Origin of the sequence: Foetidibacter luteolus (assembly GCF_009650435.1) — a bacterium.
Taxonomy (GTDB): domain Bacteria; phylum Bacteroidota; class Bacteroidia; order Chitinophagales; family Chitinophagaceae; genus Foetidibacter; species Foetidibacter luteolus.
This window is the reverse complement of sequence record NZ_VVIP01000067.1, coordinates 102,565-160,235: the sequence shown is the minus strand read 5'-3', so window position 1 is coordinate 160,235 and position 57,671 is coordinate 102,565. Positions and strand designations below refer to the sequence as shown.

At 44.2% G+C, this 57,671-nt stretch carries 32 protein-coding genes (1 of these 32 running past the window's edge); 23 read left to right on the top strand and 9 right to left on the bottom strand.

From position 1 onward, the window contains the following. The 7 genes from F0364_RS22550 to F0364_RS22520 form a co-directional block, all read right to left on the bottom strand. A protein-coding gene (locus F0364_RS22550) for an SPFH domain-containing protein (RefSeq protein ID WP_153800080.1) crosses the window boundary here: on the bottom strand, positions 1-570 show its beginning. It extends 1,374 nt beyond the left edge of the window; only the first 570 of its 1,944 coding nucleotides appear in the window; the start codon lies at positions 568-570; the stop codon falls past the left edge of the window. 382 nt (positions 571-952) lie between these two features. Further along, entirely contained in the window at positions 953-1,747 is a 795-nt protein-coding gene (locus F0364_RS22545; protein WP_153800079.1) for an ABC transporter ATP-binding protein, read from the bottom strand. 108 nt (positions 1,748-1,855) lie between these two features. Then, positions 1,856-2,572 carry an ABC transporter permease gene (locus F0364_RS22540; protein ID WP_153800078.1) on the bottom strand — a complete coding sequence of 239 codons (717 nt, stop codon included), beginning with the start codon at positions 2,570-2,572 and terminating at the stop codon, positions 1,856-1,858. 173 nt (positions 2,573-2,745) lie between these two features. Then, complete coding sequence (locus F0364_RS22535; protein ID WP_153800077.1) at positions 2,746-4,512, bottom strand: OmpA family protein; 1,767 nt, start codon at positions 4,510-4,512, stop codon at positions 2,746-2,748. Positions 4,513-4,676: 164 nt separating this feature from the next. Next, the gene (locus F0364_RS22530) at positions 4,677-5,669 is read right to left on the bottom strand and encodes a hypothetical protein (RefSeq protein WP_153800076.1); all 993 of its coding nucleotides are present in this window, start codon (positions 5,667-5,669) and stop codon (positions 4,677-4,679) included. A 90-nt stretch (positions 5,670-5,759) separates the two neighbouring features. Continuing rightward, the gene (locus F0364_RS22525) at positions 5,760-6,380 is read right to left on the bottom strand and encodes a kinetochore Spc7 family protein (RefSeq protein WP_153800075.1); all 621 of its coding nucleotides are present in this window, start codon (positions 6,378-6,380) and stop codon (positions 5,760-5,762) included. A 193-nt stretch (positions 6,381-6,573) separates the two neighbouring features. Further along, positions 6,574-6,753 carry a hypothetical protein gene (locus F0364_RS22520; protein WP_153800074.1) on the bottom strand — a complete coding sequence of 60 codons (180 nt, stop codon included), beginning with the start codon at positions 6,751-6,753 and terminating at the stop codon, positions 6,574-6,576. 824 nt (positions 6,754-7,577) lie between these two features. Here F0364_RS22520 and F0364_RS22515 point away from each other — a divergent pair. The 11 genes from F0364_RS22515 (at position 7,578) to F0364_RS22465 (ending at position 36,507) form a co-directional block, all read left to right on the top strand. After that, complete coding sequence (locus F0364_RS22515) at positions 7,578-10,004, top strand: ABC transporter permease (RefSeq protein ID WP_153800073.1); 2,427 nt, start codon at positions 7,578-7,580, stop codon at positions 10,002-10,004. 254 nt (positions 10,005-10,258) lie between these two features. Beyond that, a complete protein-coding gene (locus F0364_RS22510) occupies positions 10,259-12,697 on the top strand; it encodes an ABC transporter permease (protein ID WP_153800072.1) in 2,439 nt (812 codons plus the stop codon). A 287-nt stretch (positions 12,698-12,984) separates the two neighbouring features. Then, on the top strand, positions 12,985-15,390 hold the full coding sequence (locus F0364_RS22505; protein ID WP_153800071.1) for an ABC transporter permease: 2,406 nt from the start codon (positions 12,985-12,987) through the stop codon (positions 15,388-15,390). Between the two features lie 197 nt (positions 15,391-15,587). Next, positions 15,588-17,999: an ABC transporter permease gene (locus F0364_RS22500; protein ID WP_153800070.1), complete on the top strand. Its 2,412-nt coding sequence runs from the start codon at positions 15,588-15,590 to the stop codon at positions 17,997-17,999. A 200-nt stretch (positions 18,000-18,199) separates the two neighbouring features. Continuing rightward, entirely contained in the window at positions 18,200-20,578 is a 2,379-nt protein-coding gene (locus tag F0364_RS22495) for an ABC transporter permease (RefSeq protein ID WP_153800069.1), read from the top strand. Between the two features lie 325 nt (positions 20,579-20,903). Then, a complete protein-coding gene (locus tag F0364_RS22490; RefSeq protein WP_153800068.1) occupies positions 20,904-23,288 on the top strand; it encodes an ABC transporter permease in 2,385 nt (794 codons plus the stop codon). Positions 23,289-23,574: 286 nt separating this feature from the next. Then, complete coding sequence (locus tag F0364_RS22485; protein ID WP_153800067.1) at positions 23,575-25,971, top strand: ABC transporter permease; 2,397 nt, start codon at positions 23,575-23,577, stop codon at positions 25,969-25,971. Positions 25,972-26,181: 210 nt separating this feature from the next. Beyond that, positions 26,182-28,557, top strand: a complete 2,376-nt coding sequence (locus tag F0364_RS22480) for an ABC transporter permease (RefSeq protein WP_153800066.1) — start codon at positions 26,182-26,184, stop codon at positions 28,555-28,557. A gap of 534 nt (positions 28,558-29,091) precedes the next feature. Further along, positions 29,092-31,449, top strand: a complete 2,358-nt coding sequence (locus F0364_RS22475) for an ABC transporter permease (RefSeq protein ID WP_153800065.1) — start codon at positions 29,092-29,094, stop codon at positions 31,447-31,449. 68 nt (positions 31,450-31,517) lie between these two features. After that, complete coding sequence (locus tag F0364_RS22470; RefSeq protein ID WP_153800064.1) at positions 31,518-33,872, top strand: ABC transporter permease; 2,355 nt, start codon at positions 31,518-31,520, stop codon at positions 33,870-33,872. Between the two features lie 202 nt (positions 33,873-34,074). Beyond that, the gene (locus F0364_RS22465) at positions 34,075-36,507 is read left to right on the top strand and encodes an ABC transporter permease (protein WP_235921210.1); all 2,433 of its coding nucleotides are present in this window, start codon (positions 34,075-34,077) and stop codon (positions 36,505-36,507) included. Positions 36,508-36,722: 215 nt separating this feature from the next. Here F0364_RS22465 and F0364_RS22460 read toward each other — a convergent pair whose 3' ends face one another. Then, positions 36,723-37,436 carry an MIP/aquaporin family protein gene (locus F0364_RS22460; protein WP_153800063.1) on the bottom strand — a complete coding sequence of 238 codons (714 nt, stop codon included), beginning with the start codon at positions 37,434-37,436 and terminating at the stop codon, positions 36,723-36,725. A 195-nt stretch (positions 37,437-37,631) separates the two neighbouring features. Here F0364_RS22460 and F0364_RS22455 point away from each other — a divergent pair, with 195 nt between their 5' ends. The 6 genes from F0364_RS22455 (at position 37,632) to F0364_RS22430 (ending at position 46,190) form a co-directional block, all read left to right on the top strand. Continuing rightward, positions 37,632-37,991 (top strand): DUF4870 domain-containing protein, encoded by a 360-nt coding sequence (locus F0364_RS22455; protein WP_153800062.1) that lies wholly within the window; start codon positions 37,632-37,634, stop codon positions 37,989-37,991. A gap of 234 nt (positions 37,992-38,225) precedes the next feature. Next, complete coding sequence (locus F0364_RS22450; protein ID WP_153800061.1) at positions 38,226-39,665, top strand: RapZ C-terminal domain-containing protein; 1,440 nt, start codon at positions 38,226-38,228, stop codon at positions 39,663-39,665. A gap of 21 nt (positions 39,666-39,686) precedes the next feature. After that, positions 39,687-40,412, top strand: a complete 726-nt coding sequence (locus F0364_RS22445; RefSeq protein ID WP_153800060.1) for a nucleotidyltransferase family protein — start codon at positions 39,687-39,689, stop codon at positions 40,410-40,412. 172 nt (positions 40,413-40,584) lie between these two features. Continuing rightward, on the top strand, positions 40,585-43,749 hold the full coding sequence (locus tag F0364_RS22440) for a S41 family peptidase (protein ID WP_153800059.1): 3,165 nt from the start codon (positions 40,585-40,587) through the stop codon (positions 43,747-43,749). A 560-nt stretch (positions 43,750-44,309) separates the two neighbouring features. Then, positions 44,310-45,038 (top strand): peptidoglycan DD-metalloendopeptidase family protein, encoded by a 729-nt coding sequence (locus tag F0364_RS22435; protein ID WP_235921203.1) that lies wholly within the window; start codon positions 44,310-44,312, stop codon positions 45,036-45,038. 474 nt (positions 45,039-45,512) lie between these two features. Continuing rightward, entirely contained in the window at positions 45,513-46,190 is a 678-nt protein-coding gene (locus tag F0364_RS22430; protein WP_153800058.1) for an OmpA family protein, read from the top strand. 145 nt (positions 46,191-46,335) lie between these two features. Here F0364_RS22430 and F0364_RS22425 read toward each other — a convergent pair whose 3' ends face one another. After that, positions 46,336-46,623 (bottom strand): hypothetical protein, encoded by a 288-nt coding sequence (locus tag F0364_RS22425; RefSeq protein ID WP_153800057.1) that lies wholly within the window; start codon positions 46,621-46,623, stop codon positions 46,336-46,338. Positions 46,624-47,035: 412 nt separating this feature from the next. On the opposite strand from F0364_RS22425, the gene F0364_RS22420 reads away from it, so the two are divergent. From F0364_RS22420 to F0364_RS22395, 6 genes are all read left to right on the top strand, one after another. Next, positions 47,036-48,340, top strand: coding sequence for an SWIM zinc finger family protein (locus tag F0364_RS22420; protein ID WP_153800056.1), 1,305 nt, complete (start codon positions 47,036-47,038; stop codon positions 48,338-48,340). A gap of 24 nt (positions 48,341-48,364) precedes the next feature. After that, complete coding sequence (locus F0364_RS22415; protein ID WP_153800055.1) at positions 48,365-49,846, top strand: DUF5691 domain-containing protein; 1,482 nt, start codon at positions 48,365-48,367, stop codon at positions 49,844-49,846. A gap of 19 nt (positions 49,847-49,865) precedes the next feature. Further along, positions 49,866-50,948, top strand: coding sequence for an ATP-binding protein (locus tag F0364_RS22410; RefSeq protein ID WP_153800054.1), 1,083 nt, complete (start codon positions 49,866-49,868; stop codon positions 50,946-50,948). 189 nt (positions 50,949-51,137) lie between these two features. Then, positions 51,138-53,417 carry a DUF5682 family protein gene (locus F0364_RS22405; protein ID WP_153800053.1) on the top strand — a complete coding sequence of 760 codons (2,280 nt, stop codon included), beginning with the start codon at positions 51,138-51,140 and terminating at the stop codon, positions 53,415-53,417. A 42-nt stretch (positions 53,418-53,459) separates the two neighbouring features. After that, complete coding sequence (locus F0364_RS22400) at positions 53,460-54,599, top strand: VWA domain-containing protein (RefSeq protein ID WP_153800052.1); 1,140 nt, start codon at positions 53,460-53,462, stop codon at positions 54,597-54,599. Between the two features lie 6 nt (positions 54,600-54,605). Beyond that, positions 54,606-57,563 carry a DUF4132 domain-containing protein gene (locus F0364_RS22395; protein WP_153800051.1) on the top strand — a complete coding sequence of 986 codons (2,958 nt, stop codon included), beginning with the start codon at positions 54,606-54,608 and terminating at the stop codon, positions 57,561-57,563. Positions 57,564-57,671: the final 108 nt, after the last annotated feature.

Below are 57,671 nucleotides of genomic sequence, written 5' to 3'. Positions count from 1 at the left end.
CGCAGTGATAGGTGCACCATCCAGCGAGGTTACAATACCAAGCATATTTTCATGAATCACGCTCATGTCTGCAATAGTTACTGTAAAAGCGAACGTGTTAATGCGGTAGGTACCTGGTGTAAGTAAATGTGTTTGACGGCCCTTTTGCCCGCCATTGTTTAAGAAGGACTCTGTATCCTGGAAATTGTCGCTTGGCACTTTGCGGCCAAGAATGTTACCGGTTGGAAGTTCTGCGCCATCATTGCTCAAAACCAGTCCAATCTTACCTTCGGGTATTACAGTAAATGATTGCATATCTACTCCATATTGCCAGGGCCACATGCCCCAATACAAGCCTGGCGCTAATGTCTTAGCCTGGAAGCCGGCTTCTCCTTTGGTAGCGATTATACGGCCATCGGGCAGTTCGCGGTTGGCGCCTACCAATACAAACTTTTTGGTAACCAGGCCAATTCTGTTTTCCGGCACTATGACCATGCCAAAAAATACACGCAAAATAAATTTGTAGAAGATGAGTGCGAAGAGAATGAGGAGCACCCACCAATAATGTGATAAGAGGGCTGAAAGATTCATAGAAACGTTTTTAAAATAGTTAAATAATTTTTTTAAAGCCTGAGTGTTTAAGATAGGTTATGGTATATGCGGCAGTTTTCATGTTAATCCTGTAGCATTTTGTTTATCGCCTGGTTTACCATTATAAAACTGTTTGCGAAAGCAGCGGCGTGTTACACTTTCGGGTGAGGGATTGAAGCGGATACCCCGGTGAAGGCCTTGTGTGTCGGCTTTTGTGCCGGAGTATGAGCGGAAAGCCCGGCCCGAGGTACGAGGGACATCCCCTAAAAATGCTACTGCAGCAAAATGCAACAGCCGGTGGTAAAAAGCCAGCGTACAACAATTGCCGCAAAATTGCTGTTTCTTTCTTTACAACTTTTCTTATTTGCCCTGTATGGGCGTTTTATAAGCATGATTTAATTTCTTCAACAGTTTTTATGAAGGCAGGGTTGCTTTTGATATCGCGTTGCCAGGCAAGGTCACGCTCAATTAAATCAATTTCTCTTTTAATGATGGCGCCTGGCTGGCCTTCTTCATTGCCGAGAATGAATACAGTGTCGGAAATAGCCACCGCGGTGCTGATGTCGTGCGATACAATGATTAAAGTATTCTGCTCATCCGATGTGGAAACCTGTAGCAAAAGGTCGCTTACTTTGTCAAGCATGCAAACGTCCAGGCCGGAAAAAGGCTCGTCCAGCAGCAGGAATTTAGAACCTTTCAGCAACTGTTGTATAATGCTTACCCGCTGCCTTTGCCCACCAGATAACTGTTGCGGGTACTTCTGCAGGTGCTCTTTCAAATGAAAGTCAGCCGCGTATTTTTCTATGTACTGTTTTTCTTCGCCTTTTAGCAGCTGGTTTTGTTTGGCCGACATCATTAGCGATTGGTAAATAGTCCTCCATTCAAACAGGTAATAGTTTTGGAAGATGACACCCATATCTCCGGCTTTTACCTGCTGCCGCCCATTAATAAATACATTGCCGTTTGTGGGTTGCTGCAATCCGGATAAAATTCTGAATAGTTGTGTTTTACCAATGCCGCTGCGGCCAATTAACGATACTACCTGGCCCTGCTGCATGCCTGGCCTGTGAATATCCCTGATGCAAAAATTGATATCCCTCAGGATGATTTTATCATCGTATTGCAGGCCAATATTTTCTGCCTGTAACAAGGTTGTTGTTTTTGTGCAAACTGTCATGTTTCTAAAGTTTAATGCAACACCAATTGCCGGACTTTTATTCTTACGGATTCAAAACGGGCAGCAGGCTAAAATTTTAACCTATGTAAAGTTGGTTAGGCCGTGCCGCTACTTATACTTAGTATACGGGAATAGCCATTTTCTTATTGAACCAAGCAGCCAGTCGAAGCAAAGACCGGTAAGGAATATTACCATTTGCAGCGCTACCACTACCGTAATATCATTGTACTTGTTGTATTTAATCAGCAGGGTGCCTATGCCGCCTTCACTCATGCTCAGGCCCTCCACCATGGTTATCATCAGCCAGGATATGGCAAAGTTTTGGCGGAGAATTTCAAATACCTGGTCTGCTTTGCCAACGATGATTACCTCATACAAAGTTTGCCAGTTGTTATAGCCCAGCGTTTTGCATAAGTCATACTCCTGTTTGTTGATGCTGGTGATTACTGATAAAAAAGATGTGACAAAAAACGGCACAATGCCAAACACCAGCAGCGATAGTTTAAGCTCACTGCCGTTCCTGGTTAACAGGGTAAAGATGAAGATGAGCCCGGTTAATGTAAGGTAACGGCATTTGACCATAAACTGTGCGATGCTTTTAAAAAAAGGCAACACTGATAAATAGGCAAATACCAGGGTGATGATGATAGAGTATAACATGGCTTTTAAGGTAAGCCCAAGGCTTACCAGCATGTTATCCCAAAATTGTTTGGTAGCGAGCAGCCGCGTAAACGCGGCTGCTACATTACCGGGCTTAGGTATTAAACCGTTGGATGCTGTTTGCCATACCAGTAAGGTTATAGCCACCTGAATGGCAATAAGCATGGCGACTGTTTTCCTGCTGATTGAAGCAAAGGGTTTAAAAATCTGTACCACTGATTATACTGATTTTGATGATTAAATGATTGCTGCGGGTAAGTGAGTGCCTGGTTGTATAAAATGTCTTATCATTTTCACATTCCCAGGCACTCATTATTCACTACCCACCACTCACTACATTACTCGCCCAGCACAATTTCCACACGCCTGTTTTTGCTTTTGCCGGCTGCTGTATTGTTATCCGCTATGGGTTTTGTTGAGCCATAACCTTTTGTTTCAATACGCTGGCTTTTCAAACCTTTTTTCAGCAGGTACGATTTAACTGCATTTGCACGTTGCTCGCTCAGGGGTATGTTCACATCATCTGAGCCACTATTGTCAGTATGGCCGTACACACCCAGCTTCAGGCCTTCCGCCACCACAGCAGATTCAAAGATTTCATCCAGCAACCTGTAAGATGCTGGCTTAATGTTGGCAGAGCCAGTTTCAAATTCTATGCTGTAAGACCTGGAAGACACTTCGCTGGTAATATCATCCGCGTACTTTGCTTCAATGGCCTTGCCCTGCAAAAGTTCCGGGTGGTTGGAGATAACGCTGAACAAAAAGCTTTTGTCAACAGCCTTTTCGTAAGGCATAAAGCCAGGCATTAAAGATGGATACATTTTCACCATCAGGTTACCAAAAGTGTTGTACACAGCTTTGTAACGGTCAACCTTATCATCACCAAGCCCGAAGGTATTGGCCATGTCTGCAAGGTTAAATACCGTGCTGCCGCCAAGGTTAACTTTCATGCCCTGAATATCTTTTTCTTCTACTCCATTGTAATACTTGAGCCAGTACTCTGCTGTTTGTTCCTGGTAAACATCGGCGCTAACCTTAGCTGCAAAAGCTTTGGCTTCATTGTAAGAGCGCACCTGGTCGCCAGCCTGCGCCAAAGCGATGATCATATTTTCTATATCTGTCCTGTGATCGTTGGCCCATTTTTTAATCGCGATGGTTTGGTTGGGCATTTGCGATGCATACTGTTTTGTATTAGCAATGGTAACCAGGCCACCTTTTTTGGTAGCTATGTTGACGTCACCGGGTGTCCAGGTAGCCACTGCGTCAACGGTAACGGTAGTATCTGTGCCGGTGGTTTTACCATTCACTACAATCTTTCTTTTTTCACTGTAGCCGGTAATGTACTTATTGGGTGCATCCAAAAAATCATTCGCAGCAATAAGGTTAATTGCATTGGCATCATAGGTGGTTTCATCGGGGTTTACTTTTAAGCCGTTATCGCCAGCCCATTTCAGCAATATATTAATGTCTCCGTCACGCATTACACCAGCCACACATTTACCTAAAGCGTTGTGTGGGTCCTGCTTCCAGGAAGGTGGGGCCATCACCTGGTCTTCGCCGTAAGATTTACCGTGCGTAACAGGTATAATGACAGGTTGGTACTCTGCACCCAATGGCTCCAGTTCTTTGGATAACGAAGTCATAAAGGCCGGCATACCATCGCCCATGAAAGTGATAAGCACGGCGGGCGTAGCGGGATTGCTTTTGTAATCGCTGGCAAACTTTACCAGGTCGGCCATTTGTTTGTTGCAGTCATCCTGGCGTATGTAGGTAACGTCAAGTTGTGCTTTATCAAACAAAGAGCCTTTTGTTGTATGCACGCCGCCATTGGCGTACATGCCGGAAAACTGGCTGTTCCACGCCATGCGTTCCCACGTAATTTTGGTGCCGCCGTTAACAGCGTTTTCGCCCGATGGCAAAGGCAACTGCACCGCGTTTGCGTTTAAGGATGCTTCAGGCGCATCGGGCAGCGTTACCTTGCCTACTTCAACGGCCTGTGCAGCTTCTTTAGGGCGTGCCTGGTACCATCTTACACTAAGGATACCTGCGGCAATTACCGCTGCTATAATAAATACTTTACCTGCTGGTTTTAATTTAAGTGACATAGTTGTAAATTTTTACTTGTTGTATGTATGTTGTTTAGTTTGGGCAATATTTTGGAGCCCGGCGGTTGAGGCCCTGTTCAGCTTTGCTTGCGTCGCACTCTTGTACGTTCAGAACTTTACTGAGCAATTGCGCTCCGTAGCATTATTTGTTTCCGGGAGTTTGCTTAATCAAGAAGGCCCCTGTATTTATCGGTGATGGTTACACCCTTCAGCTTGCCGCTGTCTTTGTGTTTGTCCAGGGCATTGTTGGTGTAGTTGAAATCTGTATGCACGTCAAATTTGTTAATGAGTTCAATGGCTTGTGCAGATTTGGCTTTATCCTCCAGCACTTTGTCATCCATAAAACGTTGTGTAACATCTATGGCTGATTTAATGTGGCCTATCTTCTCACCTATTTTTACTTTCAAAATCGCCAACGCCTGTTCTGCATCACGGTTCAATTCATCATCGCCCTTAAAGGCTTTCATGGCGCTGGATACCGCGGATAACCCTGTGGTTACAGAATAGTATAAATCCTTTTTGGCCTCCAGGTCAAGCTTGGCATCTTCCAGCATAATGCCGCTTTCTTCATAAGCCATATCGGCAAAGGAAATAAGCTTGTTCAGGTCGCCAACAATGGGGGTTACATTATCAATATATTCCCTGCAACGCAATACATTGTTGGCGTACAAATCAACCTGCCTGTTATTACCCTTTTCCTGCTGCAGTATTTTTACTTTTTGAATGTTAAGCTGCAGTTCCTTTTCCTTTTCTGAAAGCTTATCTGTCAGTTCGCTTTGTTTGCCTTTAAGTTTTACGGCCTGTTTCAGTAAGGTATTCCTGTCTTCATAACCCTGCTCAATCTTTGCCTGCAAAATGTTGAATGGGTTTAGCTCTATAGCAATGCCAATGCTGTAGTTGGCAATAAACTCTGAAAAGTATTTTATCGCCCTCCAGAATTTACGGTTGGTAATAAGCATTAGTATAAAGCCCAATACCACACCGCCTATGATAAGGTTTACCAGGCTCCATGTAACAGTAATAAGAAAAGGCAGTACGAATGTTACAAAGGCATAGGTAAGGCCGGCAAACAGAGACAGTGCAATGATAGCAGTGGCAATGTTTTTAGGCTCTGAAAACCAGCCCGGTTTTTTTGTTTGCTGAATTAAGTTTGTCATATTAAGTTGTTTGAAACCTCACCCCCGCCCTCTCAAATGGAGCCAGACGATGAGCATTTGTTATTGATTGTTTTTACTTTTCGTTTTTTACTATATCAGTTGCTTAATCTTTTCTATATCGTACAAAATCCTATTCCTCATCATTTCCAGTTCTGCCTTATAGCCGCCGGTATTGCTCTCAATCTTTTCCTCATTCTCCTTAATCTCATTGTTCAATACGGCAACCTGGTTGTGCAGGTCATTAATCTCCCTGGTGAGATCGTTGATGCGCTGCTGTTTAGCTGCAATCTCTTTTTGTTTGGAGATTACTTTTTCCTGCAGTGCGGCATCAACTGTTGAGTCGAAATTGGCCGCGTCATTGTCCAGCACCTGCAGGTACTGGGCCGCGGTAGCCAATAGCTTCTGCCTGTCGAGCCCCTGCACACTAAGGCCGGCAAAGGCCACGGTGTACCTGGTTTTTTCATCAGGCATACTTTGCATGGCTTCGGTCATTTTTGAGAATTCGAAGTAGTCCGGTCCCGGTATATTCGCTTCGCTGAATAGCTTATCGAAATAGGCCCTGAACTTTTCGTTTGACCTGGGCGCATAAGCAGGACTGCCCGTACCTGTTGTTGTGGAAACCTGTTGTGCGTCCTCCGGCTTTGTAACAGGTTGTTCATCGTCTGTTACTTCCACAAAAGCAGAGAGGATCCTTTTTCCTAAACTTGCCATAGTTGTTGGTTTTATTGGTGAGTGGTGAATGGTCAATGGTGAATAGTGAGTGGTGAGCAACCAGAAGTGTGTATATCACCTCTGTTACCCGCAGCTCGTAGCTATTAACCCGCAGCTTCTTGCGCATACCTCTTCCAGTACATAGTTGTGCCTATGTTCACATCCGTTTGTTCTGTATTTGCGGAAGGGATTTTTAGAAGATAAGGTGCCTCATGTTCACGTCGTGAAAAAGAACATTGCTGTCATTCTTTTTCTCTGGTTGCTTAGGCCTGTCCTGCACTTTTTTAGTGTGGGTTACAGGCTTAGATGATGTATGGCGCATAGCCGGCATAATAGCACTGGCAGCCATAATCACGATAATGATAGGTTTCATTTTCGCAAATGGTTAAATGGAGTACCTGTCAGTTCCGAAACCTGGTTCCGGTTGACAACACATGGTTAATGTAGTTGAATCTTTACTCTGGAGGATTACAGGATGGAGATTTCCGGTGGTTTAACTCTCTGGCGGAAGTTGGCAAAAAGAGAATCCAGATATTTGTTGCTCATATTCGATGGAGAACTTGCCTCCCGTTTGATTTGATGGAGTAAAGATATATAACGGGACAAGTATACCGTATGGGAATGTGGGAACAGCGGGGCTTGCGCTTTCACAAATGGTAAAGTATGTATGATAGGCGGTAATTATGGATGTGGTGAACGGAAGATATCGGGTTTAAGTGGCGCCGTATATTTGGAACAATGTTGCAAATGGGTACCTGGAATGGTAGCCTAACTGGTTAATTGACAGCTTTTTGCAACAGAATTTCAAATTATGCACCTGGCAATTAATCTATACGCAGGGTTATGGCTTAACAGCAGGTTTGTTATGATTGGAGCAGTACTGAAATTAAGCGGCAGCATATTGTAAACCTGCTGAGCAATGCTGAGTAGTATTACCAGCCGTACAAGTGAGTGACACAACGGAAGCCTCATAGTAGTAATGCAGTCCGTACCCAAAGAAGAAATCCTTATTGCGGAGCAATAAAAAACCCGGCGCGGCTTTTTGTGCGCCAGCGTACAAAATATGTTCGTTTTCGTACAGTTGCTTGTTTTTAATACTCGTAATGTATTTGTTTTTAACCACTTAGGCTGTTGGCATAGCTGTTGAACCATTTGTTTGTTTTTTAGGTACCGCCGGCTAAAACCAAAGCAAACAAAATGATTAAAAACTATTTTAAAGTTGCGTGGAGAAACCTTTTAAGGCATAAAGCTTACAGCGCCATTAACGTTACAGGCCTGGCCGTAGGCATTGCCGCCTCGCTGTTGATTTTTACCGTGGTAAAGTTTGAATTAAGTTATGACCGGTTTCAAAAAAATTACGACCGTATTTACCGCGTTGTAACCAACACAAAGAACAACGATGGCAGCGAAGGACATAACCCCGGCATACCATCGCCAGCTTACGATGCACTGAAAATGGATTTTCCGCAGTTTGAAAAAATAGCCGCAGTGGCCGCCACATCGGGCAACCAGGTTACCGTGCTGGGCAATAACCCTAACAGTGATGTTGCGGTAAGCAAGAAATTTTTAGAGGAAACAACGCTTGCCTTTACCCACCCTGCATACTTTGACATGTTTAATGCTGTGTGGCTGGAGGGGAACGCAAAAGCGCTGAGTGAGCCAGGCAACGCTGTGATAGATAAACCCACCGCTATAAAATACTTTGGCGATTGGAAAACAGCTACCGGCCAATACCTTAAACTTGATAACACCATACTGCTTAAGATAACCGGCATTATTGAAGAAACGCCAAAGAACTCTGATTTTCCGATAAAGCTGTTTGCCGCTTACGAAACTTTAAAAGCACACCCCGATTCTTACAACTATTCCCCTGAATGGGGCAGCCTTAGCAGTAACCACCAGGTGTATGTAATGCTGCCCGCCAATGTAAGCGTGGCAAGCGTGCAGGCACAAATGGCTGGCTTTGTAAAGAAACATTATCATAATGACGGGCGCAATAAGCGCATGCAGGTGTTGCAACCGTTAAAAGACATGCATTTTGATGGCCGCTACGAAAACCTGGGAGACCATAGTACCAGCAAAACAGTATTGTGGACATTGGCTTTAATAGGCGCCCTGATTATCGTAATGGCTTCCATCAATTTTATTAATTTATCCACGGCACAGGCGGCAGGCAGGGGTAAAGAAGTGGGCATACGCAAAGTATTGGGCAGCGGCCGCGGGCAACTGGTTGGGCAGGTAATGGGCGAAACATTTTTGATAGTACTGTTTTCTCTTGTGCTGGCTATGGGCATTGCTAAACTGGCCATGCCTTACCTTACCCATGTGGCAAGCGTACCGGAAGGTATATCGCTGTTTAACACCGGCAGCGTATTGTTTTTAGCCGCTGTTGTAATAGTGGTTACGCTGCTGTCAGGTACTTATCCTGCGTTAATTGTATCGGGCTTTAAGCCGGCGCTTGCATTAAAGAATAAAATAAACCTGGCCAGCGTGGGCGGCATATCGCTGCGCAGGGTGCTGGTGGTTACACAGTTTGCCATATCGCAGGTGTTGATTATAGGAACCATAGTGGCGGTTGGCCAAATGAACTTTGTGCGCAATGCCGATTTGGGTTTTAATAAAGAGGCATTATTGGTATTGCCTGCCTACAGCGATAGCATAAACCAGGCCCGCATGAAACCACTGAAGCAGCAACTGCTGCAAAACCCTAACGTTGTAAGCGTTTCTTTTGCCAGCGACGAAGCTTCATCAGACAATAACTGGGCTTCTAACTTTGCCTTTAACAACAAGGAAGACGAGGACTTTGCCGTGTTTCATAAATACGGCGATGCTGATTATATTAAAACCTACGGCCTGCAGTTAATTGCCGGCAGGGATATTGTACCCAGCGATACCCTGCGTGAAATTGTAATTAATGAAACGCTGGCAAGAAAATTAAAACTGCAAAAAGCGGCCGACGCTGTTGGCAAAAACCTTCGTATTGGCGGTGGCCTGTGGCTGCCGGTGGTAGGCGTGGTAAAAGATTTTAAAACCAACTCTTTGCGGGAAGATATTAAGCCCCTTACTATTGCCAGCCGCAACGATTTTTATTATACCATAGCGGTTAAGCTGCGCACCAATAACCTTACAAAAACAACGGCTGACATACAAAAACTCTGGGAGAAAACTTATCCGGAATATGCCTTTACCAGCCATTTTGTAGATGAAACGATAGAACGTTTTTACCGGCAGGAAACACAGCTTGCCCTGCTGTATAAAATATTTGCAGGTATTGCCGTATTTATATCCTGCCTTGGTTTGTATGGCCTTGTTTCGTTTATGGCGGTACAAAAAACAAAAGAGGTAGGCATAAGAAAAGTACTGGGCGCCAGCGTAGGTAACATTGTTGTTATGTTCTCTAAAGAGTTTACCGTTCTTATAACCATTGCCTTTGTTATAGCAGTGCCTGTGGCCTGGTATTTTATGAACAACTGGTTGCAGAATTTTGAATACCGCATAAGCATCGGCGCAGGAATTTTTGTGCTGGCCATGGTGGCGTCGCTGGTAATAGCGTGGATAACGGTGGGCTACCGTGCAATAAGGGCGGCACTGGCAAACCCTGTAAAAAGTTTAAGGAGCGAGTAGGCCCCTCACCCCCAGCCCCTCTCCACGGAGTGGAGAGGGGTGAAGCGGAGCATTTATTTGACTTATTGACTTCTTGTCTTCCGACTTTGTGTTTTTTTATGAGCCCGGCAGCAGGAACAAGTATGAGGCTTTACTGTAGCCTGTCCCGAGAGGAACGATTCGGGATCGCACTCTTGTACAGTGGGATTCGCTGTGCAGCAACCCCGCTCCGTAGCAACATTGAACCTTGAACAAACGAACTGTAAACTGATGATATGTTGAGAAATTTTATAAAAATAACAATGAGAAGCCTTGGCAGGAACAAGGCATTTTCCTTTATCAACATATTTGGCCTGGCCATTGGCCTTGCTACCTGCATGTTGATTATGTTGTATGTATTCAGCGAATCGGGCTACGACAGGCAGCATGCGGGTGCAGACCGCACATACCGTATAGCTTCAGAAGCTGCGCAATTGGGTACGGTAAAAAGCCAGCCCTGGGCAGCTGCAGCCGGCCCTGTTGCCTGGGGGTTAAAAGAGGATATGCCCGAAGTAGAACAGGTAACCAGGCTGCTGAAATTTCCCGGGCTTGAGAAAATGCTGCTTACCTGGAAACAGGGCAAAGAACAAAAACAGTTTTACGAAACCAATGGTTACTATGTTGATTCTACCTTCTTCCGTTTGTTCACCTATACGTTCAGGTATGGAAGCCCGTTAACGGCGCTTAATGCACCCAACAGCATGGTTATTTCCGCCAGTGTGGCTCATAAAATGTTCGGCAATGAAAACCCTGTTGGCAAGCCGGTTGAAATAGGCATGCCCTACGGAAATTTTACGTATACCGTAAAAGCGGTGTTTGAGGATGATGGTATCAAATCACATATTCCTGCCCACTTCTTTCTTTCCATGCGCAATGGAGATATTGGCACATGGGTAGACGGGCAAACCAATTGGGCCACCAACAATATATTTCATACTTATGTGAAGTTAAAGCCCGGTGCAAATGTGGATGCATTTGCCAAAAAGCTACAGCCATTTATTGAGCGCCGCGGCGGACAGGATATGAAGGCACTGGGCGTTTCCAAATCATTATTCCTTCAACCCTTACAGGATATTTACCTGCACTCAGATTTAGATAACGAAATAGCCGCCAACGGCAGCATTAATTATCTCTACATTATGGGCAGCATTGCCTTGTTTGTATTGCTGATTGCCTGTATCAATTTCATGAACCTGTCCACCGCCCGTTCCTCGAAAAGAGCAAAAGAAGTAGGGGTCCGCAAGGTGCTGGGTGCAGAAAAGCAATCGCTGGTGCTGCAGTTTTTAGGCGAGTCTGTAACGATGAGTTTAATGGCTTTGTCTTTGTCGTTGTTGATTGTGTCAATGTCGTTGCCATATTTTAACCCGGTTACCAGCAAAAGCATAGGTTTGTTTGATGAGCCGGCAATGTGGCTTGCCATCGCTGGCCTTGCTATAGTTTCGGGTATTGTGTCAGGCCTGTACCCGGCATTTTACCTGTCAGCTTTTAAGCCGGTTGCCGTGTTAAAGGGCCGGTTGCTAAATCATTTTTCGGCAGTAGCCATTCGCAAGGGGTTGGTAGTATTCCAGTTCACAATTTCCGTATGCCTTATACTCGGTGTAATGGTTATTGTGCGCCAACTGCATTACGTGGAAAAGCAACACCTGGGCTTTAATAAATCAAAGCAACTGGTACTGCCGCTGCAAAGCCAGGACGCAGCCAGGAATTACGCAGCGTTAAAAAATGAGCTGTTGAAAAACCCGGCTATTAAAACAGTCACCAGCGGTTCTACCTATCCCGGTATACCTAATGTGGAAGACATGCTGTTTTATGCAGAAGGTAAAACAAACAAAGATGTGGTAGATGTTCACCTGGCTAATGTTGAACATGATTACTTTGAAACTTTAGGCTTTAAGCTGATTGCCGGCCGTGGTTTTTCAAAAGAATTTACTGCCGATTCAAATGCCATCGTTCTTAACGAAGTGGCCCTTAAAGAACTGGGGTATACTGTTGATAACGCGGTGGGCAAAAAAATCTATTTCAATTTTAAAGATGTTAACGGCTTTATGCAAATCATCGGCGTGGTAAAGAATTTCAATTTCGAAAGCCTGTATAACTCCATAAAACCATTTGGGTTCAACCGGTTTTTTGGTAACGCCAATAGCTATGTAATTGCCAATACATCAACCAGTGATTACACCCGGTTGCTGAAAGAAGTAGAACAAACCTGGAATACCATCAATGCCGGTTCTCCATTCGTATATTCTTTTCTTGACAGTGATTTTCAAAGAAATTACGAGAAAGACAGGCGGGCATCAACCATCGTAAGCTTCTTTACAATTGTAGCCATACTTATAGCTTGCCTTGGCCTGTTTGGGCTGTCAGCTTTTTCTGCCGAACAGCGCATCCGCGAAATAGGCATACGTAAAGTGTTGGGTGCATCTGTAGGCAGCATTACAACCCTGCTTTCCAGGGAGTTTGTAATGCTGGTATTAATAGCCATTGTTATTGCCTGCCCCCTTGCGTGGTATGCCATGAGCCGTTGGCTGGCAGGTTTTGCTTACCAGGTAAACATAAGCTGGTGGATGTTTGTATCGGCTGGTTTGATGGCAATAGTTATTGCTGTGGCAACAGTTAGCTTTCAGGCTATTAAAGCAGCACTGGTTAACCCGGTTAAGAGTTTAAGAAGTGAGTAAGGCGGTAGCGATGTGTTATGTGATGCTTTTAAGCAAAATTACTTAGTGACTCATTGCCTTGAAGACTTGCTTGCCTTTGTGACTTTTTGTCCTTATGACTATGGTTTTATTTATGGGCCCGGCAGAAGGTGCTACTATGAGGCTTTACTTGCGTCGCACTCTTGTACTGTTGGATTCGCTACGCAGCAATCTGGCCGTAAAATGATTACCTCGCTCCGGCATTTAAAATAGGTTGGCTATATAAGAGAATACTGAGTTTGGCTATTGTATAATCTGAAAATCAAACTATGCTGAAAAACTATATAACCGTTGCTATCAGAAATTTCAAAAGGCATAAATTGTTTTCGTTCATCAACATTTTATGCCTTTCCATCGGCATTACCTTTTCAATGATCATTGCTGTATATGTACTAAACCAGCAGCGTGTAAATAAAAGCCTGAGTAACATAGAAAACCAGTATTTTCTTAAAAGCATCTACAAGCAAAAAGATTTAGGGCTTGAAATAGTAAGCATTTCGGCATTGGCAAAGGCAGCCAAAGAAAATTATCCCAGCCTTATTAAAAATTATTTCAGGTATAACCCGGTTACCAATGTTGTATCTGCCGGGGATAAACATTTTAAAGAAGATATCGCCATAGGCGATACTACGCTGGTAAGTATGTATGGTTTCCCCCTGCTGTATGGGGATAAGAATAAGGCTTTTGCCAATAACAGCTCTGCCATAATTACGGAAAGCTTTGCCGCAAAATTGTTTGGAACAAAAAATGCCGTCGGCAAAACCTTAACTATCCAAACAACGGTTGCAGGTGTTACGCAGGATTATATGGTATCTGCGGTACTGAAGGATATACCCTATAATTCAGTAACCAACCTTATCAGCGGCAAATACAGTGTGTACATACCAACAACAGGCAGCCGCTTTTTCTCCGTACAAGACCCCTCTTTAAGCTGGGATAATACCAATGAAATAAGCTTCCTGGAATTAATGCCCGGTGTTAACCCCAAAACTGTTGAGCCGCTTTTGAATAGCCTTCTTAAAAAGAACAGTGCAGACTTTGTTTGGAAGAACCTTTCCGCCGCTATGGTGCCCGTAGGAGATTACTACCTTAATGACAATAACGGTGCTGTGCGAAAGATGATAATGGTTCTTTCTATCATCGCGGTATTTATCCTGCTGATGGTTATCATCAACTTTGTCAACATAAATATCGGTACGTCTTCTTACAGGCTTAAAGAAATAGGATTGCGTAAAACATTTGGAGGCGCCAGGAAGCAAATCATATTTCAGTTTGTTACTGAGTCATTGATACTTTCCATGATTGCCGCTGTTATTTCCATTGTGCTGTACCAGTTGTGCCGCCCGGTGTTCTCCCAGGTGTTAAATGCAGAGCTTTTATCTTTCTGGCGCTTTGGCCTGGCCGAGTTTGGCCTGTTGCTGTCATTCGCAGTACTGATTGGCGTTTTGGCGGGTCTTTATCCCGCATTCGTGCTAAGTTCAAAAAATCTTTTGCATGCAGTAAAGGGTAAGATAGACAGTTCAACCGGAGGGCTTGTTTTAAAACGTGGGCTGCTGATAGTACAGTTCTCCCTGGCTATAGTGGTTTTTATCTGCACTTTAAACCTGTCAAAACAGGTATCATTTATCTTTCAAAAAGACCTCGGTTACAGCAAAGACCAGTTGCTGGTAATAACCGCTTTTCCCAAACAGTGGGATAGCGCCGGCGTAGCAAGAATGGAAAGCATTAAACAGGGCCTGCTCCAGTTGCCGGAAGTAAAAAATGCTTCGTTGGTTTTCGACCTTCCTGAAAGCACCCCTTTTGGGCGTATTGTTCTTTATCCTCTCAAAAATGCCGGTGATAAAAATAACCAGCTAAACTTACCAGTGGCGGCAGCCGATGAAGATTATGCCAAAACGTTCGGTATAAAGATGATGGCAGGCTCCTTCTTTGCCAACAGCAAAAACGGGATAGTAATAAACGAAACGGCCGCGAAACAACTGGGGCTTACATCACAAAACGCGGTAGGGCGCATAATAGAAACCGGTGCCGCTGGCGCTCCCATTACCGTTGCAGGCGTAATGAAGGATTTCAATTTCTCTTCGCTGCAGGAAAAGATTGGGGCCATAGGCTATGTTCATATAAACAGTGGTAATGCTTACCGGTACCTAGTAGTAAAATTGAACACGGAAAATATTTCCGGCTCCATCAACGATATAAAAAGTAAATGGAAATCCTTTGTGCCATCAGCGCCATTTGAATACACTTTTATGGATGATAAGTTTGCCTCCCTCTATAAAGCGGAACTGCAGTTACGAACAGCGGCGAATATTGCTACTATTCTTAACGTGATAATTGTTTTGCTGGGTATTGTTGGCGTAGTAGCTTTTATGCTTAATAAGAGAAACAAGGAGATAGCAGTTCGTAAAGTACTTGGCGCAGATGCCGGCAATATCATTTTCCTATTTTTAAAAGAGTATGCCGTGCTTATTGTACTGGCAAACATTATTGCCTGGCCACTTGCTTATATGGTTACAGAAAACCTTTTGCAAAATTTTGCTTATCGTATTAACCAGGATGTTTTCCCTTACCTGCTTGTGTTGGTTTTTATTTCAGTGATAGCTTTTGGGCTTATCGCCTTGCAATGCTTTAAGGTAGCGGTTGCTAACCCTGTTAAAAGTTTAAGGACGGAATAATATACCAGGGATGTACATGGCGTGGTAACAAACGGCGCTTTTGTACCTGGGGCGTGCTGCTGCAACTGTTGAATAGAATTGTTGCAGTACAAGTGAGTGACACAAGAAAAGCTTAATAGTAGCAATGCTGCTAAGTTCATAATTATTAAAACATACCGGAAGCTGCCCAACTGGTAACTGGTAATAAATTGAAAGGCATGCTTAAGAATTATTTTAAAATTGCTTACAGAAGCTTTCTGAAAAACAAAGCTTTCTCGTTGATTAACATCCTTGGCCTATCCATTGGAATTTCCGTGTGCTTTATTATCATGCTTTTTGTGCAAGATGAATTAAGCTTCGATCGTTTTAATACAAAAGCAGACAGGACATACCGTATTGTTTTTAATGCAAGTATTAATGGGGGAAAAATAAATGAGGCTAATGTAATGCCACCGGTAGCCCAGGCGTTAATGAATGACTACCCGGAAGTGGAAGAAGCTACCCGCCTGCATGTTGATGGAAGGCCAAAGGTTGCGTATAAAGACAAGTCTTTTAAAGACGCGGAACTTGCTTTTGTTGACGCTAACTTTTTTAATGTATTCACGTTGCCGTTTATAAAAGGCGATGCAAAAACAGCATTATTACAGCCTGACGCTGTGGTTATAACAAAAGAACAGGTGCATAAGTTTTTTGGTGATGAAGAGCCCATTGGCAAAGTGCTGATCTTTAATAATAACAACCCATTAAAAGTAACAGGTGTAATAGATAAAGTACCGGCTAATTCTCATTTTCACTTTGATATGTTTGGGTCTATGGCAACCCTGGATGAGGCCCGGCAACCTACCTGGATGGCATCCAACTTTTTTACATACCTGGTTTTAAAAAAGGGCTTTAGCTATAAGAAACTAGAAGCCAAACTGCCCGGCATGGTAGAGAAATATATGGGCCCCCAAATACAGCAGGAAATGGGTTTAAGCCTGGCACAGTTTAGAACAAAAGGAAACGAGCTTGGTTTTGTTCTGCAGCCTTTAACAGATATACATTTTTACTCTCACAGTAATTTTGAATTAGGCCCCAGTGGGGATATAAGATATATATACATTTTTAGTGCGGTGGCCTTTTTTATGTTACTGATAGCCTGTATAAATTTTATTAATCTTTCTACCGCCGGGGCTTCTAAAAGAGCAAAGGAAGTAGGCCTGCGCAAAGTAATGGGCTCTGGTAAACCCGCATTAATACAACAGTTTTTACTGGAATCTGTATTGATAACATGTGTAGCCCTGGTTTTATCTACCGTATTTGTACAGATGGCTTTGCCTGTGTTTAATGATTTATCGGGCAAGAATTTATCGCTCGGTTTTAGCTTTAAGCCGTTGGCAGTGCTTCTCAGTCTTGGTTTATTGGTTGGCTTGCTGGCAGGTATTTATCCGGCATTTTTTCTTTCTTCATTTAAACCTATAACTACCCTCAAAGGCAACCTGACTGCCGGTAAAAAGAGCTTTGGCTTAAGAAGCAGCCTTGTGGTTTTCCAATTCTTTATTTCAGTTAGTTTAATTACAGGAACCATTGTTATTTACCAGCAAATGAATTTCATTCGCAGTGCTAAACTGGGGTACGATAAAGAACATTTGCTGGTGTTGAACAATTCATGGGCGCTCGGTAAAAATGAAAAATATTTTAAAGAGCAGCTATTGAAAGACCCCCGGGTTATAAACATCACCGTGTCTGGTTATAAACCGGCCGGCCCAAGCTTTAACAACAATTCTTTAGCGTACCCAGAGGGCAGAGAAGATATGATGATGAAAACACTGGAATATAAAATTGATGAACAATATATTCCAACATTGGGTATGCAAATGGCGGCAGGCAGGAATTTTTCAGCCACATTTCCTACAGATTCTTTAGGCATGATTATTAATGAAAGCGCTGCCAGGGCTTTTGGCTGGGGCAATAATGCAGTGGGTAAAAGAATTATAAGAGAGAACAGCCACCGGGGAAAAAATGTTGCATTTACTGTTGTTGGTGTTGTAAAAGATTTTCACTTTAAATCGCTGCATGAAGCCATAACACCGTTGTTGATGGTGTTGCAGCCGGAGTCTGGCATTATTGTAAAAGTGAGGGCTGAGCATATTAGTGATTTGCTTGCGGGTATAAAAACGCAATGGCAAAAACTTACTTCCGAAGAACCTTTTAGCTATGCATTTATGGATGAGCTGTACAACCAAACTTATGCTGCTGAACAAAAAACCGGTCGCATTCTTAACATCTTTACGGCTCTTACCATTATTGTAGCATGCATGGGATTGTTTGGCCTGGCTACCTATACGGCAGAGCGACGCTCTAAAGAAATAGGCATAAGAAAAGTGCTGGGCGCAAGTGTGGCACAGGTTACCACTATGCTTTCCGGAGATTTTTTAAAGCTGGTAGCTATAGGTTGCGTCATCGCGTTTCCGTTGTCGTATTTCGTGATGCATAAATGGCTGCAGGATTTTGCGTATAGAATTGATATGAGTTGGTGGATGTTTCTGCTGGCGGCCGCAGCAGCTATATTAATAGCGGTAGCAACGGTTAGTTTCCAGGCAATCAAAGCAGCATTGGTTAACCCGGTAAAAAGTTTAAGGAACGAGTAGCCATCACTCCGGCCCGCAACGATGTATTGTTTTTGCTTATTACCTTTTTGCCCATGCCTTGTGGATTTTTTTATGGGCCCGGCAGGAGGTACTACTATGAAGCATAGTTGCGTCGCACTCTTGTACGCTTTGTCCGCTATGCAGCAATCCGGCTTCGTGGCAACAGCAAACAAATAAACTTCAACACAAAAAACCTGACCATGTATAAAAGTTATTTAAAAATCGCATGGCGAAATTTGATAAGAAATAAGGCTTTTTCTGCCATTAATATCCTGGGGCTGGGGCTGGGCATGGCTTGCAGCCTGCTTATTATGCTTTGGGTGTATGATGAACGCAGCGTAGATAAATTCCATACCAATAGTAACCTGTTATACCAGGTATACGAGCGTAACTATTATGACGGGAAAGTAGAGGCGGGCTATTCCACCCAGGGCTTGCTGGCAGATGAGCTAAAAAGAATAATACCCGAAGTGCAGTATGCATCAGGAATGGAATATGTAGCCCCGCCCGGTACCAGCAGCACATTTGAAGCAAGTGGAAAGATTACCAAGATGCAAGGCTTTTTTGCCGGTGCAGATTTCTTTAGCATGTTTAGCTATCCATTGCTGCAAGGCAAAATGCAGACAGCTTTAAGTACGCCAAATGCCATAGCTATATCCCGCAGAATGGCAAATATGTTTTTCGGTACTCCCGAAAATGCTATTGGTAAGGCCATACGTTTTGAAAATAAGCAAGACCTCCAGGTAACCGCCGTATTTGAAAATGTACCAGCCAACTCTTCTCAGCAATTTGATTTCTTAAGAAGCTGGGCTGATTTTGTAAAAGAAAACAAATGGGTAAACAACTGGAGCAATACCAGCCCTAACACGTATGTTCAGTTGCAGGCTGGCGCAAACGCTGCTGCGGTAGAAGCAAGGATTAAAGATTTTATTTACCGTTACCAGCAGAAAGACAAATCTTTCGTTACAGAACTTGCATTGCAGCCCTACGCGGAAAAGTACCTGCACTCCACCCTTAAGAACGGCAAAGTTGATGGAGGCCGCATAGAGTATGTTCAACTTTTTACACTGCTGGCCATTTTTGTTTTGCTCATAGCCTGTATCAATTTTATGAACCTGGCTACTGCACGCTCATCAGCCAGGGCCAAAGAAGTTGGGCTGAGAAAAGTTATTGGCGCTATTCGTTCTGTTTTAATAGGCCAGTTTATAGGCGAAGCAATGCTGATAACTTTTTTTGCTGTAGTGATAGCCCTTGGTTTGGCGGCATTGCTTTTACCGGCTTTTAATAATCTTACAGGCAAGACGCTTTCGTTGCCGCTGGCACAACCGGCATTTTGGGCGGTGGTTGCAGCATTATTGGTTATTACGGGCTTTGTATCGGGCAGTTATCCTGCTTTGTTTCTCTCCTCATTTAACCCCGTGACGGTGTTAAAAGGCACGCTAAAGTTTAGCTGGAAGGCGACATTATTTAGAAAAGGGCTTGTTGTTTTCCAGTTCGCACTTTCTATTATGCTTATTGTCGGCATGATTGTGATATACAAGCAGGTTGATTATATACAAAGCAGCAACATAGGATATAACCGCGAAAACCTTTTGTACGTTCCCATAGAAGGAGACCTGATTAAGAACTACAGTGCGTTTAAGCAGGAACTTAAGAAAGTTCCAGGCATACAGGCCATCTCCAAAATGAGGAATTCACCTACTGTTATTGAGCATCATACCGGCAGCATATCCTGGGAGGGTAAAGATCCTGGCGTAACAATTTCTTTTGCAGATGCGGTTGTTGGTTACGACTTTACAAAAACCATGAAACTGCAGTTAAAAGAAGGCCGTGATTTTTCAGAAAGTTATGGAACAGATTCGGCCGCTTACCTGCTTAACGAGGAAGCGGTTAAAAGGATAGGATATACAAATCCCGTAGGCAAAACTGTTAGCTGGGGAAACCGTAAGGGAACAATTATCGGCGTGCTGAAAGATTTTCATTTTAACTCCATGCACCAGTCTATTGAGCCGTTGATTGTACGGCTTGATGAAAACTGGCCCTGGGGCACTATACTTGTAAGAATACGCCCGGGACAAACAAAACAATCTATTGAAGCATTAGAGAAAATCTGCAAATCACTTAACCCCAAAGTGCCCTTTACTTACCGGTTCTCCGATATAGAGTTTGATAACCTGTATCGCAGTGAGGCAGTGGTTAGCAGCCTTTCCAGCTACTTTGCATTCCTGGCAATTTTCATTTCATGCCTCGGTCTATTTGGCCTGGCAACATTTACCGCGGCACAGCGTACCAAAGAAATAGGTGTGCGTAAAGTACTGGGTGCATCTGTATCAACCATTGTTTCCTTGCTGGCGTCTGATTTTTTAAAGTTGGTGTTTATCGCCATGCTGATAGCATTTCCTGTTTCATGGTTTGCCATGAATAGCTGGCTGCAGGAGTTTGCCTATAAAGTAAGCATAGAATGGTGGGTGTTTTTGCTGGCTGGTTTCGCGGCTATTGGTATTGCACTGCTTACAGTAAGTTATCAAAGCATAAAAGCGGCATTGATTAGCCCGGTTAAAAGTTTAAGGAGCGAGTAGCGACAATAGTCAATTAGACCTCTTGCATAAATCATTTTTTCTATAAATAAGAGGTTTTATCATTCCGAAGAATGAGGCATCTGATATTGGATGATGAATAGATTTCTCCTTCGTCGAAATGACAAAAATATTTTATTAAATAGGTCTAATGAACGGGCTTTCATTTACCGGTTGTATTTGCGGATTTTTTATAGGCCCTGCGATGGAACAAGCATGTAACATTGTTGCGTCGCACTCGTGTGCTTTCTCAACATTACTGAGCAAGCGTTCAGCAGAACACTTTCTTATATTAAGCAACAGAACGTGAATAACAAAATATCATCCCATGTTTAAAAACTATCTCAAGATTGCAACCAGGAACCTCTGGCGGCATAAAGCTTTTTCATTTATTAATATAACAGGATTGGCTGTTGGCCTTACCGCCTGCTTTCTCATTTTTTTATATGTACGCTTTGAAACAAGCTATGATAATTTTCATTCTAAAGCAAACAGGATTTATCGTGTTATTACTGATACCAAAACCCCATCTGAAACCATTGAGCAGGCTTATACTTCGGCGCCTATTGCAGGTAATGTAAAAAAAGACTTTCCCGAAGTTGAAGAATCTGTACGGCTTGCAACCGATGGCTACCTGGTGAGGAAAGGAGATGTAAAATTCCAGGAGCAGAATGTGGTGCTTGCTGATTCTACTTTCTTCAACATATTTGATTTCCCGTTGGTAAGCGGTAATAAAAACACGTCACTCAAAGAGCCGATGAGCATCATACTATCGCAAGCCACAGCAAAGAAATACTTTGGTAACGGTAATCCTATGGGGCAGCAGGTGTTGCTTACCGGCGCAGCCATACCTGCCACCATTACTGCCGTAATGAAGGATATTCCTGAGAACTCGCAGGTACAGGCCGATATGCTTGTATCCATGTCATCCTTCCAGCAAATCTATGGCCAGCCAACAGCAGACAGCGAATGGACGAATCACGGGTATTATACTTACCTGCTTTTGAAGCCAAACACCGATGCCCACGGTCTTGAAGCAAAGTTTCCCGCTTTCATGGAATTTCACCATGGCAAGCAGGCAAAAGAATTGCAGATGCAGGACTGGTTGAGCCTTGAACCCTTGCGGGATGTGTATTTAAAATCCAAACGTGAGGGTTTTGTAACCGGCAGCCTGAACAACGTATATATATTTTCCATCATCGCCGCTTTTATTTTGCTGATAGCGGCTATCAACTTCATTAACCTTACTACGGCGCGAAGTACAGAGCGGGCAAAAGAGGTTGGCATACGTAAAGTAGTGGGCGCTGCGAGGATGCAGCTTGCCAAACAATTTATTGGCGAATCTGTCATTATTTCTTTAATCGCATTTGTATTATCCCTTCTGCTCTGTTCAATACTCATGCCGTTGTTCAACCAACTTGCCGGTAAAGTAATCAGTAGCAGCATCTTCAGTAACCCTTCAAATATTGTAAGCTTGTTTCTATTGTCTGTTGGTATTGGCGTAATCGCGGGGCTTTACCCATCACTGGTACTTTCTTCTTTTAAGCCTGTGAATGTGCTGAAAGGTCGTTTTTCAACAGGTACGCAAGGTTTGTTACTGAGAAAGGGCCTGGTAGTGTTTCAATTTGTGGTGTCTATTATTTTGATTGTTGGTACTATCATTGTTTATACGCAGCTAAAATATATGCGAAGCCGGGACCTTGGCTTTAGTAAAGAACAAATGATCTTCATCAATACAAATTACGACCGTAACAAAGATGTATTTAAACAAGCTGTGGCCGCTGTGCCTGGTGTATTGTCAGTATGCTACTCATCGCATGTTCCGGGCAACGGAAATAACTCAGCCTATTCGCAAATACAAAACAAAGCCGGCGAAATGCAGAAAACCAATCTGGATTTATACTTTGTTGATTTTGATTTTATTAGCCAGTATAAATTCAAGCTTGTTGCCGGCCGTGCCTTTTCTCATGAATTTCTTACGGATAGTACACAGGCAATGGTCATCAACGAAAGCGCCGCTAAATCTTTCGGGTATATTTCACCGCAGGAGGCCGTGGGCAGGAATTTTGACCAATGGGGCAGAAAAGGAAAGATCATCGGCGTATTGAAAGATTTCAATTATAAGTCGCTGCAACAGAACATACAGCCGTTGGTTATGCGCATAGAGCCTTTTGGCTTTGGTATGATCTCCATAAAAGTATCGGGCAATAAACTTGCCGCTACAATAAAGGCTATCAGGCAAAAATGGAATGAGGCTATCCCCAACAGGCCGTTTGAGTATAAATTTTTAGATGAATCATTCAATGGTCAATACAAGGCTGAAGAAAAATTTGGCAGCCTGTTTTTTAATTTCGCTGTATTGGCCATTTTTATCTCCTGCCTGGGCCTGCTGGGCCTTGCTTCTTACAGTACAATTCAACGAACGAAAGAAATTGGCGTACGTAAGGTGCTGGGTGCAAGTGTATCCAACATTGTGAATTTGCTGTCTTTGGATTTTCTAAAACTTGTTGTAATAGCTTTTGTTATCGCTGTGCCTGCTGGTTGGTATATCATGAGTATCTGGCTGCGGGATTTTGCTTACCGTACCAACATTGCCTGGTGGATGTTTGGCATTGGAGGCATCGCGGCTATCGCTATTGCTTTTCTCACCATTAGTTTTCAGGCTATTAAAGCCGCGGCGGCTAACCCCGTAAGGAGTTTAAGAAGTGAGTAAGCCCCTCACCCCAAACTCCTCTCCACTTGTGGAAAGGGGGGATGCAAAAATGTATAAACACAGGTAGTTTTTGAAAAAAATGCAAAAGGGTTGTAACAATCAGTTGACACAACCGTTGCACCCTGTGGATGCAATAAAACCTGTGCACAATAATTAGCATGATGCGCCATGCTGAGTAAAGACCAGAACCCTGAAGTGAGTGACACAACAGGCGCTTAATAGTAGCAGTAAAGCTTAGTACATAATTCTTTCGATATAAATTGTCAAAATATAACACTACAGGTTTATGATTAGGAATTACATAAAAGTTGCCTGGCGCAACCTGCTCAGGAATAAAACATCATCCCTGATAAATATTGGCGGGCTGGCTATAGGTATGGCTGTTGCCATTCTTATTGGGTTATGGATTTATGATGAACTGTCGTTTGACAAATACCATAAAAATTATGAACGCCTTGCACGGGTAATGCAAAAGCAAACATTTAATGGTGGACGATATACCCAGGACGCCTTGCCTTTTCCTTTGGGCAAAGCGCTTCAAATGGAGTACGGCAGCGATTTTAAACATGTGGTAATGGCATCCTGGCAAGGAAGTCATATCCTGTCTGCCGGTGACAAAAAGCTATCCGGAGAAGGCATATATATGGACAATGGCGCCGACGCATTGTTATCCCTGAAAATGTTGTATGGTGCTTATGGAAGTTTTAAAGAGCCTAACTCTATCCTGTTATCAGCCTCTACAGCAAAGGCCTTTTTTGGAAATGCCAACCCTATGGGCAAGCTGATGAAACTTGATAACAAGCTTAATGTTAAGGTTACAGGTGTTTATGAAGACCTGCCTTATAATACCTCTTTCAGAGACCTTGATTTTATAAGTACCTGGCAATTGTATGCGTCTTCAGAAGATTGGATAAAAAGGTCTGAAACCGAATGGGGCAACAATTCTTTCCAGGCCTTTGTTCAGTTATCAGATAAGGCAAACCTGGCAACCGTTAATAAAAGAATAGCCAACGTTAAATACACAAAAGTAGATGAAGAAGATAAGCGTTATAAAGCTGAAATATTTCTTCACCCTATGAAGGACTGGCATCTAAGATCGAAGTGGGAAGAAGGAAAACAAAAAGGTGGGTTGATAGAATATGTTTGGCTGTTTTTGATAGTTGGCATTTTTGTGCTTGTACTTGCGTGCATAAACTTTATGAACCTAAGTACCGCACGGTCTGAAAAGAGGGCAAAGGAAGTGGGTATACGCAAGGCGGTAGGATCTTTACGCACACAACTGATAGGGCAGTTTTACAGTGAGTCTTTATTGGTGGTTGCCCTTTCTTTTGTACTGTCGCTTGCTGTTGTAATGCTTGTGCTTCCATGGTTTAACCAGGTGGCGGATAAACGCATGTCTGTGCCCTGGGGCAATATATGGTTCTGGCTTTCGGCATTGGCTTTTGGTATTTTTTCAGGCATCATTGCCGGCAGCTACCCGGCTTTGTACCTGTCATCATTCCAGCCGGTAAAAGTGTTGAAGGGAACGTTTAGGGTTGGGCGTTTTGCAGCATTGCCAAGAAAGGTTTTGGTGGTGGTGCAGTTTACCATTTCTCTTGCGCTTATTATAGGAACTGTTGTTGTGTACAAACAAATACAGCATACCAAAAACAGGCCGATAGGTTATGATAAAAACGGCGTGGTAATGATTGAAATGAAGTCGCCGGATTTTTATGGCAAATTTGATGTGCTGCGTACAGAGCTTAAGGGTAATGGAGCTATAGAAGAAATGTCAGAATCATCTAGCCCGCTTACAGCCGTATGGTCTAATAACGGCGGCTTTAACTGGGAGGGTAAAGACCCTAACCTGGATGCCGATTTTGCAACTATCTGGGTAACCCACGAATTTGGTAAAACAGTGGGCTGGCAGTTTAAGGAAGGCAGGGATATGTCCCGTGAGTTTTCTACAGATTCGGCATCTGTTGTAATGAATGAAGCCGCGGTAAAATTTATGGGTATCAGGGAGCCTGTTGGAAAAACCATCAGGTGGGGCAGCGATGAACGTGCCCGTAGCTACAAAGTAATTGGCGTTATTAAAGACATGCTGATGCAATCGCCATACGAGGAAGTAAAACAAACTTTTTACTTCCTGGATTACAACAATGTTAACTGGATTATACTTAAGCTGAATGGTACCAAAAGTGTATCTGAATCGCTTGCCAAAATAGAGGCAGCCTTTAAAAAGAATATTCCTTCTGCCCCGTTTGAATACCAGTTTGCAGATGCTGGCTTTGCTGAAAAATTTGCTGCTGAAGAACGTGTGGGCAAGCTATCTACCTTCTTTGCCGCGCTGGCTGTTTTAATAAGCTGCCTCGGCCTGTTTGGCCTCGCTTCTTTTGTTGCTGAACAGCGTACCAAAGAAATAGGCATACGTAAAGTGCTGGGCGCATCAGTAGCTGGTTTGTGGAGCATGCTTTCGAGAGATTTTGTTTTACTCGTTATCATTTCTTGTTTTATTGCAGGGCCCTTGGCCTATTACTACATGCATGGATGGTTGCAAAAATATACCTACCGTACAGATATATCGTGGTGGGTATTCGCGGCAACTGCTTTAGGTGCGTTGCTTGTTACATTGTTAACCGTAAGTTTTCAAAGCATTAAGGCCGCATTGATGAACCCGGTAAAGAGTTTAAGGAGTGAGTAGCCCTCATCCAGAAAGTAGGTATTGACTTTAATGACGCATTGACTTTATGTCTATGACTTTTTGGTACCGGGCAGCAGGCACTGCTATTGGGCTTTGCTTGCGTCGTCCCGAAATTTCGGGATACTGTTGAGTTCGCTATGGCAGCAATCCAGCACCGTAGCAAGCATTAAACATTGAACAAACGAACATTCAACAACTAAACACATCAATATGTTTCGCAACTACATTGTAACTGCATGGCGTAACCTCCGCAAAAGCAAGGCGCATTCCTTTATCAATATTACCGGCCTTGCCGTGGGTATGGCTGTAGCAATGCTTATTGGCCTTTGGGTATATGATGAAGTATCTTTTAACCGGAGCTTTCAGCATTATAACCACATTGGCCAGGTATGGCAGTTTGTAAAATTTGGAGAGGAGAAATCTTCATACAATTCCATGCCCATCCCGCTGGCGGAAGAATTGCGCAGTAAGTATCCTGAATTTGAAGCCGTAAGCGTTTCCACCTATACCAGGGATGCTGTTTTTGGTTTTGCCGATAAAAAAATTGCCGGCACCGGTAATTATGCCGAGCCGGCATTTGCAGATATGCTGTCCGTTAAAATAACCGAAGGCAGCAGCAATGGCTTACGGGACATTAATTCTGTCATGCTGTCTCAAAGCCTGGCAAAAAAGATATTTGGAAACCAAAGCGCTATTAATAAAATTCTGAAAATTGATAACCGGCAAAACGTTAAGGTAACGGCGGTTTACCAGGACTTGCAAAAGAACAGCAGTTTTCAGGATGTACATTTTATCGCCCCCTGGCAGTTAAATTTATTGATGGATGAAAATGCTAAGAATGGTGCAGATGTATGGGATAACAATTCATATCCTATTTATGTGCAGTTGAAAGAAGGTGCAGACTTTAAAAAGGTATCCGCTAAAATTCAGGATATACGAATGAAAAGGGATAATCCACCTGCTTATAAACCTGAGTTCTTTATACACCCCATGAGCCGCTGGCATTTGTATGGTGATTTCAAGAACGGCATTAACACGGGCGGGCTTATCAAGTTTGTGTGGCTTTTTGGTGTTACCGGCATTTTTGTTTTGTTGCTGGCCTGTATCAATTTTATGAACCTGAGCACCGCACGGTCTGAGAAAAGGGCCCGTGAAGTGGGTATCCGCAAAGCCATTGGCTCTATGCGTATGCAGTTAATTGCCCAGTTTTTTTGTGAGTCACTGCTGGTAACTTTTATTGGTTTTGCAATTTCTCTTGTAATTATCCGGCTGATGCTTCCGTTTTTTAATGAAATAGCAGGTAAACAGATGCTGATGTTTTGGGATAAACCTTTGTTTTGGATTGTCGCCATTGCGTTCACCGTATTCACCGGGCTTATAGCAGGCAGCTACCCGGCTTTTTATTTGTCCTCATTCAGGCCGGTAAAAGTTTTAAAAGGTGTTTTTAAAGCTGGCCGCCTGGCGGCTGTTCCGCGCAGGGTATTGGTGGTGCTGCAGTTTACTGTTTCTGTCGCTTTAATTATTGGTACCGTAGTAGTTTACAGGCAGGTGCAGCACTCCCGTAACAGGCCTGTGGGTTATAGCCGCAATGGGTTAATTGAAGTGGCCATGAATACGCCCGATTTATACGGCCATTATAATGCTTTACGTAACGACCTTATCAGCACCGGGGCCGTAGCAGAAATGTCTCAGTCTTCCGGCTCGGTAACAGTTCAGTATGGCGGCACTACAGATATCTCATGGCCAGGCAAAACGGCCGATCAACACCCGCTGGTAATGTCAAACGAGATAACACATGATTATGGAAAAACAGTAGGCTGGCAAATAGTGCAGGGCAGGGACTTTTCCAGAAGCTTCCGTTCAGATACAGCGGCTGTAATACTAAATGAATCGGCGGCAAAACTCATGGGCTTTAAACAACCCATAGGCCAAACAATTAGGTGCAGCGGTAAAAATTACCAGGTTATTGCTGTTACTAAAGACATGATTAAGGAATCTCCTTTCGACCCTGTTAAGCCGTCTTTCTTCTTACTCAACTACAAAGGGGTTAATGTTATTAACATTAAGCTTGCGCCACAGTTAAGTGTGCATGAAGCGTTGCTGCAGGTAGAGGAAGTATTTAAAAAGTATAATCCGTCAAGTCCTTTCAATTTCAATTTCGTGGATGACAAGTATGCAGAAAAGTTCAGCAACGAAGTTCGTATTGGCAAGCTGGCTGCATTCTTTGCTATACTTGCCATCTTTGTTTCCTGCCTTGGCCTTTTCGGGATGGCTTCTTTTATGGCTGAGCAACGTACCAAAGAAATTGGCGTGCGTAAAGTACTCGGTGCATCTGTTTATAACCTGTGGCAGTTACTGTCAAAAGAATTTGTAGCGCTTGTTCTTATCTCGTTTTTCATTGCGGCGCCGGTTGCTTATTACTTTATGCACAACTGGCTGCAGAACTACGAGTACCGTGCTGATTTGTCGTGGTGGATTTTCGGGGTTACAGGCGCAGGTGCGCTGTTAATTACATTGTTAACCGTAAGCTTTCAAAGCATTAAGGCCGCGTTGATGAACCCGGTAAAGAGTTTAAGGAGTGAGTAGCCTTAATCCTTAAATTACTTATTGACTTCATTGACGAATTGACCTTATGCCTACGACTTTTTTGGGGCCGGGCAGGAGGAATAAGCATGAGGCATCGTTGCGTCGCACTCTTGTACTATACCGCTTTACGCAACAACAAATCCGGCATCCCGCAACATTGTGGGCACATTTAAATTAGCCATTCAGCAGCAGGCAACTTTTGAATAAATGAGCAGGTTGCAGCACATTGTACAGTAATGAACAAAGCGTACAAGTGAGTGACACAACAGGCGATGATAGTAGCAATTTAGCTGGTCACCAAAAAATGTTACGCAAGCTTATCAGGCGATGAAGTGGAGTATACTGCGTACTGTGTAATTGGCAAACATGTATCAAAAACGTACAACAACTGTACGAAAACGAACAGCTTCGTACCAAGGCCGTAACTATCTTATTGTAAATCACTTATATTGATTTCGGCACCTTTTTTATGCGATAATGAAATGTGTGTTCCGCCTGTTAAAATTTTGCATTCTATTTAATTAAAGCATAGCCATGATTAAAAGCTATCTGAAAATTGCGTGGCGCAATCTTTTTCGTAACAAAGGTTTTGCGCTAACCAACCTGTTGGGTTTAACCATTGGTATTACCTGCACCATTTTTATTTTATTATGGGTAAGGGACGAACTTACCTACGATAAATTTCACGCCAACTACAACAACATTCATGTGGTTATTGCCAACAGGGATTTTAAGAATCGGGTATTTACAGATTATAATATGGTGCTTCCCCTGGCACAGGCAATTGAAGGTAAAAGCCCGCAGGTAAAACATGCTGTAGTAACCACGCAGAACTATGAGCAGATTGTTGGCTATGGAGATGCCAAACTTAAAAAAAGCGGCTATACGGTTAGTGAGCATTTCTTCAATATGTTTACCTGGAAGTTTATAAAGGGTAATCCCGCCACAGCGCTTAAAGATCCCTCTTCGGTTGTACTCACACAATCCGCTGCCAAAGCTTTTTTTGGCGATAAAGACCCCATCAATAAAGTACTCAGGATAGATAACTCTGAAGATGTAAAAGTAACCGCTGTTGTTGCAGACCCACCCGGCAATTCCAGCTTTACTTTCGATTATATAAGGCCTTTTAACTACAACGACCCGGATACCAAACGGTCCATGGAAAATTGGGTGAATTCATCCTGGCGGCTGTATGTGCAAACGGCAGAAGGCGCCAATATGAAGCAGGTGGATAAGCTGGTTAATGATATAAAAAAATCGCATGACAATAATGATAAAATAAGTACCTACTTTACTTTTCCCATGAGCAGGTGGCGCCTTTACAGTGAGTTTAAAGACGGCATTAATACAGGTGGCATGATAGAGTATGTAAGGCTGTTTACCATTATCGCCATCATCATTTTGCTGATAGCCTGTATAAATTTTATGAACCTTTCTACAGCACGGTCAGAAAGAAGGTCTAAAGAAGTGGGCATAAGAAAAACGTTGGGTTCCGGTAAAAAGCAGTTGGTATTGCAGTTCTTTTTTGAATCTATGATTCTTGTGCTGATAGCTTTTGTGTTTTCTGTTGCAAGTGTTTACCTGCTGCTGCCTTCTTTTAACCTGCTGGTAAGCAAACATCTTGTACTTGGTATAACGCAACCAGTTTTCTGGCTGGCGGCTGCCGCCATCATTTTGTTTACAGGTGTTATAGCAGGCAGTTATCCAGCTTTGTACCTGTCGTCTTTCAACCCGGTTACGGTACTAAAAGGTACATTCCTGGCAGGTAAAAAAGCAGCGCTGCCACGCAGGGTGCTGGTAGTGGGGCAGTTTGTTATATCTATCTTATTAATATCCGCTACCATCATTGTGTATATGCAGATACAGCATATTAAGAACAGGGATATTGGGTACAATGCGCAAAACCTGCTCATGGTACCCATGACAAGCGACCTGGAAAAGAATTATGCTGTTGTAAAACAGGAATTGCTCAATAGCGGATCAATAAGCGCTGTAACCCGCACCAGCTCTCCCATTACCCAGGTGTGGTGGAAGTCTGGGGCGCCAGACTGGAATGGCAAGCCGGCTGATTTGTCCCTGATTATTTCAGGTCTGCGTACAGATGTTGGCCTTACCCAAACCATGGGCATTAAAATGCTGGAAGGACATGATTTTTCGGGAATGCCCGCTGATTCCGCTAATGTATTGCTGAACAAGGCCGCCGTTGAAGCCATGCAGTTGAAAAAACCCATTGGCATGGAAATGCGCTTTGGCGATGAGAAATATACTGTAATAGGCGTTACCGATAATATTGTTATGGAATCGCCCTTTCAACCCGTTGACCCCATGCTGGTATTCTATAACCCCAATTATAACAATATCGTAAGTCTGCGTCTTTCAGAAAAAGCCCAGCTACAAAAAGTGTTGCCTTTACTGGAAACAGTATTTAAAAAATATAACCCGGCTTATCCTTTTGAGTACCAGTTTGCTGATGAAGAGTTTGGTAAAAAATTCATTGCTGAAGAGTTAATCAGGAAGCTAACCAACATATTTGCTGGGTTGGCCATTTTTATTTGCTGTATTGGCCTGGCAGGCCTGGCTTCTTTTACCATAGAAAAACGTATCCGGGAAATAGGCATACGCAAAGTACTGGGCGCATCTGTACAGCAGGTGCTGTTGTTGATATCCCGTGAGTTTTTAAGGCTGGTACTTATTGCTTTTATTATCGCTGTTCCAATTGCCTGGTGGGCCATGCATAGCTGGCTGCAGAAATACACCTATCATATCAGCATAAGTATATGGCTGTTTATTGCGGTTGGGGGCATGGTGTTGCTGCTTACATTGCTGGTAGTAAGCCTTAATACCATGCGGGCTGCGCTTGCCAACCCTGTAAAGAGTTTGAGGACAGAGTAGTACCATATAGGGGGTAACGCCCCTGCCTGCTTACAGCGTTGTAATGCTTAACACAAGTTGATTTTTGTATGATAAGAAACTACCTGAAAATTGCTTTGAGGAACATTATGCGCCACAAGGCTTACTCCCTGCTAAACATATCCGGACTGGCTATTGGTATGGCATGCAGTATACTTATATTCTTATGGGTGCAGAACGAGTTAAGCTACGACCGGTTTCATGCTAATGCCGGCCAACTCTACCGGCTTACCTGCAATGCGGGAGATTTTAGGGCAGCCGTTAGCCCCGCAGGCATGGGGGAGGGTTTGCAGAAAGAAATGCCGGAAATAAAAGCCGTTATAAGGTTAAGCAAACCCAGTACTAACCTGCTGGAAGTTGGTAACCGGAAGTTTGAAGAAAAGCGTGTTTTTTTTGCTGATTCTAATTTTCTGCAGGAATTTTCTTTTGAACTGCTGAAAGGAAACCGTGCCACAGCACTGCAAAGCCCTGATGGCATATTGATTACGCAAGACATGGCCAAAAAGTATTTTGGAAACGAGGAGGCTTTAGGCAAGGTTATACGAAAGGATAATGCGGAGAATTATACAGTTACCGGTATCCTGGCAAATGCCCCATCCAATTCGCATTTGCAGTTTGATTTTATTTTACCTATTTCATCTATTGCGAATAAAGATTACGATTTAAAAAACAAAGTTTGGGGCAATTACAATTATTACACTTATTTAAAACTTGATAAAACGGTCAGCGTTTCATCAAGCCTTACCCAGCGCATACTCAAGATATATAAGGCGCATGTTCCCAACATGAAAGTTGAGTTTCATTTGCAGCCGCTAACCGATATTCATTTACAATCAGACTGGCAAATAGACCTGCCCGGCCATGGCAATACGCAATATGTAAACATTTTTTTCATCGTTGCCATCTTTATCCTGGCTGTTGCCTGCATCAATTTTATGAACCTGGCTACGGCACGTTCTGCCCGCCGGGCAAAAGAGGTAGGGCTGCGCAAAGTAGTTGGGGCTGAACGGTACCAGTTGGTGCTGCAGTTCCTGGGCGAATCTTTAATTGTTTCTTTCCTTTCGCTGGTAATAGCCATTGGCCTAGTGTACCTGTTATTGCCAGCCTTTAATTTACTGGCCGAAAAGAAACTGGTCATAAGTTTACTGGATGGCAAACTAATGTTTACATTACTTGCCATCGCTTTTTTTACCGGTTTGATATCGGGCAGTTACCCCGCTTTGTTCCTCTCCGGTTTTAAACCCGTAAAGGTTTTAAAAGGTAAATTAAAGCTGGGAGTGGGCAATCTTGTTTTCCGTAATACGCTGGTTGTTGCGCAGTTTGTTGTAGCTATCCTGTTGCTCGTTGGCACAGCGGTAGTTTACCGGCAGCTCAATTTTATTAAAAACAAAAACCTGGGCTTTGATAAATCAAACCTTTTGTACGTACCTATGGCTGGAGAAATTTGGGGCAAACAACAGGCTTTAAAAGCAGCCCTGCAGCAAAACCCGTTAACAAGTGAATTTTCCATCATCTCTGATTTGCCTGCAAGCCTTACCACCGGTACAATAGAAGTTTCATGGGAAGGGAAAGACCCCAACTCCCAGGTGGTGGTTCCTTCTATGGACGTGGATGAAAATTTTATTGATGTTTTTAAAATGAACATACTGTCTGGCCGCGGTTTTTCAAAAGAGTTTAAAGGAGACAGCTCCAGCTATGTTATTAATGAAACCGCCGCCCGTTTAATGGGTATGAAAGTTAATACCGCCGTAGGAAAAACTTTAGATTTCAGTGGAACCAAGGGACCTATTATAGGCGTGGTAAAAGATTTCAACTTTAAATCTCTGCAGTATGCCATAGAGCCGCTGGTGTTGCGGCTTAACAAGTGGGGTGGCATAGCGATAGTACGTACACCTGCCGGCAATACAGAAGCTGCTATTAAAGTGCTGGAGAAAATCAGCCACGACCTTAACCCGGCTTACCCGCTTGCTTACAGCTTTCTTGAAAAGGACTTAGACAACCTTTACCGCGGCGAGCAGCAAATGGGCAGCATATTTAACCTTTTTGCCATGCTGGCCATTTTTATTTCATGCCTGGGTTTGTATGGGCTGTCTGCTTATATGGCCGAACAGCGTACAAAAGAAATAGGCGTACGCAAAGTATTAGGTGCAACGGTGTTAAACATAGTGTATTTGCTGTCGGGCAGTTTTACAAAATTGATAGTTATCGCTATGGCTATAGCCATACCCATTTCCTGGCTGGCCATCGGCAGTTGGCTTAACGGCTTTGCCTACCGTGTTGATGTTGGCTGGCTGGTTTTTCTTGTTGCTTCTTTGGTGGCATTGTTTATTGCATTAATAACGGTAAGCTATGAGTCAGTAAAGGCGGCAATAGCCAACCCTGTAAAAAGTTTGAGAAGTGAATAAGTTGCGTTATTAACAGCAGGCCGGGAATGTATTTTACTGAAGGGCTTCGCAAAAAATATGACAGCAAAAGAAGCCGCGTGTTGCACCATGGGTGAGGGATTGCAGCGGATACCCCGGTGAAGGCATTGTGTGTTGGATTCTGCGCCGGAGTATGAGCGGAAAGCCCGACCCGAGGCACGAGGGGCACCCCCAAACCAACTTAATGAATTTACTTATTGACCCTTTACAATACAACCGTTTTGCTATGATAAAGAATCTTCTGCTGGTGGCGTTGCGCAATTTTAAGCGTGACAAATGGTACAGCCTGCTAAATATACTTGGCCTTACCATTGGTATTACTTTTAGCCTGCTGCTTATTTTTTATATTAAGGATGAGCTTAGCTACGACCGCTATAATAAAAAGGCAGATCGTATTTACCGCATCACATCCTACATTAAAGAGCCGGATAAGGACACGCTGAAGTGGGCTATCACACAGTTTCCCCTGGGGCCGGCGCTGCAAAAAGATTATCCGGAGGTTGAGGAGGCCGTACGTTTTGTTGGCAATGGCCGCAACATGTACAAAGTGGGCGACTTAAAACTGTACGAAGACAAAGTTTACTTTACCGACAGCGGCCTGTTCAGAATTTTTACGCATGAGTTTATTGAAGGCAATCCAAAAACTGCTTTGGTTGAGCCCAACTCTATGGTGCTTACACAATCTGTAGCCGAAAAGTTTTTTGGAAAGGGCAAAGCTTATGTGGGCAAATCTCTTACCAACGATAACGGGGATGTATATAAGGTTACGGCCGTAATAAAGGATGTGCCTAAAAACTCGCACATAATTTTTAACGTGCTTATCTCAGTAACATCCCTGCCTAAAAACTTTGCTGACAATTGGGGGGGCTTTAGCTTTTACACTTATGTATTGCTGAAGCCGAATACCAGCGCCGCTGTTTTTGAAAACAAGCTTAAGCCCATGTACGATAAATATATGGCATCCATATTTGCGCAGTACAATATTAAAATACGTTACGGCGTGCAGCGTGTTACAGATATCCATCTGCATTCTGATATGGCTAACGAGCCCGAAGAACTGGGCAGTGTTTCTTATATCTACATTTTTTCGGCCGTGGCATTTTTTATGCTCATTATAGCCTGCATAAATTATATGAACCTAACCACGGCACGTTCTGCAAGGCGTGCAAAAGAAATAGGCATACGCAAGGTTACGGGCTCGTCAAAGCCGCAACTGGTGGCACAGTTTCTTATTGAATCTATGCTTACAGCCCTGTTTGCCTTGTTGTTAAGCATGGTGGTTATATTGCTGCTGCTGCCCATGTTTAATAACCTTTCCGGCAAGTTTATTTCTTTCAGTACCCTGTTTCAGCCAGGTACATTTGTAATACTGCTGTGCATAGTATTGTTTGTTGGTTTTCTCGGCGGCAGTTACCCGGCTTTCTACCTGTCAAAGTTTAATCCCGTAAGCGTATTAAAAGGCAGCCTTTCCAAAAGCTCCAGCAATGTAGCGTTGCGCCGTGTATTGGTGGTGGTGCAGTTCTCTATTTCAATGATTATGCTTATATGCACCTGGGTGGTTTATGGGCAGCTAAAATACCTGCGCAACAAAGACCTGGGTTTTAGTAAAGACCAGGTATTATCCCTAACAGCCAGTGCCAATAACGATATACGCGGTAAGGTAATGGCTTTTAAAAACGATGTGCGTAAGAACCCGCAGGTGCTGTCTGTAAGTACGGCAGAGAGTACGCCAGGCGGGCCTAATGTTAACTTTAACCTGTTTACGGTAGAGTCAAAAAACGGCTTTGTTGATAAAGGTGTTGATTGCTATGCGATAGATGAAGATTACTTTAAAACGCTGGGCATGCAGATAAAAAAAGGCCGCAATTTTTCAGGCCTTTCGGATACGCTCAGAAGCATTATTGTAAACGAAAATATGGTGAAGGAATTTGCGTGGGGCGATAACCCAATCGGCAAGCGGGTTAAGTTTCCGGGCGATACATCCAGCTTTACGCTTGAAGTGATAGGCGTGGTAAAAGACTTTAACCAGAAATCATTGTACAACCCCATAGCGCCGTTGCTCTTGTTCTACCGGCCTAATAACAGCATTATGCAGCTTAAGCTGGATGCAAAAAACATCCCGGCTACCATTGCGGGCATAGAAAAATCCTGGAAAGTTGCATTTCCCGAACTGCCCTTTCAATATACGTTCCTTGACCAGGATTTCGATTCGCAGTACGCAGCCGATCAAAAGCGTGGAAAAATATTTACAGCTTTCTCCGTGCTTACCATTCTCATTACCTGCCTGGGTTTATTGGGCCTTATCGCCTTTACAACAGAACAGCGGCAGAAAGAAATAAGCATACGCAAAATAATGGGCGCCGGCCTTGCGCAGATAGTGCCATTAGTTACCAAAAACTTTGTGTTGCTGGTTGGCATATCCTGCCTTATCGCCTTTCCGGTGGCGTATTTGTTTATGGATAAATGGCTAAAAATTTTCCCTTACAACACAGGGCTGTCTGCCGTGCCGTTTTTATTGTCAGCGTTTACTGTATTGCTCATCACTATGGGCACGGTAATGTTTCATACAATAAAAGCGGCCATCGCTAACCCCGCAAAAAGTTTAAGAAGTGAGTAGTGAATGGTGAATGGGGTTATGGCTTCGCATCGTATAATGACATCCCCCATTACATTTTTATGGGCCCGGCAGCGGGAACTGCTATGAAGCTGCCGTTGCGTCGCACTCTTCTACTGCAGCAATCCTATTCACCAATTGCCGCAGTAGCCTGCCCTGAGAAAAGCGAAGGGCCTTGTCCGCTATTCGGCCATCATCATTAGTCTTCGCCGTTTGTTTTACCCGCCATTCAACACTTTAAAAACCACTGCTGCCAGTAAGCTGCCTATCACAGGTCCCGCTACCGGTACCCAGCTATAGCCCCAGTCGCTGTCACGCTTGTTTTTAATGGGCAGCAGCGCATGCATAATGCGTGGCCCCAAATCACGGGCCGGGTTAATAGCGTAACCAGTTGGGCCACCCAGGCTAAGGCCTACGCCCAGCACCAGCAAAGCCACCGGCAAAGCATCCAGCGCACCCAAACTGTTAGATGGGGCCACAATAAATAATACGCCAAGTATCAGTACAAATGTTCCGATTATTTCAGTTAACACATTGTGCAGCGGATGGCGAATGGATGGCGATGTGCAAAACACCCCCAGCTTCGTATCTGCATCTTTTGTATCGTCAAAATGTTGCTTGTAGGCAACCCATACCAAAAATGCACCCAGCATGGCGCCCAGCAGTTGGGCGCCTATGTACGAGGGCACATCGGCCCAGTTAAACTTTCCCAGGTAGGCAAGAGCAATGGTAACCGCTGGGTTAAGGTGCGCCCCGCTGGCTTTTGCAGATGCAAACACGCCCACAAATACAGCTATGGCCCAACCGAATGTAATGGCAATAAGCCCGCCATTGTTGCCTTTGGTTTTATTGAGTATTACATTAGCTACCACGCCATCGCCTAAAATAATTAATAACGCAGTTCCGGCAAGCTCGCTGATAAATGGAGACATAAGAAGTTTTGAAGTTTATATGGCTTTGCAGTATAAATATATACTATCTGAAATAAGCAAAGCAGGCTATGCAAAAATTTCAAACAGTATTTGTAAGGTTTTGTGGTATTTGGCGCACTAACAGATAGCAGCATGCTGAAAGCCGGTTGCATTTTGCAGTACTATTAATTAACTTAACAGTAAAATATTGACACTATGGCTAATGAATCTTTTATAGGAAAGGAGGAAACGCCGATAGTTCCTCCAACACAGGATGAAAAAACGCTGGCGCTTATCTCTCACGTACTCGCCATTTTTATCCCGTTTTTTGCTCCTTTAATTATTTACCTGGTAAAAAAAGATGAGTCTTCGTTTATAGCTGCCCATTCCAGGGAATCACTCAATTTTCAAATAACGTTAGTGATTGTTTATATTATTTGTATTATAACGCTTATTGGCTGGCTACTGATATGGCCCATTTACATACTATCTGTATTGCTTTGTATTCTTGCCACCATACGTGCAAGTGAAGGGAAATTGTACCGTTATCCTTTTACTATAAGGTTTATAAAGTAAACCGCAGCGTGTTGCACTTTCGGGTGAGGGATTGCAGCGGTTACCCCGGTGAAGCCCTGGCAGCAGGGCTTTTGTGCCGGAGTAATAGCGGAAAGCCCGACCCCTTGCGATAGCTTGGGGGCACCCCCTTAAATGCTTACTATCTCTTAATACAGTAGCCTTGATTACGCTTGTTTAAAATGTTTGCATGCTTTACAAATAAAGCTGTAAACTCGTGCCCCGAATTATTTCATCATGCAACAGGTAGTACAGGCAATTGAAGGGTTGTTTAAATCGTTTAATAACACAGGCGCAGACAGGATTGAGAAGCTGCCGCAAAGCGGCAGCGACAGAACCTATTTTCGCATATACAGCAATAATGAAACTTATATTGGCACGCATAACCTTAACGTAAAGGAGAACAACACGTTTATCAATTTCAGCCGGCATTTTAAAGAAAAAGGCCTGCATGTGCCCGATATATACGCCGTGAACAATGACGGAGAAGTGTACCTGCAGGAAGACCTTGGTACAGTATCTCTGCTGAACAAACTTGAAGAACACGGGCATGGCGACTACGTGTATGGCCTTTTTAAGAAAAGCCTGCAGCAACTGGCACGCATACAAATACTCGGCCATAGCGGGCTGGATTATAACTGGTGCCTTACCGCCAAAGAGTTCGGCAAACAGGCCATTATGAGCGACCTGCTCTATTTTAAATATTACTTCCTGGATACTTTGCGCATGCCTTACGACAAGCAGGCCATGCTGGATGACTTTGAAGCACTGAGTACTTACCTTACCCGTACAGATTACAAATACTTTATGTTTCGCGACTTCCAGAGCCGTAACATAATTGTAAGCAATGATGAAGTTTATTTTATAGACTACCAGGGCGGAATGCAGGGTGCTTTACAATATGATGTGGCCAGCCTTTTATGGCAGGCTAAAGCGGAATTAAGTGACGAATGGAAAAATACGCTTCTGGATTATTACATAACAGAAGTGGAAAAACTGCTGAACCAGCCTGTTGACAGGAATATTTTTACCAGCCAATACAACGGCTATGTACTGATACGTTTATTGCAGGTTTTGGGGGCTTACGGTTTCAGGGGATTGTTTGAGCGAAAGGCGCATTTTTTGGCAAGCATACCGCTGGCCCTGCGCAACATGAAACAATTTCTAGAAAACAACCGCCCGGGTTTGGCGTTGCCGGAATTTGACCGCATGCTGAAAATTGTGGTAAGCGATGAAATTATACAACGTTTTGAACCGGTACAGGCCAATGAACATACGCCACTCACTGTTACCATCAACAGTTTCTCTTACAAAAGGGCATTGCCTGAGGATGCATCCGGCAATGGCGGCGGCTTTATGTTTGATTGCCGTGGCATTCTTAACCCCGGAAGGTTTGATGAATACAAAAAGCTTTCTGGCAAAGACAAGCCCGTGATAGATTTCCTGGAGCAGCGCACCCGCATGAATGACTTTTTAAACAGTGTGTTTGACCTGGTGGATATATCCGTAGAAGACTACCTGCAGCGCGGCTTTGACAGCCTTACCATCAACTTTGGCTGCACGGGTGGCCAGCACCGCAGCGTATATGCCGCTGAGCAAACCGCCCGGCATTTAAGAAACAAGTACAAGGTAAAAGTGGCGCTTAGCCATAACAACCAGCTAAACTGGGTAAAATAAACCGCTAACTTATTAATGCAGATGGTTAAAAAAGCAATGATACTGGCAGCGGGCCTGGGCAGCCGGCTTAAACCGTGGACGGACAATCACCCCAAAGCCCTGGCTATTGTAAATGGCAAAAGCCTGCTGCAAAGAAATGTTGAATACCTGCAACAGTACGGCATTACAGATATTATTGTAAACGTTCACCATTTTGCTGAACAGGTTATTGATGCCATTACCATAAGTAAAGGCTGGGGCAGCCGCATAACCATCAGCGACGAAACCGATGAAGTGCTGGAAACAGGCGGCGGGCTTAAAAAAGCTGCCTGGTTTTTTGAGGGGCCACAAAACTTTGTGCTGATGAATGCTGACGTGCTTACCGACCTTAACCTTGGGCAAATGGCAGAGCGGCATGTACAATGCGGAGCGCTGGCTACGCTGGCTGTGAGCGACAGGGAAACATCACGCTATTTTTTGTTTGATGAGCAGGGAAGGTTAAGCGGCTGGCGTAACGTAAAGAAAGGTGAGGAAAAACCAAACCCTCTTCCGCCTGGCCAACTTGAACAAAAGGCTTTTAGTGGCCTGCATGTGCTAAGCAGCAATATCTTTAGCTTAATACAGCGCAGCGGTAAGTTTTCTATGGTGGATGTTTATCTTGACATCTGCGCCAGTCAAAACATTCAATGCTTTGACCATTCTGCAAGTAAGTTTATTGATGTAGGTAAACCGGAAAGTATAGCGAAAGCAGAGGCTTTGTTTAAGTGAGGGAGAATGGTTAACATATCCCGCTACGGTTTATATGTTTCTGCCACCATAGGTGCCAGAAACATTATGCTACACAAAAAGTCAAACCCCCCGCCACCAAAAAATCTTATTGTTTTTTATAAACGGCATGCTGTATAATGCCTTGTTCTGTACCTTCCCAAAAACAAGATACATGAGACGAACCTTTTTTTGCCTGCTGTTGCTGGCAGGCATTACTGTTACGGCACAAACCAACGCTACCTATTTTCTTTCGCAACCGGCGCTTACGCCCGATGGGCAAACCGTTATTTTTAGTTTTGAAGGCGATTTGTGGAAAGCCGCTGTAGCCGATGGTATAGCTACACGTATTACGGCCATGCAGGGTTATGAAACCAATGCCAAAGTGTCGCCGGATGGCAAATGGATAGCTTTTACCGGCAGGCAGTATGGTAATGCCGATGTGTTTATAATGCCGGTTAACGGCGGTGAGATAAAACAACTTACCTACTATGGTGGTACGGATGATGTAACCTCATGGAGCTGGGATTCAAAATATATCTACTTTAACAGCGGCCGCATGGGCCAGTCATCTACTTACAAGGTAAGCCTGCAGGGTGAAACCGCGCAACGGGTATTTGGCGACTATTTTTTCCTGTACGACCATAATGTAGTTGAACACCCCAAAACAGGAGAACTGTTTTTTAACGACACCTGGGAAAGCAGCAACCAGGCCCAGCGCAAACGGTACAAAGGGGCTTTTAACCCAGACATACAATCCTACAATATTGCCGCTAAGCAATACAAACGCTACACCGACTGGCAGGGCAAAGATTTTGGGGCCAGCATAGACAAAAACGGTAATATATATTTCATGTCTGATGAAGCCAATGGCGAGTACAACCTGTACACTTTTAAAGCTGATAAAAAAACACAGTTAACAAAATTCACGTCGTCCATTAAAAACCCGTTTGTTAATGCGGATGGCGGCAAAGTGGTTTTTGAAAAAGACTACCAGCTATGGCTGTATGATGTGGCTGCCGGCAAGGCAGATAAACTTAACATAGCCATAGCCCGCAACAGTGTGCTTGATAAAGAAAAAGATTTTGATGTTAAGGAAAACATCAGCGCTTTTGATGTATCTCCGGATGGTAAAAAGCTGGCCTTTAGCAGCCGGGGAGAATTGTTTGTAAGCGATATAGAAGGAAAATTTATTGAGCAGTTGCAACGCGGCAATGCGGAGCGTGTAAAAGAAGTAAAATGGCTTAGCGATAATAAAACCCTGCTTTTTAGCGCAACCACCCAGGGCTATGAAAACTGGTTTACCATAAACGCCAATGGCTCCGGTAATATGAAGCAGGTAACCTTTGATAAAAAAAGCAACCGCTCCATAGTGTTCAATAGTAAAAGAACGCAGGGCGTTTATTACAGCGGCAGGGATGAAGTGCGTATGATAGACTTAAAAACACTGCAAAGCAAAACACTGGTTAAAGATGAGCTTTGGGGCCTGTACAATGCAGCGCCTTCTTTCTCCCCCAACGATGAGTATATAATGTTTACGGCTTACCGCAATTTTGAGCAGGATATTATTCTCTTCAACACCAAAACCAATAAAACACTTAACCTTACCAATACCGCCATTACAGAAACCTCGCCTTTGTGGGGGCCTGATGGAAAGTATATTTATTTCATGTCTTCAAGGTTAAAGCCGTCTTACCCAACGGGCATGCAGGAGCCCCGCATTTACAGGGTGGCCTTGCAAAAGTTTGATGAACCTTACCGTATTGATAAGTTTAATGAACTGTTTAAAGAAGAAAAAAAGGATACGGCTAAGGATGACAGCGCTAAGAAAAAAGATGAAAATAAAAAGAAAGACAGTGATGCTAAAAAAGATACAGCCGCGGCCCCGCTGGTGATAGATGCGGAAAAGATTATGGAACGGCTGGAGCATATAGGCCCTTCGTTTGGCTCGCAAAACCTTATTGCCGTTGTGCAGAAAGATGATAAAACAACTGTGCTGTACGAAAGCGACCATGCCGAAGGCAGGGGCGCCTTGTACAAAACCGTGCTGGAGCCTTTCGAGGAAACCAAAACAGAAAAAATAACCGGCACCGAGGGCGGCGATTTTGTTGAAAACGACGGCAAGTATTTTATCCTTTCCAATGGGGCGGTTAAAAAGCTTAACCTGGATGGCAACAAAGCCGATGCTATAAACATCAGCTACACCTTCCGCCGCAATCTTTCGGGAGAATTTGGGCAAATGTTTTACGAAGCCTGGGCGCAACTGGAAGAGAATTATTACGATGAAAAGTTTCATGGTATTGACTGGAATAAAACCCGTGCTTACTATGAGCAGTTTCTTCCTTACCTCAATAACCGTAACGACCTTCGTGTGGTGCTTAACGATATGCTGGGCGAGCTTAACTCTTCTCACCAGGGTTTTTATTCCTATGGCAGCGATGAAAACATATCCCTTACCAGCAGCACCATGGAAACAGGCATCATCTTCGATAATGCCAACCCTTATAAAGTAAAGTACGTAGTAGCACAATCACCTGCGGATAACAAGGATGTAACCATACAACCCGGCGATGTGTTGGTTAAAGTGGGCAATACTACTGTAAACCCGCAAAAAGACCGCTATGTGTACTTTACCCGCCCCTCACTTGACAAAGAGTTGCTGCTAACATTTAAAAGGGGCGAAAAAGAGATTGTTGTTAAAGTACACCCGCAGTATTCACTTTACGGTAACCTGTACGATGAATGGATTGAAAAGAACAGGAAAACCATATCAGAAAAAAGCAACAACCGCATTGCCTACGGTTATATGAAAAATATGGGCCAGGGCGAGCTTGAAACCTTCCTGGTTGACATGACCAAACAGCTTACCCATACCGATGCGCTGATACTGGACCTGCGCTATAACACCGGCGGCAACGTGCATGATGAAGTGCTGCGTTTCCTCTCTCAGCGCTCTTACCTGCAGTGGAAGTACCGCGAAGGACAGTTAACAAAACAGTCCAACTTTGCCCCGGCCGATAAGCCAATTATACTGCTTATTAATGAGCAATCCCTTAGCGATGCTGAAATGACGGCACAAGGTTTTAAAGCCTTAAAACTGGGCAAAATTGTAGGCAACGAAACCTACCGCTGGATAATATTCACCACCGGCGCCGGATTGGTGGATGGTTCTTTTGTACGCATACCCGCCTGGGGCTGCTACTCCCTGGATGGCAAAGACCTTGAAATTACCGGCGTATCCCCCGATATAAAAGTGGTGAATACTTTTGAAGATAAACTTAACGGAAGAGACCCGCAGTTAGACACCGCTATCAGCGAAATAATGAAGCAACTGAAGTAACACTTAAGGTTGTCAGCCTGAGCCTGTCGAAGGCGGATAAACTTCATTTAATGTTGAGTAGCAGCCGCGGAAGCACGGAGCGTATTTTCTGTGCCTCCGTGGCTTTTTTTAAAGTTCAGGGCGCCTGCCGAAGGCACCGGGCTTTCCGCTCATACTCCGGCACAAAGCCATTGCACAAAGCCTCACCGGGGTATCCGCTTCAATCCCTGGCGCAATGTGTAACAGCATAACTAAATAGGGCGCTGTCGCGGTGCCAAAGCGGCAAACATTGTTTTTAAGATTCAGTAGAATAGGCGCATCATATAACCTGTGTTCCTGCGGAACACTTTGTAGGTAGAACAATTACAGGTTGTTGCCCGCGTTCCAGGGGAACGCTTTGTGCCTGTATCTGCGGGGGTGGGCACAAAATGTTCCCCAGAAACATAACAGAACTCGGATGGCTATTTTACCCACAATATGTTCCCCTGAAACATAAATAAATCTTTACGCTTATTCTGGCTAATCAGCAATGTTTTTATCAGCATGTTTCTCCAGGCATTTGCTTCGTTTTATTTTTGCGTATGATGCCGCATCAAATATTAGCCGGGCTGCTTAAGAAAAACCAGCCATCTTATCATCCTGTCATTCCTTTTAATCCAGCCGTTGATAAGCTGTTGCTGATGAACTTTACTGCCACCAATAAAAATCTTACAGACGATATTTTAAACAACCTGCCCCTCTTCAGCAACTACATCAGCCAAACGTTGCAGGAAGCCGGGGCGGTATATGGCATTGGCGGCTACAATGAGCACCGCACTATTTACAAGCGCAGCGCACTTTTTAATGCATTGCAACATTCCGCCAGCGGAGAAAGCCAGGACCGTCGCCTGCACCTGGGCATTGATATATGGGGTAATGCTGGCACACCTGTTTTTACCCCGCTTGGTGGCATGGTACACAGCTTTGCATTCAACAACAACCATGGAGATTACGGCGCCACTATTATACTGCTGCACCAGGTGGAAGGCATTTCTTTTTACAGCCTTTACGGGCATTTATCCCTTAACGATTTGCAGGGCCTTAATGCAGGGCAGTATATCAGCCGCGGCATGCAGGTCGGGCGGTTTGGCCTGCCGGACGAAAACGGCCAATGGCCGCCGCACCTTCACTTTCAGTTAATCATTGACATGGAAATGAAGGAAGGCGACTACCCAGGCGTTTGCGCTGTAGAAGAAAGGGAAAAATACCTGGCCAACTGCCCCAATCCTGATTTGGTTTTGGGTATGATGCAGTATGCGGGTAAGGCTTAAACAAGCATTTGCTATCCATTCGTTTCCTGGCCACAGGTTCAACCCTTATAGGGCTGCGTTGTTCTATCGCTGGTAACCCCGGTTTGCAATCGGGGCTATTGTAACTAAAGCCACCAAGGTTTTTTACAGGGGGTACAGGATAGAGTTATGCAATAGCCCGAAGGGCTAAATGTGAATAGCCCCGGATTAAAATCCGGGGTTGGCTTAATGATAGAATACCCAACCCCGAAGGGGTTGAACAATGCTGTTGTATATAAAATATCCTGTTTGCGGCTTAATAGAATAAGGGTGTTGTTCCGCAGCAGCATTTTGCACCCATGCCGCAACTACAAACACAAAGCGTTCCCCCGTTGCGTAATGTGCTTATTTTATTTAATTCAAAATCAAATAATCAGCAGGTAATATTTGCCGGGTTATAATCATAACCAGTTTCTTATTATTTTAGTGCGCTCATTTTAACTAAAAACAACAGTTATGTCACACCACGAGTACGATACAACAGATACAAAAAAATTTACGCTTACCGCATTCCTGGCGTTTGTTACAGTGTTCTTCCTGCTGATGATTATGATGAACTGCAAGGGCGAGTTTGTGCCTGGTGGTCATGGTGCTGCTGGTGGCCATCATGAAGAAGCAATGGAACACGAAGCTCATGGTGAAGCGCATGCCGCTGTTGAAGAGCATAAACCTGAATCAATAAAAGTAAAGCTGCCCGATGGTACTGAACTTAATGCCAATAAAGGCGGCATAGAAGATAAGCTCGTTGCTTTTTTAAACGATCATGCCGCACAGGCCGGGAAAGATGCCTGGTTTGATTTTGACCACCTGAACTTTGAAACCAACAGCAGCACTTTAACCGGCGACAGCCATGCACAGGTGCAGAACATAGCCGCTATTTTAAAGGCCTACCCCAAACTGAAAATAAAAATTGGCGGTTATACAGACAAAACCGGCGACAGCACTGCCAACATGAAGCTTTCGCAAGGCCGTGCCGATGCGGTGCTGGCAGCCCTTAAATCTCATGAAGCCAATGCCGCCCAGTTGGTTGGCGCGGAAGGTTATGGTTCCCAGTTTGCCAAAGCCGCTGCTGATGCCCCGGATGCTGAAAAACAAAAAGACAGGAGGATTTCTGTGCAGGTAAGGGAGAAGTAAAAAAAGTCATGGGGGGTCATAGGGTCACGGAGTCACAAAAGTCATAGAGTCATAAAAGTCATAGAGTCATAAAGTCATAGAGTCATAAAGGGGTGGCTTTCCTTCCGGAAAGCCACCCCTTTACTTTTCACATAGTTTGATGCTGTTACAACAGGGCGGAGGCTATAGCTTCCCATTCTTCCTGCAAGCTTGTTGATGGCCTTGTCTTACCGGCACGGCGATACCAGTAATCGGCGTTCCAGGTGTCTCCTTCTTTGCGGTGCAGGTAAGCATGCACCCAGCAGGCGGTTTTATCTTCCAGGGAGTCTACAAGGCTATGGGCCTTATCCCAATCCCCCTTGCCATCGTACCAAAGAGACTGAAGATAAACAGATACACCGGCGGGTGGTGTAGCCTGTGTGAGCGATTCTTTATAACCGGTTATGTTTTTCATGTGTGCAATTTATTAAATAATACACGGCGCTATACATGATGACGTTAAGAAGCAACAGAGAATAAGGAATGCTGGCAATGATAGCTACAGGATGTTTGGTGTAAGAAAGTTGCAGGCCGCGCAATGCTATTGTACCAGCATTAAACAAGCCTGCGAAAAAGTAGCAGGTCGCACCTGCGGGTGAGGGATTGAAGCGGCTACCCCGCTGAAGATTTGTGTGCAGGCTTTTGTGGCGGAGTAATAGCGGAAAGCCCGACCCCTTGCGATAGCTTGGGGGCACCCCCAATATCTCCGGTTTATACTGTTTTCATTTGATCGCTGCCCATAGCCAGCGTATACGATATTAAATTTCTACATGTCAGGCATCTCCATTTAACTTTCCCCTATATTCGGAAAATAAAACCTTAATACCTTGCAGTTATTAGAAGAACAGGTACTTAATCTGGCGCCAGATGAAAGCAGTAAAAAAGCCGGTAAAGAACTTTCCTCGCCATCCAAATGGGTAAGTAAAGGCATTAGCGATAAAGCCCTTTGGGGCGAATGCCAGGGTAGCGGCAGCAAACCATACCAAACCCAGGTAGATATTGTAAACCTCGCTTTTAAATGCAGTTGCCCCAGCAGAAAATTTCCCTGCAAGCACGGGCTGGGCTTATTGTTGCAATACAGCCGCAATACACAAAGTTTTGCACTAACCGAAGAACCTGCATGGGTACAGGAATGGATTAGTAAACGGGCAGACAAAGAAGAAAAAAAAGCGGAGAAGGCGGATAAATCTGTGGATACGGCCGCACAGGCAAAACGGTTAAAAGCCAGGGAAGAAAATGTGTTGGCAGGCATAGAAGAACTGCTGCTTTGGATAAAGGATATTGTACGCAACGGCATATTGGACATACCGGGTAAAGATGCCGGTTTCTTTAACTCTGTTAGCAAACGCATGATAGATGCGCAGGCGCCTGGCCTGGCCGGCATGGTGAAAAGCCTTGGTGCTGTAAATTTTTTTGCCGAGGGCTGGCAAAGTATTTTTCTTGATCAGTTGGTGCGTATATACCTCGTTGCTATTGGTTTCAGGAACAGGGATATGCAATCCCCTCTACTGCAGGAAGATCTCAAAACATTTATAGGGTTCACCCAAAGCCAGGAAGAGTTAAAAGAACAACCGGGCATTGACGATTACTGGCTGGTAATAGGCAAACAGGTTGCTGAAGAAGAAAGCCTAACCACAGAGCGCAACTGGCTTTATGGGGCCAAATCCAAACAGTATGCTTTGGTGCTCCAGTTTAGTGTGCGTGGGCAGGGCATTACCTTCTCCCTTACCACCGGCATGTGGATACAGGCAGAGCTTGTATTTTATGCTTCCGTGCACCCGTTAAGGGCCATTATTAAGAAGCAGGTAAGTACAAAGACCCCTGGTACGTTAGAGGCATTAACCGGCTGGCAGCAGGTGGCTGCTAATGAAACGGCTGTATTCTCACAATTGCCTTTTGCGGGTGAGCGTGTTTTTATAATGGAAAAAATAAAACCCGTTTATTATAACCAGCAATGGTGGCTGGCAGACGCAGATAACAGGCTGGTACGCCTGAAAGAAGGTTATGCAGGTATTTACACATTACTTTCTTTAAGCGGCGGTGATGCGTTGAACATGGCTGTACTTGGTAAAGAGAATGTGTATGAACCGCTGGGCATCTGGCAGGGTAATGATTATATCAGCGTTAATTAATGAATTGAATTACGGTTTGTACTTATGGAATACTGGGACGATATTATAAAAACCGCCATGCTGGGTACTGAGAAAAAGTCTTCAGTGCCCGAACCTTTTAATGAGGATTTGAATGTGGCGGCAGCAGCAATTAGCCAGAATGCAGGCATTGACAGGGAAGAACGGTTTCTGCAAACCGCGGCACTTGTACTTAACTACAGGCAGTGCGGGGCCACGGCTATGCAACAACAAGAAGTTACTTTACCCGTTGCGGAAAAGGAAGAAAAAACTTATTGCAGTACCACTGCTTTACAGTTGTTAAAAGATATTCTGCAGCAGGAAAGTAACAGCCTGCTGTACTTATGGCTTAACCGCTGTAATGAAAAAGGCCTGCTGGTAACGCCAAGGCTCGTACCTCCGCTTCTTCAAAAGGCAGAACAACAAAAAAATCTGCGTGAATTAATAGTACAATGCTGCGGCAAAAGAGGGGAATGGCTTGCCCGCTTTAACCCGGCCTGGAATTTTGCAAGCACCTTAAATGATGAAGAGCTTTGGCAAACAGGCACACCGGAACAAAGGAGGCAGGTATTGCAACGCATTAAAATTACGGATGCGGTGAAGGCTGGCGAATGGTTGCGGCAAACATGGCCACAGGAAAACGCAGCAGGAAAACTTGAACTGCTAAAAGCCTTTGCGGTTAATCTTACTTCCCAGGATGTTGAATGGCTTGAAAGCCTTTTAACCGAAAAAAGCCAGCGAATTAAAGAAGAAGCACTAAACCAGCTTAAACAAATTCCTTCTTCAGGTATTGTTCAGCAATACCAGCAGGTGTTACAACAAGCCGTAGTACTAAAAAAAGAAAAGGCGTTACTGGGGCTTTCGTCAAAATTAGTTTTGCAAATTCAACTGCCTGCCGCCGTTGATGAAACCATTTTTACCTCAGGCATAGAAAAGCTTAGCAGCCAGTCAAAAATTACGGATGAACAGCATATTCTTCAGCAACTCATCAGCCATGTTCCGCCAGATTTTTGGGAAGCCCATTTTAATGAGCCACCAACCCAGGTATTGCAAATTTTTGAAAAAGAAAAAGCAACCGCCTTCTATGTGCCGGCCATAGCTGCGGCAACGGCTAATTTTAAAAATAAAAACTGGGCTGCTCTTATAGCTGATACCGGCAGCGCTTATTATCCGGAGTTGCTGCCTTTATTGGATGCACCCCTGAGAGATAAGTACCTCTTAAAACATTTTGAGAAGGAGGCAGCAGAAGCGGTAACTTTTCTTTCCGGCACGCAGCAGGAATGGAGCCTTGATATTACAAGGGCGTTGTTGCAATACACAGCCAAAAACACCTACCAATATAACCGTTCATTCTACAAAGAACATATTCACCTGCTGCCCACGCAAATAGGCGGCGAATTACAACAGTTTGCACCAAAGGAAGAATACCTTCTCAACTTATGGAATAACATCAGCGAATACATACATAAACTGCTTTACCTGAAATACCAGGCAGGGCAGGTATTTTAAACAATCTTAAATCACAGATATGTCAACCATTTTACGCAGTCATGCCGAACAGCTCTATCAACAGGAGCTGGACGAATTAAAGAAACAGGACAACGATAAAAAGCCAGCCAACTGGAAGCTTTCCCCTCAATCCGTTGTGCTGTACCTGGTGGGAGGAAAGCTGAAAAACGGGTTTGAAATTTCCCCTAAATATATCGGCGCTAAAAGGCTGATGGAAATTGCCGTGGCCACGCTTACTACAGATCGGGCATTGCTTTTGTATGGCCTGCCCGGCACTGCCAAAAGCTGGGTAAGCGAGCACCTGTCAGCGGCCATCAGCGGCGACAGTACGATGATCATCCAGGGTACTGCGGGAACAAGTGAAGAAGCCATACGCTATGGCTGGAATTATGCCAAACTGCTGGCTGAAGGCCCCAGTGAAAAAGCATTGGTAGAAACACCGGTAATGCGCGGTATGAAGGAAGGCAAGATCGTTCGTATAGAAGAGCTTACCAGGATTGGGGCCGATGTGCAGGATACGCTGATCACCATTTTGTCGGAGAAGGCGTTGCCGGTGCCCGAGCTGAACATAGAAGTGCAGGCCGTTAGGGGCTTCAATATAATTGCTACTGCCAATAACCGCGACAAAGGTGTAAATGAGTTATCCAGCGCATTAAAGCGCCGTTTCAATACGGTTATTTTACCCGTGCCGGATAGCATGGATGAAGAAATTGATATTGTAAAGCGCAGGGTGGAAAGTTTTGAAAAGGTGATGGAACTGCCTGCCGAGCCACCCGCCTTAAGCGAAATCCGCCGCATTGTTACCATCTTTCGCGAACTGCGGAGCGGCATTACGCTGGATGGTAAAACCAAGATCAAAATTCCGTCCGGTACCCTAAGCACAGCCGAAGCTATTTCGGTGGTTAACAATGGTCTTGCAATGGCTGGTTATTTTGGCGACGGGCAATTGAAGGCAGCCGACCTTGCCGCTGGTATCTTGGGCGCTGTAATAAAAGATCCCGTGCAGGATAGCATTGTTTGGAAAGAGTACCTGGAAACTGTGGTTAAACCCAGGGAAGACTGGAAAGATGTTTACAGGGCCTGCAGGGATTTGATGAATTAGTGAAGTGGGCAGCAAATTTTTTTGGTGGCCATCTTTGTTGCTGCTATGAGGCTTTACTTGTGTCACTCACTTGTACGTTCTGTCCGCTATTCAGCAGGCATTGCGCTTCGTATTAACGGCAAATTCAGGTTTCAGCTTTTTGCAACTTCCGGTCAGTCTTTATTAGAAATTTCAATGTACTAATCAACAATGGTTCATATACTGGGAATAAGGCACCACGGCCCTGGTTCTGCCGCCAATGTAAAGCGCTTCCTCGAAACGGTAAAGCCGGATATTGTATTGGTAGAAGGCCCCCCGGATGCAGATGGCATACTGCAATGGGCCGGGCATGCGGAAATAAAACCTCCTGTTGCCATACTTGCGTATCAGTCAGACAGAATAGAACAATCGTTATTCTATCCCTTTGCAGAATTTTCTCCGGAATGGCAGGCCGTACAATATGCACAGAAGAAAAAAGTGCATGTAAGGTTTATGGATTTGCCACTGGCGCATCATTTCGCGTTGGAGAATGAGGCTGCAAAAAACAAAAATGATGAGGGCACGGAATTACCTGCTAACGAAGAGCTCAATAATTCCGGCGATGGATTGCCGGGAGAAAATGAAGGGGAAGAAATTGTTGAACAAATAAAACGAAATCCTATTTCCTGGTTGTCTGAAGCTGCAGGATATGATGACCCGGAAAAATGGTGGGAACATACTTTTGAGCACCGCGTAAGTAATGAAGAAGTGTTTGAAGCCGTGCAGGAAGCAATGGCGGAATTGAGAAGTTGCCTGCCTGCCCGGAAAGACAGGCGGGAGCAACTCCGTGAAGCCTATATGCGGAAAATTATCAGGCAGGCGGAAAAAGAAATGTTTCAAAATATTGCAGTGATATGTGGCGCATGGCATGCGCCTGCATTAAGCAATATGCCCAAACAAAAAGACGATAACGAGCTGCTTAAAAACCTGCCTAAGGTAAAAGTAGATTGCACCTGGATACCCTGGACGTACAGCCGCCTTAGTTACTACAGCGGCTATGGCGCAGGCATTCATTCTCCGGGTTGGTATCACCACATCTGGCGCCATCCAAACGATGATGGTACAAGATGGATGGCAAAAGTGGCAAAGCTTTTTCGTGAAAGGCAGATGGACACTTCAGTTGCGCATGTGATAGAAGCTGTGCGGCTGGCAGGGGCGCTTGCTTCGCTGCGTAACCTTTCCAAAGCTGGCCTTGAAGAATTGAATGAAGCTACCTTGAGCGTGTTGTGTAACGGGGAACAGGTATTGATGCAACTGGTGCATGATGAATTGATCGTAAGCAACCGCATTGGAGAGGTACCTGTGGATATACCAAAGCCGCCACTGCAGGTAGATATTGAAAGGCAACAGAAAAAACTACGGCTGCCACCCACGGCGGACTGGAAAGACTACCTGTTGGATCTGCGAAAAGAAAATGACCTGGAGCGCAGTATTTTTTTGCATCGCCTGTTATTGTTAAACATATCCTGGGGTACTAAAAGCGAAGTGAGTGGTAAGGGAACTTTTAAAGAGCAGTGGCGCCTGCAGTGGGATCCGGCATTTACCATTACGATTATTGAAAAAGGCGCATTGGGAAATACGCTGGAAGAAGCCGCCAATTCATGGGCTATACAGCAATGCGAAAAAGAAACCTCGCTTAAACATATTGCCGGCCTTCTCGAGCAGGTAATACCCGCCGAACTATCACGGGCAGCCGCATCTATTGCGCAACGGATCAACAACATGGCCGCGCTTAGCAATGATATTATTGAAATGGTGGCAATTCTGCCGGGCCTGGTTGGTATCATGCGTTATGGCAACGTTAGAAAAACAGATGCGGAGATGGTTCGGGCTGTTGCCGAAAGCCTTATTACCAGGGTTTGCATCGGCCTGCCTGCCGCATGCTGTGGCATTGATGAAGACACTGCCGCTTCTCTTACGGAAGACTGCGTAAGCATCAATCAAAGCATTCAGTTGCTGCAGGAGCAGGAATATCTTACCGAGTGGCACAACTGCCTGCAGCAGGTAGCCTACCAAATACAGGCAACGGCATTAATGCGGGGGTTTGCGGCAAGGCAGTTGATGGATGCAAAGTGGCTGCAGGGCGATATTCTGTTCCAGCTTTTTTACAGCAGCATTAGCCGCTCCCTTCCGGTGGCTGAAACCGCCGCCTGGCTGGAGGGTTTTTTAAAAGGCAGCGGCACTGTGCTGTTACTTGACGATGATCTGTGGCAGATGGTAAACGGGTATGTGCAGCACCTGGAAGACGAAGCCTTTATGCAGGTATTGCCCCTGTTGAGAAGAACCTTCAGCAATTTTACACCGGCGGAAAAAAGGAAGATGGGAGAGAAAGTAAAAACAGGTGGAATTGCAAAAAAATCCCAGGTTATTTCTTCAGGTGATTTTGATAATGAACGGGCAAAAAAAGCTATCCCCGTCGTGATGTCTTTAATGGGATACAAACTTGATTGAGCAGCAACAGGCACATAGATTTTGCCAGGCAAAACAATAAATATGAATGATGAGCAACAGATAAGAAAGTGGCGCCTCATTTTAGGTGGTGACCAAAATGATGGTACCGGTTTTCCCCTTGGCCAACTGGATCTACAGGTTGATAATACGCTTTCCGCTTTGTACGACAGTGATCGGAGGGGAGGGCTGGGAGCTTCATCGCCCAATGTAAGCCGGTGGCTGGGCGATATCAGGACTTTTTTTCCCAACACGGTTGTACAGGTAATGCAGCAGGATGCGTTAAAGCGTTTGAACTTAACACAAATGCTTTTTGAAAAGGAAATGCTGGAAAATGTTGAGCCCGATGTACACCTCGTGGCAACCCTGATGACATTAAGCCGGGTAATTCCTGATAAAACAAAAGACACGGCAAGACAGGTGGTAAAAAAGGTAGTGGATGATCTGTTGCGTAAGCTGGCGCAGCCCATGCAACAGGCTGTTACCGGAAGCCTTAACCGCAGTACGAAAAACAGGCGGCCACGGCATAATGAAATAAACTGGCATAGTACCATTCTCAAAAACCTGAAGCATTACCAGCCGGAATATAAAACCATCATCCCGGAAACCAGGATTGGTTATGGCAGAAAAAGGTCTTCGCTGAAAGATGTTGTGCTGTGCATTGATCAAAGCGGCTCTATGGGAACGTCGGTAGTTTACAGCGGTATTTTTGGTTCTGTAATGGCCAGCCTGCCGGCTATTAAAACCAAAATGGTTGTTTTTGATACCGCCGTAGTTGACTTAACAGACGAACTGCAGGATCCGGTTGAATTGTTGTTTGGTGTTCAGTTAGGCGGCGGTACAGATATCAATGCAGCGCTAACTTACTGTGCACAAATTATTACAAGGCCGCTTGATACCGTACTTGTGCTGATAACCGATTTGTACGAGGGGGGATCTGTGGCGGGCATGAGAAAACGGGCAACAGAACTTACACAGGCTGGCGTACAGGTAATTGTATTACTGGCGCTTAACGATGACGGCGCACCCATGTACGACCATGGCAATGCACAATTCTTTTCAACGCTTGGTGTACCTGTTTTTGCATGCACACCCGATAAATTCCCAGACCTTATGGCTGCCGCCCTAACCAAACAGGACATTGCGATGTGGGCGGCAAAAGAAGATATAGTATTAAAAAAATAAAATAGCATGGCCTTTACGCTACAACAAATACAGGAAGCTTTTACCCGGGATCGAAACATCGCTTATGAAGAAACGTTTTTCGACAATTTTAAAAGCAGCATTAATTATGCAAATATTGTATCCTATCTAACGGGGCAAAGCACTGTTTTGCAGCCTTTTCAACAAGATGATAAGTTTGGTTATTCTTTTCCATTCATCAACTTATTGAAGGACATTGAATCGCCTTCGGCCAATGATCAATTGTTATTGAACATTTTTCACGATGCTACCTTCCGGCCCTATACCAACTATATCTACTTTCAATGGTTGCTGAGGTATATCCGTGACCATAAGGAGGATAAATTTTTTAAAACAGTACTGAAAGAATGCCATGCATCCGGGTTAAGTGATAGAAACGTTTTCGATTGGCTGATATCAGGATTCCACGTAAACAGCCAGGCTGAGTTTGAAGATTTCTTTTCCGGGAGTACCAGAGAGTTTTGCACTGACTATTTAAAGAGGGCCACCAAATTTTTCCAGCCAGCCAGCACACATTCTTACCTAACCGAAAATTGGTATCTAAGCTTTTTTTTATTGCTGGAGGAAGCCAGGCCGGAGTTTGCGGAAGAATACCTGCAGGATATCATTTATAGTGATGATCGTTTACTGCACTCATTTATTGAAGCCAATAAGGATAGCAAGCATCTGTTGTCATTACTTAACTTTTTACAAAACGGTAAACACGGCAATCGTAACGAGCTTTCGCTTAAATTCAAAACAGCCTCCTTAATCTACCAGTCAGATACGGAAAAGTATAAATTGCTCATCAGGGATATATCCGTACATTATCTAAACTACCTGCTTCTTCAGAAAACAAAAGATGCCTGGGAAAATGGCCTTCATTTGTCCTTAGAAAACAATGAACATCATTCCTATGTTCCTTATACTGCCGCAGCATTCCATTTTTTGTTCGTATTTGATAAGCCGTTAGCGGAACAGACCCTTCAGGCATTCCTTGAACAGGGTATTTACTTTGATAAAGCAACATTCCTGGTACTGTGGCTTCAATTGAAACAAAACGCACTTCCTTATTTTGAAACAGCGATAAAAAAAGATACCCTGCCGGGCGGTATAGAACAGTATCGTTATGCCATAGGTATCTTAACCGAAAATTTTGATGCTGGTACTTACCTGCCGCTTATATGGGGTTTGGTGAGCAACAAGTCGAAACCTCTTAAGCAACTCGTTGCAAAAATCATAGCAGAAAATGACAAAGAGGCTGAACAAAAAGCCGTTTTACTGCTTGGCAACAAAAGTGCGGATGCAAGGCAGACCGCTGCGTTGATTTTAAATAATCTTTCCACAGAAACGGCCATGCAGGCGATATTAAAAGTATTGCATGCAGAAGCCAATGACAATGCCCGTGATATACTGCTGCAAACTATTGAGGACAGGCTTCCTGCAGAAGTGGGAGAGGAATATGTGCATGAAATGGTTGAGGGTGCAAAAAACAGGGGAAAACTTGATAAGCCTCTGTACCCCTGGCTAAATGAAGAAGAGCTTCCCGGGCTTTATTATAAAACCGGCGGCAGTGCGGACGTATATACGTTGAGATTTCTGTTGTACCGTATGAGCCGTGTAAAGGAGATGCGTTCAGAAATTGAGGCACGCTATGTAATACGCCTGCTGGATAAGGACCGCTGTGCCCCCTTTGCCAATGCACTCATTAAGTTGTATACAGAACATGGCGCCAAACCGGAATTAAAATATCTTATGGCCCTTGCCGCCCTGCTGGGCAACGATGATGTGGTTGATAGAATACGCCTGACCATTAACCGTTGGATGGACGAAAACAGGTACAAGATGGCAGAATATGGTGTTGGCGCACTTGCATTGCACGGCAGCAATAAAGCCTTGCGCTGGGTGGAGTGGTATAGCCGCAAGTACAAAACAAAAAAGGCGAATGTTGGCGCAGCCGCTACGCTTGCGCTGGAAAACGCTGCTGAAGAACTTGGCATTACACCGCAGGAGCTTGGCGACAGGATTGTACCGGATTTTGGGTTTGACGGGTTATTTAAGCACTTTGCGGTGGATGGGGATGAGTACAGGGCATTTATAGACACCAATTTCAAGATTGCTTTTTTTAACGGGGATAATAAAAAGCTCAAAGCAATTCCCGCTGCTGTCGATACTTCTTTGAAAGAAGAATTTAAGGCAATCGGCAAAGAGATAAGGGATATTGTTAAATCACAATCGCCGAGGCTTGAATATTACCTGGTAATACAGCGTAAATGGACTTTTGAACAATGGCAGCAATTCTTTTTGCATAACCCTGTTATGTTTATTTATGCTACCCGGATTTTGTGGGGCATTTATGATGATGGCGGATTACTGCAAACATTTGTGTGCAATGAAGATACCAGCCTGATGAATGAAGAGAGTGAGGAAATTACTATTGACGATAACAGAATAATTGGCATTGTACACCCTTCGCAACTGGATGAAACTTTGCTGCAACAGTGGCAGCAGGTTTTTTATGATCTTTCTGTTGAACCTGTATTTCCCCAGTTAGAAAGAAAAATGCCATCAATGGACGATATCCAACCAGGTAAAAAGATCATTCGCAAATTTGATGGAAAGAAGAGAAAGGAAGGTTCTATCAGGGCTGTGCTCGAAAAAAACGGGTGGCATAAAGGGCCAACAGGCGATGGCGGTTACCTTGAATCTTTCAACTTGCTTTATTCGGAAAAGCAAATGGAAGCAGTACTTGAAGTTGAAGGCGTTGGGGCAGGCTATGGCTGGGGCGGAGAAGAGAAGACTGGCCGCCTCTATATTATTGACAAAAACAAAATTACCGGGCGCTGGTTTTCACCGCCATCAACAGATGATGATGACCGGCTTGTTGCATTGAAAGATGTGCCGCCCATTTTCTTGAATGAGGTACTGGCCGCTGTTGAATCAATAAAGGAGGCTGTTGAAGTTTAATGTAACAATCGCTTGATTGTGAAGCATTGAATGATTGAAGTAAAGGGGCTTTCGGGTGAGGGATTGAAACGGAAACCCCGGTGAGGCTTTGTGCAAGGCTTTTGTGCC

Bases quoted from the DNA above. Each gene is read 5' to 3' on its own strand.
- F0364_RS22440 (WP_153800059.1), top strand. From the start codon at position 40,585: ATGAGACGAACCTTTTTTTGCCTGCTGTTGCTGGCAGGCATTACTGTT.
- F0364_RS22505 (WP_153800071.1), top strand. From the start codon at position 12,985: ATGCTGAAAAACTATATAACCGTTGCTATCAGAAATTTCAAAAGGCAT.
- F0364_RS22435 (WP_235921203.1), top strand. From the start codon at position 44,310: ATGATGCCGCATCAAATATTAGCCGGGCTGCTTAAGAAAAACCAGCCA.
- F0364_RS22515 (WP_153800073.1), top strand. From the start codon at position 7,578: ATGATTAAAAACTATTTTAAAGTTGCGTGGAGAAACCTTTTAAGGCAT.
- F0364_RS22430 (WP_153800058.1), top strand. From the start codon at position 45,513: ATGTCACACCACGAGTACGATACAACAGATACAAAAAAATTTACGCTT.
- F0364_RS22530 (WP_153800076.1), bottom strand. From the start codon at position 5,669: ATGACAAACTTAATTCAGCAAACAAAAAAACCGGGCTGGTTTTCAGAG.
- F0364_RS22510 (WP_153800072.1), top strand. From the start codon at position 10,259: ATGTTGAGAAATTTTATAAAAATAACAATGAGAAGCCTTGGCAGGAAC.
- F0364_RS22545 (WP_153800079.1), bottom strand. From the start codon at position 1,747: ATGACAGTTTGCACAAAAACAACAACCTTGTTACAGGCAGAAAATATT.
- F0364_RS22395 (WP_153800051.1), top strand. From the start codon at position 54,606: ATGGCCTTTACGCTACAACAAATACAGGAAGCTTTTACCCGGGATCGA.
- F0364_RS22405 (WP_153800053.1), top strand. From the start codon at position 51,138: ATGGTTCATATACTGGGAATAAGGCACCACGGCCCTGGTTCTGCCGCC.
- F0364_RS22500 (WP_153800070.1), top strand. From the start codon at position 15,588: ATGCTTAAGAATTATTTTAAAATTGCTTACAGAAGCTTTCTGAAAAAC.
- F0364_RS22450 (WP_153800061.1), top strand. From the start codon at position 38,226: ATGCAACAGGTAGTACAGGCAATTGAAGGGTTGTTTAAATCGTTTAAT.
- F0364_RS22475 (WP_153800065.1), top strand. From the start codon at position 29,092: ATGATTAAAAGCTATCTGAAAATTGCGTGGCGCAATCTTTTTCGTAAC.
- F0364_RS22490 (WP_153800068.1), top strand. From the start codon at position 20,904: ATGTTTAAAAACTATCTCAAGATTGCAACCAGGAACCTCTGGCGGCAT.
- F0364_RS22535 (WP_153800077.1), bottom strand. From the start codon at position 4,512: ATGTCACTTAAATTAAAACCAGCAGGTAAAGTATTTATTATAGCAGCG.
- F0364_RS22480 (WP_153800066.1), top strand. From the start codon at position 26,182: ATGTTTCGCAACTACATTGTAACTGCATGGCGTAACCTCCGCAAAAGC.
- F0364_RS22425 (WP_153800057.1), bottom strand. From the start codon at position 46,623: ATGAAAAACATAACCGGTTATAAAGAATCGCTCACACAGGCTACACCA.
- F0364_RS22465 (WP_235921210.1), top strand. From the start codon at position 34,075: ATGAATTTACTTATTGACCCTTTACAATACAACCGTTTTGCTATGATA.
- F0364_RS22400 (WP_153800052.1), top strand. From the start codon at position 53,460: ATGAATGATGAGCAACAGATAAGAAAGTGGCGCCTCATTTTAGGTGGT.
- F0364_RS22460 (WP_153800063.1), bottom strand. From the start codon at position 37,436: ATGTCTCCATTTATCAGCGAGCTTGCCGGAACTGCGTTATTAATTATT.
- F0364_RS22540 (WP_153800078.1), bottom strand. From the start codon at position 2,572: ATGCTTATTGCCATTCAGGTGGCTATAACCTTACTGGTATGGCAAACA.
- F0364_RS22410 (WP_153800054.1), top strand. From the start codon at position 49,866: ATGTCAACCATTTTACGCAGTCATGCCGAACAGCTCTATCAACAGGAG.
- F0364_RS22445 (WP_153800060.1), top strand. From the start codon at position 39,687: ATGGTTAAAAAAGCAATGATACTGGCAGCGGGCCTGGGCAGCCGGCTT.
- F0364_RS22455 (WP_153800062.1), top strand. From the start codon at position 37,632: ATGGCTAATGAATCTTTTATAGGAAAGGAGGAAACGCCGATAGTTCCT.
- F0364_RS22415 (WP_153800055.1), top strand. From the start codon at position 48,365: ATGGAATACTGGGACGATATTATAAAAACCGCCATGCTGGGTACTGAG.
- F0364_RS22470 (WP_153800064.1), top strand. From the start codon at position 31,518: ATGATAAGAAACTACCTGAAAATTGCTTTGAGGAACATTATGCGCCAC.
- F0364_RS22485 (WP_153800067.1), top strand. From the start codon at position 23,575: ATGATTAGGAATTACATAAAAGTTGCCTGGCGCAACCTGCTCAGGAAT.
- F0364_RS22495 (WP_153800069.1), top strand. From the start codon at position 18,200: ATGTATAAAAGTTATTTAAAAATCGCATGGCGAAATTTGATAAGAAAT.
- F0364_RS22520 (WP_153800074.1), bottom strand. From the start codon at position 6,753: ATGAAACCTATCATTATCGTGATTATGGCTGCCAGTGCTATTATGCCG.
- F0364_RS22525 (WP_153800075.1), bottom strand. From the start codon at position 6,380: ATGGCAAGTTTAGGAAAAAGGATCCTCTCTGCTTTTGTGGAAGTAACA.